At 58.4% G+C, this 51,225-nt stretch carries 45 protein-coding genes and 1 tRNA gene; 24 read left to right on the top strand and 22 right to left on the bottom strand.

Annotated features, from left to right (window positions below; translation table 11 throughout):
• The 4 genes from VL547_RS01640 to VL547_RS01625 all read left to right on the top strand — a co-directional run.
• The coding region (locus VL547_RS01640) for a sensor histidine kinase (RefSeq protein ID WP_325574477.1) at nt 1-955 on the top strand (955 nt) is incomplete at its 5' end.
• A gap of 4 nt (nt 956-959) precedes the next feature.
• A complete protein-coding gene (locus VL547_RS01635) occupies nt 960-1,406 on the top strand; it encodes a response regulator (RefSeq protein ID WP_325574474.1) in 447 nt (148 codons plus the stop codon).
• On the top strand, nt 1,403-2,776 hold the full coding sequence (locus VL547_RS01630) for a response regulator (protein ID WP_325574471.1): 1,374 nt from the start codon (nt 1,403-1,405) through the stop codon (nt 2,774-2,776). The genes VL547_RS01635 and VL547_RS01630 overlap by 4 nt, the downstream gene beginning before the upstream one ends.
• Nucleotides 2,777-2,785: 9 nt before the next feature.
• Nucleotides 2,786-3,415 carry a response regulator transcription factor gene (locus VL547_RS01625; RefSeq protein ID WP_325574469.1) on the top strand — a complete coding sequence of 210 codons (630 nt, stop codon included), beginning with the start codon at nt 2,786-2,788 and terminating at the stop codon, nt 3,413-3,415.
• Nucleotides 3,416-3,837: 422 nt separating this feature from the next.
• On the opposite strand, the gene VL547_RS01620 is transcribed toward VL547_RS01625, so the two are convergent.
• Nucleotides 3,838-5,253, bottom strand: coding sequence for a serine hydrolase (locus VL547_RS01620; protein WP_325574467.1), 1,416 nt, complete (start codon nt 5,251-5,253; stop codon nt 3,838-3,840).
• Between the two features lie 140 nt (nt 5,254-5,393).
• On the opposite strand from VL547_RS01620, the gene VL547_RS01615 reads away from it, so the two are divergent.
• A complete protein-coding gene (locus VL547_RS01615) occupies nt 5,394-5,888 on the top strand; it encodes a GNAT family N-acetyltransferase (RefSeq protein WP_325574465.1) in 495 nt (164 codons plus the stop codon).
• Here the strand turns inward: VL547_RS01615 and VL547_RS01610 are convergent.
• The 5 genes from VL547_RS01610 to VL547_RS01590 form a co-directional block, all read right to left on the bottom strand.
• Complete coding sequence (locus VL547_RS01610; RefSeq protein ID WP_325574464.1) at nt 5,875-6,981, bottom strand: S1/P1 nuclease; 1,107 nt, start codon at nt 6,979-6,981, stop codon at nt 5,875-5,877. The genes VL547_RS01615 and VL547_RS01610 overlap by 14 nt on opposite strands.
• A gap of 33 nt (nt 6,982-7,014) precedes the next feature.
• Nucleotides 7,015-7,641, bottom strand: coding sequence for a DUF4396 domain-containing protein (locus VL547_RS01605; protein ID WP_325574461.1), 627 nt, complete (start codon nt 7,639-7,641; stop codon nt 7,015-7,017).
• Nucleotides 7,642-7,729: 88 nt separating this feature from the next.
• Nucleotides 7,730-8,734 (bottom strand): aldo/keto reductase, encoded by a 1,005-nt coding sequence (locus VL547_RS01600; RefSeq protein ID WP_325574459.1) that lies wholly within the window; start codon nt 8,732-8,734, stop codon nt 7,730-7,732.
• Between the two features lie 48 nt (nt 8,735-8,782).
• Nucleotides 8,783-10,033 (bottom strand): aminotransferase class V-fold PLP-dependent enzyme, encoded by a 1,251-nt coding sequence (locus tag VL547_RS01595; protein ID WP_325574457.1) that lies wholly within the window; start codon nt 10,031-10,033, stop codon nt 8,783-8,785.
• A 102-nt stretch (nt 10,034-10,135) separates the two neighbouring features.
• A complete protein-coding gene (locus tag VL547_RS01590) occupies nt 10,136-10,903 on the bottom strand; it encodes a hypothetical protein (RefSeq protein ID WP_325574455.1) in 768 nt (255 codons plus the stop codon).
• A gap of 142 nt (nt 10,904-11,045) precedes the next feature.
• Here VL547_RS01590 and VL547_RS01585 point away from each other — a divergent pair, with 142 nt between their 5' ends.
• From VL547_RS01585 to rhaM, 3 genes are all read left to right on the top strand, one after another.
• Nucleotides 11,046-12,074 carry a sensor histidine kinase gene (locus VL547_RS01585; RefSeq protein WP_325574453.1) on the top strand — a complete coding sequence of 343 codons (1,029 nt, stop codon included), beginning with the start codon at nt 11,046-11,048 and terminating at the stop codon, nt 12,072-12,074.
• Entirely contained in the window at nt 12,071-12,784 is a 714-nt protein-coding gene (locus tag VL547_RS01580; RefSeq protein ID WP_325574451.1) for a LytTR family DNA-binding domain-containing protein, read from the top strand. The genes VL547_RS01585 and VL547_RS01580 overlap by 4 nt, the downstream gene beginning before the upstream one ends.
• A 94-nt stretch (nt 12,785-12,878) precedes the next feature.
• Nucleotides 12,879-13,196: an L-rhamnose mutarotase gene (gene rhaM / locus VL547_RS01575; protein WP_325574449.1), complete on the top strand. Its 318-nt coding sequence runs from the start codon at nt 12,879-12,881 to the stop codon at nt 13,194-13,196.
• Here the strand turns inward: rhaM and VL547_RS01570 are convergent.
• Together VL547_RS01570 and VL547_RS01565 are read right to left on the bottom strand one after the other, a co-directional pair.
• Nucleotides 13,193-13,843 carry a Pr6Pr family membrane protein gene (locus VL547_RS01570; protein WP_325574447.1) on the bottom strand — a complete coding sequence of 217 codons (651 nt, stop codon included), beginning with the start codon at nt 13,841-13,843 and terminating at the stop codon, nt 13,193-13,195. The two genes, rhaM and VL547_RS01570, sit on opposite strands and share 4 nt — an antisense overlap.
• 39 nt (nt 13,844-13,882) lie before the next feature.
• The gene (locus VL547_RS01565) at nt 13,883-14,356 is read right to left on the bottom strand and encodes a hypothetical protein (protein ID WP_325574445.1); all 474 of its coding nucleotides are present in this window, start codon (nt 14,354-14,356) and stop codon (nt 13,883-13,885) included.
• A gap of 40 nt (nt 14,357-14,396) precedes the next feature.
• Here VL547_RS01565 and VL547_RS01560 point away from each other — a divergent pair, with 40 nt between their 5' ends.
• Both VL547_RS01560 and VL547_RS01555 read left to right on the top strand, forming a co-directional pair.
• Nucleotides 14,397-17,225, top strand: coding sequence for a TonB-dependent receptor (locus VL547_RS01560; protein WP_325574443.1), 2,829 nt, complete (start codon nt 14,397-14,399; stop codon nt 17,223-17,225).
• A 23-nt stretch (nt 17,226-17,248) separates the two neighbouring features.
• Nucleotides 17,249-18,121, top strand: coding sequence for a hypothetical protein (locus tag VL547_RS01555; protein ID WP_325574441.1), 873 nt, complete (start codon nt 17,249-17,251; stop codon nt 18,119-18,121).
• Between the two features lie 8 nt (nt 18,122-18,129).
• On the opposite strand, the gene VL547_RS01550 is transcribed toward VL547_RS01555, so the two are convergent.
• Nucleotides 18,130-19,476: a DEAD/DEAH box helicase gene (locus tag VL547_RS01550; protein WP_325574439.1), complete on the bottom strand. Its 1,347-nt coding sequence runs from the start codon at nt 19,474-19,476 to the stop codon at nt 18,130-18,132.
• Between the two features lie 313 nt (nt 19,477-19,789).
• On the opposite strand from VL547_RS01550, the gene VL547_RS01545 reads away from it, so the two are divergent.
• The 7 genes from VL547_RS01545 (at nt 19,790) to VL547_RS01515 (ending at nt 31,132) form a co-directional block, all read left to right on the top strand.
• Nucleotides 19,790-20,407, top strand: a complete 618-nt coding sequence (locus tag VL547_RS01545; protein ID WP_325574437.1) for an RNA polymerase sigma-70 factor — start codon at nt 19,790-19,792, stop codon at nt 20,405-20,407.
• An 83-nt stretch (nt 20,408-20,490) separates the two neighbouring features.
• Entirely contained in the window at nt 20,491-21,570 is a 1,080-nt protein-coding gene (locus tag VL547_RS01540; RefSeq protein WP_325574435.1) for a FecR family protein, read from the top strand.
• 136 nt (nt 21,571-21,706) lie between these two features.
• Nucleotides 21,707-25,123 carry a TonB-dependent receptor gene (locus tag VL547_RS01535; protein WP_325574433.1) on the top strand — a complete coding sequence of 1,139 codons (3,417 nt, stop codon included), beginning with the start codon at nt 21,707-21,709 and terminating at the stop codon, nt 25,121-25,123.
• Between the two features lie 18 nt (nt 25,124-25,141).
• Nucleotides 25,142-26,968, top strand: a complete 1,827-nt coding sequence (locus tag VL547_RS01530; RefSeq protein WP_325574431.1) for a RagB/SusD family nutrient uptake outer membrane protein — start codon at nt 25,142-25,144, stop codon at nt 26,966-26,968.
• Between the two features lies 1 nt (nt 26,969).
• A complete protein-coding gene (locus tag VL547_RS01525; protein WP_325574429.1) occupies nt 26,970-28,412 on the top strand; it encodes an arylsulfatase in 1,443 nt (480 codons plus the stop codon).
• A gap of 9 nt (nt 28,413-28,421) precedes the next feature.
• Nucleotides 28,422-29,858 (top strand): sulfatase, encoded by a 1,437-nt coding sequence (locus VL547_RS01520; protein ID WP_325574427.1) that lies wholly within the window; start codon nt 28,422-28,424, stop codon nt 29,856-29,858.
• A gap of 113 nt (nt 29,859-29,971) precedes the next feature.
• Entirely contained in the window at nt 29,972-31,132 is a 1,161-nt protein-coding gene (locus tag VL547_RS01515; protein ID WP_325574425.1) for a formylglycine-generating enzyme family protein, read from the top strand.
• Between the two features lie 11 nt (nt 31,133-31,143).
• Here the strand turns inward: VL547_RS01515 and VL547_RS01510 are convergent, their stop codons facing one another.
• Nucleotides 31,144-31,365 (bottom strand): helix-turn-helix transcriptional regulator, encoded by a 222-nt coding sequence (locus VL547_RS01510; RefSeq protein ID WP_325574423.1) that lies wholly within the window; start codon nt 31,363-31,365, stop codon nt 31,144-31,146.
• A gap of 180 nt (nt 31,366-31,545) precedes the next feature.
• Entirely contained in the window at nt 31,546-32,712 is a 1,167-nt protein-coding gene (locus VL547_RS01505) for an AGE family epimerase/isomerase (protein ID WP_325574421.1), read from the bottom strand.
• Between the two features lie 135 nt (nt 32,713-32,847).
• Between VL547_RS01505 and VL547_RS01500 the strand changes: the two genes are divergently transcribed.
• A complete protein-coding gene (locus tag VL547_RS01500) occupies nt 32,848-33,723 on the top strand; it encodes an AraC family transcriptional regulator (RefSeq protein ID WP_325574419.1) in 876 nt (291 codons plus the stop codon).
• A 9-nt stretch (nt 33,724-33,732) separates the two neighbouring features.
• On the opposite strand, the gene VL547_RS01495 is transcribed toward VL547_RS01500, so the two are convergent.
• From VL547_RS01495 to VL547_RS01485, 3 genes are all read right to left on the bottom strand, one after another.
• Nucleotides 33,733-35,559: a sodium:solute symporter family protein gene (locus VL547_RS01495; RefSeq protein WP_325574417.1), complete on the bottom strand. Its 1,827-nt coding sequence runs from the start codon at nt 35,557-35,559 to the stop codon at nt 33,733-33,735.
• Nucleotides 35,560-35,682: 123 nt separating this feature from the next.
• Nucleotides 35,683-35,901, bottom strand: coding sequence for a hypothetical protein (locus tag VL547_RS01490; RefSeq protein WP_325574415.1), 219 nt, complete (start codon nt 35,899-35,901; stop codon nt 35,683-35,685).
• Between the two features lies 1 nt (nt 35,902).
• Complete coding sequence (locus tag VL547_RS01485) at nt 35,903-36,946, bottom strand: glycosyltransferase family 2 protein (RefSeq protein WP_325574413.1); 1,044 nt, start codon at nt 36,944-36,946, stop codon at nt 35,903-35,905.
• A gap of 41 nt (nt 36,947-36,987) precedes the next feature.
• Here VL547_RS01485 and VL547_RS01480 point away from each other — a divergent pair, with 41 nt between their 5' ends.
• Entirely contained in the window at nt 36,988-38,193 is a 1,206-nt protein-coding gene (locus VL547_RS01480) for a HAMP domain-containing sensor histidine kinase (RefSeq protein ID WP_325574411.1), read from the top strand.
• Here the strand turns inward: VL547_RS01480 and VL547_RS01475 are convergent.
• The 4 genes from VL547_RS01475 to VL547_RS01460 form a co-directional block, all read right to left on the bottom strand.
• Entirely contained in the window at nt 38,129-39,328 is a 1,200-nt protein-coding gene (locus VL547_RS01475) for an MFS transporter (RefSeq protein WP_325574409.1), read from the bottom strand. The genes VL547_RS01480 and VL547_RS01475 overlap by 65 nt on opposite strands.
• On the bottom strand, nt 39,325-39,768 hold the full coding sequence (locus VL547_RS01470) for an acyl-CoA thioesterase (protein ID WP_325574407.1): 444 nt from the start codon (nt 39,766-39,768) through the stop codon (nt 39,325-39,327). The genes VL547_RS01475 and VL547_RS01470 overlap by 4 nt, the downstream gene beginning before the upstream one ends.
• Nucleotides 39,769-41,424, bottom strand: a complete 1,656-nt coding sequence (gene glgP, locus VL547_RS01465) for an alpha-glucan family phosphorylase (RefSeq protein ID WP_325574405.1) — start codon at nt 41,422-41,424, stop codon at nt 39,769-39,771. It lies immediately after the preceding gene.
• A gap of 65 nt (nt 41,425-41,489) precedes the next feature.
• Nucleotides 41,490-42,458 (bottom strand): hypothetical protein, encoded by a 969-nt coding sequence (locus VL547_RS01460; RefSeq protein ID WP_325574403.1) that lies wholly within the window; start codon nt 42,456-42,458, stop codon nt 41,490-41,492.
• Nucleotides 42,459-42,584: 126 nt separating this feature from the next.
• Here VL547_RS01460 and VL547_RS01455 point away from each other — a divergent pair, with 126 nt between their 5' ends.
• Both VL547_RS01455 and VL547_RS01450 read left to right on the top strand, forming a co-directional pair.
• The gene (locus tag VL547_RS01455) at nt 42,585-43,262 is read left to right on the top strand and encodes a metal-dependent transcriptional regulator (protein WP_325574401.1); all 678 of its coding nucleotides are present in this window, start codon (nt 42,585-42,587) and stop codon (nt 43,260-43,262) included.
• Nucleotides 43,252-45,135: an Nramp family divalent metal transporter gene (locus VL547_RS01450; protein WP_325574399.1), complete on the top strand. Its 1,884-nt coding sequence runs from the start codon at nt 43,252-43,254 to the stop codon at nt 45,133-45,135. Before VL547_RS01455 ends, VL547_RS01450 begins: the two co-directional genes overlap by 11 nt.
• Here the strand turns inward: VL547_RS01450 and VL547_RS01445 are convergent.
• Nucleotides 45,132-45,884, bottom strand: coding sequence for a GDSL-type esterase/lipase family protein (locus tag VL547_RS01445; protein WP_325574397.1), 753 nt, complete (start codon nt 45,882-45,884; stop codon nt 45,132-45,134). The two genes, VL547_RS01450 and VL547_RS01445, sit on opposite strands and share 4 nt — an antisense overlap.
• A gap of 59 nt (nt 45,885-45,943) precedes the next feature.
• On the opposite strand from VL547_RS01445, the gene VL547_RS01440 reads away from it, so the two are divergent.
• On the top strand, nt 45,944-47,176 hold the full coding sequence (locus VL547_RS01440) for an isocitrate dehydrogenase (NADP(+)) (RefSeq protein ID WP_325574395.1): 1,233 nt from the start codon (nt 45,944-45,946) through the stop codon (nt 47,174-47,176).
• Nucleotides 47,177-47,227: 51 nt separating this feature from the next.
• On the opposite strand, the gene VL547_RS01435 is transcribed toward VL547_RS01440, so the two are convergent.
• From VL547_RS01435 to VL547_RS01425, 3 genes are read right to left on the bottom strand one after another with little or no spacing between them, the layout of a single operon-like run.
• Nucleotides 47,228-48,337 carry a D-TA family PLP-dependent enzyme gene (locus tag VL547_RS01435; protein ID WP_325574393.1) on the bottom strand — a complete coding sequence of 370 codons (1,110 nt, stop codon included), beginning with the start codon at nt 48,335-48,337 and terminating at the stop codon, nt 47,228-47,230.
• On the bottom strand, nt 48,337-48,798 hold the full coding sequence (locus VL547_RS01430; RefSeq protein ID WP_325574391.1) for a RidA family protein: 462 nt from the start codon (nt 48,796-48,798) through the stop codon (nt 48,337-48,339). The genes VL547_RS01435 and VL547_RS01430 overlap by 1 nt, the downstream gene beginning before the upstream one ends.
• On the bottom strand, nt 48,795-50,114 hold the full coding sequence (locus VL547_RS01425) for a gluconate:H+ symporter (protein ID WP_325574389.1): 1,320 nt from the start codon (nt 50,112-50,114) through the stop codon (nt 48,795-48,797). Before VL547_RS01425 ends, VL547_RS01430 begins: the two co-directional genes overlap by 4 nt.
• Nucleotides 50,115-50,197: 83 nt before the next feature.
• Here VL547_RS01425 and VL547_RS01420 point away from each other — a divergent pair, with 83 nt between their 5' ends.
• Both VL547_RS01420 and VL547_RS01415 read left to right on the top strand, forming a co-directional pair.
• Nucleotides 50,198-50,620, top strand: a complete 423-nt coding sequence (locus VL547_RS01420; RefSeq protein ID WP_325574387.1) for a DoxX family protein — start codon at nt 50,198-50,200, stop codon at nt 50,618-50,620.
• A gap of 29 nt (nt 50,621-50,649) precedes the next feature.
• Nucleotides 50,650-50,733, top strand: a tRNA-Leu gene (locus tag VL547_RS01415).
• The last annotated feature ends 492 nt before the right edge of the window (nt 50,734-51,225 follow it).

The raw sequence follows: 51,225 nt of genomic DNA, 5'->3' as shown, positions 1-51,225 counted from the left end.
GGGTCAAAGGATTTCGGATATCCTTATCCCGTCGATCTACCGGGAATTCGTCGAAGGGCTCAAACGGGTTTTCGCGGGAGAATCCTTTTCGAGGGAAATCAGGAGGGGCGACTACGACTTCGTATCCCGTTTTGTCCCGCTCCGGGACAAGGAAGGGACTATCTTTTCCGCGATGGTCGTATCCATAGACGTGACGGAGCTCAAAAACGCCCAGCGCCACATCAATAACCTAAACGAAACCTTGGAATGGAAGGTTGCCGAAAGAACGGAGGAGCTCGCTTCGGTGAACCGGGAGCTGGAGGCTTTCGTGTACTCGGTCTCCCACGACCTCCGGGCGCCGCTCCGGATCATCGACGGGTTTGCCGATATCCTCTCCAGCGATTATGGCGACGCCCTCGACGAGGAAGGCAAGCGGACGGTGGCCGTGATCGTTTCCAGCGCCCGGCGAATGGGACAGTTGATCGACGACCTGCTCAACCTCTCACGCCAGGGACGGCAGGAGCTCGTCACCACCGCGGTGGATATGAACCGGCTGGTCGACTCCGTCGTCCAGGAGCAGCTGGCGTCCGCATCCGTCAAAGCCACGGTTAGCAACGACGATCTGTTGCCGGCAGTTTGCGACGAGCGGCTTATCCGCCAGGTCTGGATCAACCTTGTCTCCAACGCGCTCAAGTATTCTTCCGGGAAACCCGAACCCCGCATACATATCACCTCCTTCAGACACGGACGGATGGCGACCTATTCGATCCGGGACAACGGCGTTGGCTTCAACATGAACTATGCGCATAAGCTATTCGGCATTTTCCAGCGTCTCCACAAGCCAAGTGAGTTCGAGGGTACCGGCGTGGGCCTGGCGCTGGTGCAGAGGATCGTCCACCGGCACGGCGGCAAGGTATGGGCGGAAGCAAAAGAAGGAGAGGGCGCCACGTTTTTTTTCACCATACCAGGCCGATGACATTATGGAAAGACACGAAATACAAATCCTGCTGATCGAAGACAATCCACACGAAGCGGAATTGACCATCCGCAGCCTCCGGAAAAGCAACCTCGCCAACCATTTGAAGCACATCGATGACGGAGAAGAGGCGCTGGCTTATCTCTTTCCGGCCGAAGACGCCGGCCTGCGCCAGTTACGGCCGAAATTGATCTTGCTGGACCTCAAGTTGCCCAAGGTCGACGGGCTGGAAATCCTGCGAAAGATAAAAGAAAATGAATGGACACGGTTGATTCCCGTGGTCGTACTGACGTCCTCAAAGGAAGAACGGGACATCATCGAAAGCTATAAGTTAGGCGTAAACAGCTATATCGTCAAGCCCGTAAACTTCGAATCCTTTGCCCGGGCCGTCAGCGAGCTGGGCATGTACTGGCTTTTGTTGAACCAAACCCCACCGGGTTCCTCGTTATGAAAAAAGACCTGACCATACTGCAGCTCGAGGACGACCCGCTCGACGCCGAACTGATCCAGCGTTTTCTGCGGAACGCAGGACTGTCGACCGACGCCCATATTGCCAGCGACCGGGCGGATTTCGAACAGGCGATCGACTCGGGGCGCTTCGACGTAGTGCTGGCCGACAACTCGCTACCGCAATTCAATTCCCTGGAGGCCCTGAAAGTGCTGCGGGAACACAGGGTCGATGTCCCTTTTATCCTGGTGACCGGGACCGTTTCCGAAGAATTCGCCGTCGATGTCATCCAGAAAGGCGCCGACGACTATATCCTGAAAAACAACCTGACGCGGTTACCCTCTGCGATCGACAGGGCCATGGAAAAACGCCGGATTAAACGGGAAAAGATGCTGACCGAAGCCGCCTTGCGTCAAAGTGAGGAGGAATACAGGCAGCTCTTCGAGCTGACACCACTGGCGGCGTGGGTCATTGACGAACAAACACTAGGCTTTTTGACCGTCAATTCGGCCGCCGCAAGGTTGTATGGTTATACACCCGCCGAATTCAAAGGCCTGGACCTCGGCAGCATACAACGCTCCCGGGAGGACGGCCTCGTAAAACACCTGACGAAGGATGGAAGGGTGATCGACGCCGAAATCATTTCGACACCCGTACTCTATAACAACCACTCCGCCCGGCTGGTCCTGATCAACGACCTCACGGAGCAACTCAAGGCGGAAGCGGATATCCGGCAGATGAACCTGGAGCTGCGGGAATTGTCGGCCCACCTGCAAAACGTCCGGGAAGAGGAAAGGATACAGATTTCCCGGGACGTCCATGACGAATTGGGACAACAAATCACCGGGTTGAAGATGGCGCTGTATTCACTATCCAAAAAAAGCGGTCTCCAGCAGGAATTTACGGAGGCCATGTCGCTGATCGAAGACCTGGTAACGTCGGTTCGCCGGATCGCCTCCAACCTTCGCCCCCACCTGCTCGACAACTTTGGCCTGGCCGAAGCGTTGCGATGGCAGGGTCAGGACGTGGAGAAGCGGTTTGGTATCACGGTGGCCTTCGAATCCGAACCGCCGAACATCGATCTGCCGCCGGGTATCAGTACCGGCCTTTTCCGTATCTACCAGGAGGTATTGACGAATGCCGTCCGCCATTCGGGCGCGCACCGCATCGATAGCAGCCTTTGCATGGATGAAGGGCGCGTCGTCATGGAGATCCGGGACGATGGGGCGGGCATGGATTTGACGGCGGCCCCCAGGAAAAAAAGTTTTGGGCTCCTGGGTATTAAGGAACGCGTATTTCTGCTCAACGGCCAATATACGCTCAGCAGCGAACCGGGCAAGGGAATGCGCTGGACGGTTTCGATCCCACTATAAAACGCTTTAATGAACATTATCATCGCTGACGACCACGCCCTGATCCGAAAAGGATTGAAACAAATCCTCCTGGAGGAATTCCCTTCGGCACGGGTCGATGAATGCCGGGACGCGGAGGAGCTGATCAAAAAAAGCCTGCACGACCATTGGGATGTCGTGGTTTGCGACCTGCTGATGCCAGGCAAGACAGGGTTGGATGTCGTCCAGCACATGAAACAACACGCCCCCAGGACACCGGTGCTCGTGCTCAGCATGTACCCGGAGGAACAATACGCCATCCGGGCGCTGAAAACCGGCGCCGCCGGCTACCTCAGCAAGGACAGCGCCCCCGAGGAGCTCGTCCGGGCGGTACACCGCGTCCTGATGGGTCGCAAATACATCTCCCCGTCGCTCGCCGACAAGCTGGTCAACGAGCTGGACCAGGAGAGCTCTCCCAAACCGGCCCACGAGCTGCTTACACACCGGGAATTCGGGATTTTCCAGCTGCTGGCAGCGGGCAAATCCATTTCGGCGATCGCCGACCAGCTCTCCATCAGCGCCTCCACCGTCAGTACCTACCGGGCCAAGATCCTGACGAAAATGAACCTTGGCTCCAACGCGGACCTGACGCGGTATGCACTGGAAAATAAATTGATTTGACGCCTTGTGGCGTTTATACTATAGGAGATCGTCGATCTTCGATGTCCACTTCCCATTCCGCGCTATCGATAACGCTTTCGTTTGGGCGCATCTTTGTATCGTTGCAGGCGTGAATCCAATATCCTATCTGAGTAGTCCGTACCCTATCCGCCCGTTTTAAGAGCCGCCAAAATCATTGGTGAAAGAGACCTTCGGGTCTCTTTTTTTTTGCCCGTACGTTTTGCGCCCCACGATGTGGCCTGGGAATACGTGGCGGCCCGGCGGGGGAAAATGTAAAACCCCACATGGATATGCGGGGTTTTCTATGCTTACCTCTTCTTAAATTTTTTACCGTTAACCAGTAAAACCTTATGATGTAAAAGTAGCGCCCGCCCGGTTCCTGCGGGATCGCTGCCTTTGCTCTATTGACGGTAGCATTTCAACTACAAGGCGCCCAGCTTCTTCAGGTGGTCGTCGGCGTTGGTGTTTTTTGGATTCAGCTCGAGGGATCGCTTGTAGAATTTGACGGCGTTTGCCTTATCGCCCATGTCCTCGTACGCTTCGGCTTCGCTGTCGTAGACGTTCCAGCTGTCGGGATGGAGCTGGGTATTCAGCTGGAAGATTTTTAAAGCGTATTCGCTCTTGCCTTTTCTCAGGAGGCTGTACGCCCAGTAATTGACCTCGTTTTCGTCCAGACCCGTCGTGTCTCCCGTCTTTGCCAGGCGTTTGATGTTTTTTGAGAAACCGAAGGCGTCGTCGGTTCGTTCTTCCGGTGTATAATTGCTCTCCACGAAGATTTTGTTCGCGATAGCCTCCGTCTTGTCCTGGATACTCGAATTATTGACGCATTCGTTGGTCATCACCATCACGCCGAAATGCAGCTCGGGATATAACAGGCAATAGGACGTAAAACCAAAGGTCGTCCCATCCATGTTCACCCGGCGCTTCCCCTCAAATGTCCCCAGGAACCAGTTCAGACCTATGGCAAATTGTTGGGGATCGCCCCAGGCGGCCTTGTGGGTCATCATGACCGCCGGGTTGGACTCGTCCAGCTGGAAGGCGATGTATTTGAGCATGTCGTCCAAACAGGATTTCATGGCGCCGGCGGCACCGTTGAATAACGGGATGTGGGGCTCTTTGAGACCTTTATCGTCATAGCCCTCAGCGCGCCGTGTTAGTTGCTGTGTTGTCAGTGTGATCCCGGTATTAGACATGTTTAACGGCCCGGTGATGTATTTTTTTACGATCACCTCGTAGGGCATTTTGTATATGTTCTCCAGGATAAAACCCAGGAGCTGGTTCGCTGCGTTGGAGTGGGCGGGCGTCGAGCCTGGCTTCGTGGCCAGCGTCACCTGGTGCAGGTCCCTCAGGAAGTCCTCCTTTGTGTAGTGCTCGTTCAGCTTTACGATCTCGCGCGGGATCGAATCCGCCGGGAATTTGTCTTTCAAGAGCGTAACGTCCGGGATGTTGTTGGGCAGGGAGCTCGTCCAGTTCACCAGGTTCTTTAGCGTTACCGGCGTTCCCTGGTATTGCAGGTTGGGGTACGGTTCTTTGAGATACTTCCTGATATCGTCGTCGAGGGACGCTTTACCGTCCACCACCGCTTTTGTCAACAGGTAGGTCGTGAATGTTTTGGTGATCGAGCCGATCTCATAGATCGTCTGGCTCGTGGGGGTCACCTTCGTCCCGAAATTGTATTTGTAGACTTTGCCGTCTTTAATGACGCCAATGGACAGCTCGTCGTTTGGTTGGTTATCCGTCATGATTCTTCCGGCGGATTCGACAATGGTGTCCATATTGACCTGGGCAGTGGACCTCGTCGCCAGTGCAATCGCGACCATCAGGAGGGCTTTGCGCATAAGTAGTTGATTTTTTGAGTTTTGAATCATTTTCTGTGCCGGGATTTTAAGTGATTTGGAATCAACTAATTGATTAGGAGTTCGCGATCGGCGGTGTTCGGTTTCGATACAGGCAACGGGTGGGTTTCGTACATTTAGACGTGCAAACTTCTCTACTCACACCGCGCCTGACCTTGCGCCAACTCCAGCACACCGATGATGTGGCGCTGCTGGCGCTGCGCGGCCATCCAGAGGTGAACCGCTATCTGGACCGGACTCCGCCGAAGGATATTTCGCAGGCGCAGATGTTCATCAACACCATTTTGGACGGCGGGCTTACTCAATCGTGGACATATTGGGCGATTGCGCTCCGCGACGGCGGTTTGATCGGGACGATCTGTCTCTGGAACTTCTCCGACGACCGGCTTACCGCCGAATTGGGTTATGAGCTCCACCCGGAGTACCAGGGGCAGGGATTTATGGACGAGGCGGCGAAGAAGGTGCTGGATTTTGGATTTGCGGTGCTGGGGCTAAAGACCATCGAGGCGTTTACCCATAGGGATAATATCCGGTCGTCCCGGCTGCTGGAGCGGAATGGGTTTACAAAGGTCGAAGACGGGGAATTGGAGCGGTTTGCAAAAACTACTGCTCCTTAATCTGTGACGGGTCCGTCACCACGATCTCGGGCTTACCGTTATACATCTGCTGCTTGCCGGTGATGCAGACCTTTTTGCCGTCGTAGTAGATGTCGGGGGCGTCGTGGAATTTTGCGTGGTCCTCGGCCTTGATGACGATGGTGAGCTTCTGGTTCGGGTAGGCGGCGCCGAAGTTGAGGAGCGACATACCGGAGGTGAAGGTCTTGCCGCCATAGATACGGTCGCAGACGGTGACCACGGAGGCGTCGCCGGCGGCAGGAGAAGCGGGGGCGGCCATGGTCACATTGGGTACCGCTGGCGGGGTGAAGTGGCCGCTGTATATGTCGTTGAGGAGGCCGGCCAGGCGGATGCCCGCCATCTGGATGCGCTCCTTGACGATGGGCATGTGCTTGTCGTAGTAGTCGTCGGGGAGGGTGCGGTTGCGCATGGCATCGATCTCTCCGTAGAGGCGGGTGGCGGCCTGGTAGCTTTCCCACATCCATTGGAGGATACCGGCGCTTTGCCACTCCTTGATCCTATCGGGGGAGACGTTGTCCCACTGGGCGGCCAGCTGGGCGTCGCTGAGGCCGCCGTGGTCGATCAGTTTGGAGTCCCAAAGAGCGTGGAGGTTGGTGCCCTGGCCGTCATATTGTACCTGGATAGTATTACCGCCCTTGTCTTCGGCGCGGCTGACGTGCATCGGCTGGTGCAGGTCCTCGACGATGTGGATGAGGTATTTGAGGGCGACGACCTTTTGGTCGTGGGGCGTATTCGGGGAGGCGAGCTCGTTTTCGCACTTCATCACGGCCCAGTAGGCGTTGGGTTCGGTCATGCCCTTGACCTGGGCGGAAAAGTCGCTAAAGGACAAACCCAGGGGCAGGTCGATGTAATGCCAGGGACCATTATTCTTATACTCGGGCACGGACCGGACCTCGTCGGCCCAGGTGCTGGCGTCCGCCAGGGATGCATCCCCGAGCAGGTCATGGACGGCCGCCCTGGCCGCGGGGCTGAGGTGGTTTTCGGCAATCCGGCCGCAGGTGCGGTGACCGGTGACGCCCCAGGACAACAAAGCAAGGGCAACGAGAGCCACGAAGGGCAAAAGGGCTTTTTTCATGCTGATGGATGAAGTGGGGGCAAATATAGGGGTTCAGGTCATCCCTTTTTTCAAGCCGGACTCTACCAGCAGAAAGTTAACAGGATAGGCCGTACAAAAACCAAGCATCATGGAGAGCTGCATCATCCACCAGAAAACCGGGCTCTTGACGGATAGGGACTCATTGAAAATCATGAAAATAGCTATCGCCATGCCGCTGTACATCCCGGCCTGCCAGGCCAGTACGCTGAGGGTATCGGCCTTAAAGGCGTCCAGGAGGGTGCGCCAAAAACCCTTTCCTTTCATGGTTTTCAGGGCAAAGTACTGAAAGAGGATGCCAAAAAGCAGGGCTCCTGCCAGGGCCAGGGTCATATGGCCCACGAGCGGGCTTCCGGCCACCAGGATGGGCGGCAGCAGGGCTACCGCCATATCCCCGAGGGTGCAACCGGCCCCGCAATGGAGGGTGCTTCGGGTAACCGAGCCGGACCGGCTGCGGTGACGGCCAAGGCGGACGTACAGGAGAAGTCCGACGGGGCCCGCATACAGCGCCGTAAGCGGCCATACCAGGCTCATGATCCACATCCGGCGGCGCGGGCGGGTAAATTGGTCGATCACGATGATCAATGCGGAGAGGATAGCTAACAGGATAAACAGCCAGGCGATCTCATCGATAGCAGTCATTCAGGTGTTTTTGAAGCGACTTCACCGCAAAAACCTTACCATACGCACGTTTGCGGCGCGCTTCCCGGGTGGGCGCGACCGTGGGCGGCTAGTTATTCACCAGCTTCATCGCCCCCTCCCCATACCGCTTGCCCGTGTCGGGGTAGGCGGCCAGCAGGTCGTCGATCGATTGGAGGTCGCCGGGCGAAAGGACGATGTCCGCCGACGCGGCATTCTCTTCGAGGTATTTACGGCGCTTGGTGCCGGGGATGGGGATGATGTCCTTTCCCTGGGCCAGCACCCAGGCAAGCGCCAGCTGGGCGGCGGTGCAGCCCCTGGCCGCGGCCAGGGCGGCAAAACCGGCGGCGAGACCTTCGTTGTTGGCCAGGTGTTCGGTCTGAAAGCGGGGCAGGTTCCTGCGGATGTCGTCCGTCCCCAATGCGGACCAGTCGACGGTATTGAGGAGGAGCCCCCGGGACAGCGGGCTGAACGGGATCAGCGAGATGCCCAGCTCACGACAGGTAGGGAGTATTTCCGCCTCCAGGTCGCGGGTGAGGATGGAATATTCGGATTGGAGGGCGGCGATGGGGTGGACGGCGCAGGCTTTGCGAAGCGAGGCGGCGGAGGCTTCCGACAGACCCAGGTAGCGCACCTTACCCTCACGCACGAGGTCGGCCATGGCGCCGACCATGTCCTCGACCGGGACGTTGGGATCGATGCGGTGGGCATAGTACAAGTCGATCACGTCGACACGGAGCCGCTTCAGGCTTCTTTCCGCGGCAGACTTCAGATAGCCGGGGGAACCGTCGAAGTAGGTGCCGCCTTGTCCCGGCACACCGGGGTTACGGTCGTCGTAGTGACGGAAACCGAACTTGGTCGCGATAAAAACCTTATCCCGGTTGGGCACGAGCACCTTGGAGACCAGCTCCTCGTTGGCGCCGTTGGCATATATGTCGGCGGTATCCCAGAAGTTGACGCCCAGATCCAGGGCGCGGTGCAGGGTGGCGACGGCTTCGGCCTCATCGGGGACGCCATAGCCGTGGTTCATGCCCATGCAGCCCAGGCCGATGGCGGATAGTTTTTCTGTCGTTTTTCCCAAAAATCTGTATTGCATGCCACAAAGGTAAGGCGCAGGCCAAGCCCTCGTATTGCCCGGTTCAAACTAAACCTTGCTCAATTCAAACAACGCTTTCACCAGCACGTCGAGCTCTGACGGCGTCGTAAAGATGTTGGGGGTAATGCGGCAGCCCTGCACGCCGGCACCGTCGATGGCGACCGTGTAGATTTTGTAGCGTTTCAGGAGGGTATCGGCAAGGTCGGCGGGCTTTATGCCCTTGATGCCCACGTTGGCGATGGCGCAGGCCCTGGCGGGATCGGCGGGGGTGTTCAGCACGATGCCGGGTGCGTTCCGGACGCGGGTCGTCCAGTATTGCTGGAGGTACCGGAGCCGTTCTTCTTTGCGTTCGGGCCCGATCTGCTGATAAAAGTCGATCGCCGCGCCTACCGTGAGGTCGGACCAAACCGGTAAGGTACCCGTATGATTGAGCGTCCCGATCCCGGTGACGGAACCGTCGGGCTCCGGGAGTAGCGGCCAGACGTCGGGGATACGGTCCTTCCGCACCCAGAGCAAACCGGTGCCCAGCGGCGCGCTCAGCCACTTGTGGAGACTAGCGCCAAAGAAGTCGCACCCCAGGTCGGGTATGGAAAACCGTATTTGCGCGACGGTATGCGCCCCATCCACCATGGTGGCCACGCCCCTTGCCCTGGCCATGTCGCAGATGCGCCTCACGGGCAGGATCTGGCCGGTGATGTTGACCATGTGCGACACCATGAGGAGGCGTGTGCGCGGGGTGATCATCGAAGCATACAAGTCGACGATCTCAGAGTCGGAGGCCGGGTGGTTGGGCACCGACAGGATTTTATTGACAACGCCATACCGGTCGGCCGCCTGCCGGAACATCCTCAGCATGGCGCCATAGTCCTGTTGAGCCATGATGGCCTCGTCGCCGGGCTTCCAGTGGATGCCGCCGATGACCATGTCGAGGGACTCGGTGGTATTGCGGGTGATCGCGACCTCATCCGGTGCGGCGCCGACCAGACCCGCCAGCCGGGCGGCCATGGCGTGCTTGTTGTCGAACTGAACGGTACGCATGTAGTGCGCCCCCTGGTAGTTGACGTCCCGGATGTTTTTAATCAGGCTCTCCAGCGTGGCTTCCGGCAGGATGTTGTAGTAGCCGTTCTCGAGGTTGATGTAGTCGGGGGTCAGACGGTAACCGCCGCGGACGCCCTCCCAGAAGGTTTCGTCCGATGCGGTGGCCAGTGGGCTCAGGTGCTCGAACCGCGCCACCCAGCGCGACAGGGGCTCGCCGGTGAGCGCCAGGGCCATGCCTTTCAGAAAAGTGCGTTTGTCCATTGAGGGGAATGTACACTATCTTTCTGAAAAAAAATAATGTCCGCGCCACTTGCCAGGAAGCTGGGGCTAAAAGACCGGTAATAACGGGAGTGTTTTTCATGGCTATACTCCCTGTATCTTGCGCATTGGGTCGGGCGTAGTTTCGGGCATCAGGAGCTTGAGCCGGAAACCGGACCCGTACCGGTCCTCCTCTTTGAGGAATTCATGGTCTCTCTTACTGATCCAGTAGGTTTCGGTGTAGTGCATGTTTTTGGCGTCACCCTCCGTTATCAGCCTCCAGCAATCCACGCGGGCGCCGTTCAGGGTTTGGATGACCTCGCTCCCGCTGACCTTATAGACTACGTACTGGGGAGGGTCCAGACCCGCGTCGTAAAAATTGATGGCGAAGGCCTTCCCGGCCCCCAAAGGAAGCATTTCAAAGGTTTCAATATCCAGGTTCCAATTCAGGTTGGGCCGGGAAAAGGCCAGGGAAAAGTCCTTGGCGGCATTCCCCCACACGCTGTCCGCGCCGCTGATCCTGTCGTCCGCCCAATTATAAGCGAAGGTTTTCCCGCGCTTTATCTCCTTATGATACACCGGGGCGAAATCGGCAGCCTTGTTCAACGAGTAGACCTCGCGATACATATTCGTGTCCTGTCCGTACCAGTGCTGGGTGATGCGAAAGGCCCCATCCACCTGCTCAATGCTCCGCAGCCAGTACCAGAACACCAGCGTCTTTTTGGACGCCGTGTCCCCCATATAGATGAAGTACTGGCGCAGGCCAGGCTTCAGGTAAGCGGTTTGCAGGGCGGTATGGCCCCAGCCGATGGTGTCCACGGTTTGAGCCGAGGCCTGTAGAGAAAACAACAACAATACGGCGGATAAACGCATGGTGTAAAATTGCGGCTCCTTATTCGTGCCGTCAAGACCTTTCAACGGCTGGACATATATTTTAAACAGCCCGAACCGTTGAAGGATCGGCCACAGGCGTTGAAGCGGGTGGGAAGCCCAAAAAGGATCGTATTTTTGGGTCATGAAGTCATTCTTTGAGCGGGCATCCACGAAGACGTTACAATGGCTCGTATGGGTATTCGTCTGCCTGCTCATCTTTGTCACCTACGTATCCGAGGACGGATGGAAACAGTCCGGGACTTACGCCGTCCTGCACTGTATCTTCTATGCCACCCTGATCTATACCAACATCCTGGTGCTTTTCCCCCGGCTCTACCTCACGGGCAAGCGTACCTGGTATATCCTGTCCGTCATCGCGCTCATCGTCGTCCTGGGCTTTGTCCGGGGGGCGACCTACACCTGGATATATAACAACTGGTTCGCCCAGAAGCACGACCACGAGAATATGATGCAGACGATTTACGCCTGTATGATCTCGAACGTTTTTATCTATGTCCTCAGCCTGATATTCCGGATCGCGATCGCGTATTTCGGGCTCAAAAAACAAACCCAGGAAATCCTCCTGCAAAAAAGCCAGGCGGAGCTCAACCTCCTGAAGTCACAGGTGCAACCGCACTTTCTGTTCAACACCCTCAACAACATCTACTACGAATCCTACCGGGAAGCGCCGCGGACCGCCTTGTTGATCGAGCGGCTGAGCGAGATCATGCGGTACTTCGTGGACGAAAGCCCCAGGCAGTATGTCCAGCTGGCCACCGAAATCCGTTTCCTGGAAAACTACATGGCGCTCGAGCAAATCCGCATCCGGTATGGCGTACACATCCGCTTTAGCAAGGAGTGCGACACCGAGACCAAGGTACCCCCCATGCTGCTGATGACCTTCGTGGAAAACGTCTTCAAGCACGGCATCGACAAAACCAGCCCCCTCAACAGCGTAGACATCAGCCTGTCGAGCGACGGCACCCGGCTCCATTTCAGGACCCGGAACAAGCTGTACAATCCCACCTCCGATCACGCCAGCGGGTTTGGGATCAAAAACCTCCGCCAGCGGCTCCGCATCCTGTACGGCAACGACTTCGAGCTGGAGACAAAGGTCGAGGGGCTGTACTATACCGCCTATTTATCCATCCCGTTAAATCCTTCCGCATGAACCTAAGCTGTATCATCATCGACGACGAGCCCAACGCGGTGGACCTGCTCGACATGTTCATCCGGCAGGCCACCGGCTGGACCCTCAGCCACAAGTGCTATGACGCGCTCGAGGCCATGACGTTCCTCAAGCAGCAGCGCGTGGACTTCGTTTTCCTGGATATCAACATGCCACAGCTGAGCGGGATGGAGATGGCGGGGTTGTTGCCCCCCGAGACGAAGATCGTTTTTACGACCGCCTATTCCGAGTACGCCCTGGACAGCTACAATTTCCCCACCATCGACTATCTGCTCAAGCCGATTACACTGAAGCGCTTCCTGGCGGCGCAGCAAAAGATCGAGGGGTATTTCGCGGCGCATCGGGAATCAGACCCGTCGGTCGCGACCAAGGCCCTGGGCGACTACTTCTTTGTCAAGTCGGGAAAGGAGCTCCGCAAAATATTGCTCGACGACATCCTCTATTTCGAGGGTGAAAAAGAGTACGTCCGGCTCGTCACCCCCCGTGAGCAGATACTGATCTACCGCAGGCTGAAGGACATCGAGGAGCAGCTGTCGCTGCCGTTTGTGCGGGTGCACAATTCGTATATCATCAACATCCGGCAGCTGCAGAAGATACAGGACAATCATATTTATATCGGGGCCAAGCAGATTCCCATTTCGGAGAAGTATAAGGAGAATTTTATGGGGGTTATCCAGGGGAAATTGTTCTAGATAACGACCTGCGCGCGGAGGCCCTGTTGGGGCTTTTCGCCACGCAGGAGTGAGCAGGAATGATCTGTGCGGCGATTTTGGTACCTTCCCCACCATGCAACGCATCGCCTTCACCATGAAATTGTTCCCCGGTTTCGAGGCCGAGTACCGGCGGCGGCACGCCGTCATCTGGCCGGAACTGAGCGGTCTCCTGCACGAAGCGGGTATCCGGGACTATTCGATATTTTTAGACCCACGGACCCTGACGCTCTTTGCCTATATGCAAATCGCCGACAGCCGCAAGCTTGAGGACCTGCCGCGGGAGCCGGTGATGCAGCGCTGGTGGGACTTTATGAAAGATGTCATGGAGACGAACCCGGATCAGTCGCCGGTAACCTCCCCCCTACAGGAGGTTTTTTACCTGGAAGGCTAGCGCTCCCGCTTTCCCAGGGCCCTGTCCCCCAAAATCAGGGCGTAAAAAAAGATCAGGAAACACGCCAGCACGATGCCGGCGTTGCGGATCACCAGCTCATAGCCCAGGCTGTAGACATCCAGGAAGGGATAGGGATACCATCCCAGGAGGGCGCCGCGCGCCAGGGAATAGCAAAGGTATAAGAAGGGGTAGGCGAGCCAGGCCAGCGGCGCGGTTAACCATAGCGACCCTTTGGGAACAAAGAGCACCCAATAACCCAGGTAGAACAGCGGTAACAGGGTGTGGAGAAAAAAGTCCGCTACCCAGGCGCTGCCGTGGAGGTTGACCAGCTTGGCGAGGACGACGTTATAGACGCAACCGACGACCAGCATATAGCCCGCGATCGCGGTCTGGACCGTAGCCCGGGAGAAAAACGCGCCCATGGCCGAACGGCTGCTGAACATCGACATAGTCAGGCTGAAGGCGACCAGGAAGTTGGTCAGGATCGTAAAGTAGCTAAAGAAGTTGGCGGTGGTCATGCCCATCGTCTGACCGAGCGCTTTACCCGTCGAGTGGGCCAGGACAAACTGGAGGACCAGGATGACCCAACCGGTCAGGGCTAACAGGACCCGACAGATGGCGGCAGGCAATGAATAGGATTGTAGCATAGCTGGAAATCGGCTATCCGGCCACCAAGATATAAAAATTTAGGCATTGAGCGCCGCAAGTTGTTTCAGATAGTCATACTGCAAGTCCTCGTGCAACCCCTCGATGGCCTTGGTGATCTTTTTTATCTGCTGGGCGTACAGGTTGATCATTTGGGTGCTCCGGTGGATGGGGATTTTCTGCTCATTCAATTCCCGGCAAAAGAAGATCAATAGCTCCACCTCCACCTCTTTGCTGCCGGCGTAGCGGATGTACTTGTTGGTGGTCCGAAGCACCTTCCGGATCGTCTTTTTCATCAGGTAGGGCTGCGCGTTGGTTTCCTGCAGCTGTTCCCTTATCTCGGCCCTGGCGCCTTCCATATACCCCACGAGGTCATGGGCCTCGAAGAGCAGGAACGTCAGGAGCTCCTTGTTCTCCTTCTTATACTTGGCCAAGCGCAGGCAAAACTCCACCAAATCGCCGGATGACAGGGTCGATAGCTCCTTTTTTAGATCGTGAATGGTTGCAGCTCTCACAGATTATAGTTAACTTGAATTTATACCAAAACGAGAACGTATGAGCTTGAGGAAACCTTTATTCTGCTATCTATTCGCATTAGCTTTTTCCATAATTTATTTTAACGGGGTCGCTCAGACGCTCTCCGTCAAAGGTAAGGTTACGGACGCGTCCACGGGACAACCCATCGACGGAGCCGCGGTCCGGCTGAAAAGCACGGGCCGGGGAACGACGACCAATGCGGAGGGTTTATTTACGTTATCCGCGCCGCCGGGGTCCGTTCTCCAGATCAGCAGCGTCGGCTATGCTGCCATCGAGCTCCCCGTCGCCAGCGGCATGATGGAGATCAAGCTGACGCCGTCGGCGTCGGAGCTGGGCCAGGTAGTCATGGTCGGTTCGCGGCGGCCCAGGGTAAGCACCGAATCCAGCACGCCGGTGGACGTGATCAACATCGGCTCCGTGGCGAACACTACGGCCAAGCCGGACATGACGTCACAGCTGAACATGTCGGTGCCGAGCTTCAACTACAACAAGCAAAGCGGGGGCGACGGGGCCGACGCCATCGACCTGGCGACCCTCCGGGGGCTCGGGCCCGACCAGACGCTGGTGCTGATCAACGGGAAACGCCGCCACCAAACCGCCTTTGTCGCCCTGTTCGGAACCAGGGGCCGGGGTAATTCGGGGACGGACCTGAACGCCATCCCCGAAGCGTCCATCGACCGGGTGGAAATCCTCCGGGACGGGGCTTCCGCGGAATACGGCTCGGACGCCATCGCGGGCGTGATCAACATCATCCTCAAACGGGACGTGAATAAATTCACCGCCTCGGCCGGCTGGTCCGGATACTACGACCATGAGTTCAATGCGCTGAACGCAAAGACCAGTCAGAACCAGTATGTCACCAGCCACTGGCTCGATGGACAGGCCGGCACCCTGGGGCTGCACTACGGAATTCCCCTGGGTCGCAACGGCGGCTTCCTGGACCTCTCCGGCAACTTTTTTGCCCAGGGTAAAACGTTCCGGCAGGTACCGGATACCAACGTCTGGACCAACCCCAAAGCCCTTTCGGTCAACACCGGCCGGCGCGCCAACGGGGATGGCTCCGTGACCTCCGGCGGCGTCATGCTCAACTCCGAAATCCCGCTGGGACCCGCAAAAAAATCCACCTTTTACGCCTTCGGAGGGTACAACTACAAATACTCTAACGTCTACGCGTATAGCCGCAACTTCTCCGGCAGCCCCGGCCGTTTCCCGACCGACGCCAACGGCAATCTGGTGTATGTCCCCGGGATCATGCGCCTGGTCAACCCCAGCGCGCCGGTGGATACCGATCCAAACACCATCACGCCGGACAACGACGTCTACTTCAACCCGCAGGAAGGTGTGCACATCACCGACGGCTCGCTGGCGCTGGGTGTCCGCGGGACCTTCCCCGGCGGCCTGGACTGGGACTTCAGCAACAATACCGGCGGCAACAACTTCCACTACCACGGTATAAAAACCTTTAACGCCTCCCTCGGGGCCGCGGGCGCCAACCGTAACACCTTCAACGACGGTGGCTTCTACCTGATCCAGAACACCACGAACGCGGACTTCTCCAAGCACTACGCCCACGTGGCCTCCGGGCTCACGTTCAGCTTCGGCGCAGAATACCGCTACGAGGTGTACAGCATCTATAAGGGGGAGGAGGCCTCCTACACCAGCTACGCCGCCGGCAAGGCCGCGGGCTCGCAGGGTTTCCCCGGGTTCCAACCCGCGGACGTCGTAAAGGCCAACCGCTCCAACATCGCGGGCTACGCCGAGGGTGAGCTCGACGTCACCAAGGCGTGGTTGATCGACGGGGCGGTACGGCTGGAAAATTACAACGACTTCGGTTTCGTCAACACTTATAAGCTCTCGACCCGGTACAAGATCGCGCCCAACTTCAACATACGCGGTTCGGTCAGCACGGGTTTCCGCGCGCCGTCGCTCCAGCAGATCTACTTCAGCAACACCGAAACCAACGTGCAGGCGGGGTCGATCAGCGTCGTCAAGATCGCGCCCAACGACAACCCCATCACCGAGGCCGCGGGTATCCCAAAATTGAAACAGGAAAAGTCCTTCAACGCCAGCCTCGGGTTTTCATGGAAGGCCGCGCCCGGTCTGACCATCACGGTGGACGGGTACCTGGTCAAGATCAAGGACCGGGTGGTGCTCACCGGGGAATTCGATACGAGCATCCACGCCATCGCACCCATCCTCCAGCAGCTGGGCGTGGACGACGCCCAGTTCTTCGCCAACGCGGTCAACACGACCAACTATGGGCTCGACCTCGTGGCGGATTATACCTGGCATATCAGCAGCCGCGAAAGCCTGCGGTTCCTGCTGGCCGGTAACCTGAACCACATGACCATCGACAAGATCAATATCCCGGCGGCCCTGAGCATCGACTACGACCACCAGCAGACCTTTTTCAGCCAACGGGAGCAGGATTTCGTAAAGGCTTCCGCTCCGCCCGTAAAGACCGACCTGAATGTGGAGTATGACGTCCATAAATTCGGCGTGGGCACGCACCTGACCTATTTTGGCAAGATCGTCCTGCTGGGTTATGGCTATGACAACACCTATCCGCCGGAAGTAGCGCTGGACGCCGACCCGAACACGCTCGTGCCCGAGCAGTTCAACTACCACGGCAAAATGGTAACCGACCTGTACGTGTCCTATAAGTTCTCCAAGCACCTGAGCGCGTCGGCCGGTGTCGACAACCTGTTCAACGTGCACCCAGACCTGGGCGCGGTACCCGGGGCCCACTATTCCGCCTACGACGGGGAAACGGGCGGTCCCTGGGATGCGGTGCAGATGGGCTTCGACGGGCTGCGTATGTTCGCCAGGGTGGGGCTTAGCTTCTAGGTGATTTTCCTATCTTCGTCCCGATGACGAAGTACCTTTTTTTTATAGCCTACGGCAAGGCGGACATCTTTCGGGAATGCAAATACGCCCTGCTGCGGCTGATAGCGGTCTATGAGGCCGCCGGCAAAACTCCTCCGGAAATTATCCTGTACACGGACAGGCCGGAGGAGTTTTCGTTTGTACAGGACCGTTTGACCCTGCATACCCGGAAGACCGGTATGGATCAGATCCAGATATGGAGGGGAAAATACGACTTCGTTTTCCGTCCGAAGATTGAGATGCTGCGCGAAGTGACTCGGACGTTCGAGGGGAAGTTGCTGTATGTGGACTGCGATACCTATTGTCTTCAGACGCTGGACGGGCTCTTCGACACGCTGTCGGATAAGGCGGTGGTGATGCACAATTGCGAGGGGTCCATCGGGGAAGCCGGGAACATCCACCTGAAGAAGTGGCGGTCCTTTTTGAAAAAACAATTGCCGGATGCGCTGGAGATGGATATGTGGAATGCAGGGACGATCGGGTTTTCGCCGATGCATGCCCCGCTGCTGAAGGAAGTGCTCGGCCTGACCGACGGGCTCTACCCGCGCTTCCCACGGCACACCGTGGAGCAGTTCGCCTTCGGGTATACCTTCCAATGGCACGGATTGCGCATCCATGCGGCCGCGCCGTACCTGTTCCACTATTGGAACCTGAAGGAGTTCCGCGTGGTGCTCGAACGGTTTTTTGAAAAATATACCACGCCCGATGAGATGCTGTCCAACAGCGCGCGCATATTACCGGAGATCATACATCCCGACAAGATGGCGTATGAGCGCATCTCTTCGTTCCGTCGCAGGATTATGAAGCTTCGGGGGCGCGACTGGAAGATCGCGCCGTATCTATCGTTGATGGACTAGGAGTTCGGCTAGGACTGCGGGGCGGGCTGGGGTTTGGGACCGCCGCCCTGCGGGGGCCTGGGTCCGCCGCCACGGTGTTGACCACTGCCGCCGCGATTTTGGCCGCCGCCGCCTTTGGGTTTGCCGCCATGATGGCCTTGCGGCCGGCCACCACCTTTTCCTTTGTGTTTGCTGTTGCGACCTCCACCGCCACGACTGCTCTTCGGGTTGTATTCCGGAACGGAGCCGAACTCGTCGGGTACCTTTGCCTTGTTGACTTCCTTGCCGATCAACTGTTCGATCCGGGCGAACTTGCGTTGTTCCTGCTCGGTGATGAACGTATAGGCGGTGCCGTCGGTTTCAGCGCGGGCCGTACGACCGATGCGGTGCACGTAGTCCTCGCCGTCGTTGGGGACGTCGTAGTTGATGACGAGGTCGATGTCGTCGATGTCGATCCCGCGGCTCAGGATATCCGTCGCCACGAGGATCTTCAGTCGTTTGGAGCGGAACTGCGACAGGGCTTCTTCGCGTTGGTTCTGTTCGAGGTCGGAGTGGATCTCGCCCACGGAAAAGTTGGAGCGCTTGAGTTCCCGGTACAGATTCTTTACGTTCTGTATGCGCGAGCAGAAGATCAGCACGCTGTTGAATTCCTTTAGCCGCAGGACGTACTTGATCAGGGGCGCTTTTTGCGGTTCATAGACCACGAAAGCCTGTTGATTGATCCTTTCCGGCGGTTTGGAAATCGCGATGTTGACCTCCAGCGGGTCGTGCAATATGCGACGAGCGAGGTCCCTGATCTTCGGCGGCATGGTCGCGGAGAACAGGAGGTTCTGCCGCTTATCGGGGAGATAGGAGATGATCTGGACGATGTCCTCGTAAAAGCCCATGTCGAGCATGCGGTCGGCTTCGTCGAGGACCAGGTATTTTACGCCACCCGTCTTTACGTAACCCATCCGCAGGTGGGTCAACATACGGCCGGGCGTGCAGATCAGGATATCCACGCCGGTGGACAGCGCCTTTTTTTCCGCGGAAAAAAGACTCCCGTCGCTCCCGCCGTACACCGCAATCGAGCTGATGTCGGTATAATAAAGCATGCCTTCCAGGATTTGCGCGATCTGGATGGCCAGCTCCCGCGTCGGGACGATGACCATGGCGTTCACCTGGTGCACGTCGTGGGGAAGGGTAAGTAATTTATGGATGATGGGCAGGAGAAAGGCAGCCGTTTTGCCGGTGCCGGTTTGGGCGGAGGCGATGATGTCCCTGCCGTCGAGAATGGGGGGGATTACCTGTTCTTGTACGGGGGTGGCCGTTACGTATCCCATCGAATCAATCCCATCCATCAAGTCATCGTCAAAGCCAAAGTCAATAAAATCCAAGGTATGTGCCTGTTTAATTTGGGCAAAGATACGCCGTATCTGCCAAATTGTCGTTATCTATTCTAGCCGGGCCCTGAGTAGGGTCTCCAGGGGTTCCAGGCTGTGCTCGTCCCCTCCCGTACGTTGGTAAACGATCGCGCCGTCCCGCCCGATTGAACCATTGCATGCCATATCGATTATTGGCGCGCAAAACCGCGCCTTTGTCCGCGTCGTACGCCACCCTTAGGGAAAAGTGAAATAGAAATTGTTTACAAAAAATAGCGCAACCGGTTGCGCGTACGGTGTTTGCGCGTTTTGATTAATTTCATGTACGATGACTGCCGAGGGACAACCGGAACTGACGGATGAAATGCTGTGGGCGCGCGCCTCCCGGGGGGACAAGAAGGCCTTTGAAGCGTTGTACAGGCGCCACTGGCCGGCCCTGCTGGACGATGCCTACCGGCGTTTGAAGGTGCGTCAGGAAGCCGAGGAGGTGGTGCAGGATATATTTGTAAGCCTCTATAACCGCCGGGGCGCGCTCGAGATCAGGGACAGCGTGGCCGGCTATCTTCACCGGTCGGTGCAGCTGGCGGTCTATAACAAGGTCCGTTCTTATATAACACAAAGGAATTACCAGCGGCTGGAGGCCTTGCGGTTGACCGGATTTACGGAGGACGCGTTGAGCATCGCCGAGTACCGGGAGCTGAACGACGCCCTGCAGCACACCATCCTCCGGTTGCCGGAAAAGTGCCGGCAGGTTTTTCTCCTGAGCCGGGAACAGGGTCTGGGTTATCGCCAGATTGCCTTGGAGCTCAATATCTCCCCCAACACCGTAGAAAGACACATCAACAAAGCGCTGAAGGTCCTCCGCCGGGAATTCGGGGCCATGGACGCCGCGCCGTTGCTGGCGGTGGCGATGGCCTCTGGGCTGACCGCGGGGCTGATGGCGTAGAAACCGATGGCGTAAAAGCCGTTGGCGTAAAAAAAATTCCCCGCGGCAGTGGGGGTACGCGTCCGCCAGCGGTACAACGGCGTATGGATCTTCATCGACTCACCTATTTACTGGACCGGGCCGCGCGGCTTACCCCCGAAGAAGCGGCGGAGCTGCAAGCCTGGTACCGATCGTTCGACACGGATGACGGGCTCATAGAGCAATTGTCGCCGGAGCAAAAAGCGGCCCTTGGAGAAGCGTTGTGGAGCCGTATCGACGCGGCGACGCCACCGCGCGTGCACCGGCTCCGTTGGCTGCTCCCGTTGGCGGCCTGTCTGGCCGGTGCGGCCATATGGTACGGCGTGCCGCGGCACAGGCCGCGGGTGGTCGGTATCGCACCGGTGGAAATCCCCCCCGGTAAAGACCAGGCTTACCTGCGGCTCGCTAACGGCTCTGTCGTACCGCTCGACAGCGCGGGGTCCGGCCTCGTGGCGATCCAGGGCGGCGTCAGGATCAGGAAACCGGCCGGCGGGGAGCTGGAATACCAGGGCGTCTCCACGGATACGCCATCGGTCAACACGCTGACGACGCCAAAGGGCGGGCAGTACCGGCTCCGGTTGCCGGACGGGACTATGGTTTGGCTGAACGCCGCCTCTACCCTCACCTACCCCACCGTCTTTACCGGCAACGAACGAAGGGTCGCCCTGACCGGAGAGGCCTATTTTGAGGTCGCGGGTGAAGCGGCACGGCCCTTCCGGGTGCAAACGCCCGCCACGGAGGTAACGGTGCTGGGCACTCGCTTCAACCTGATGGCCTATACAAACGAGCCCCGGGAAGTAACGACGCTGCTGGCGGGGGTCGTCGCCGTGCGCACGGGCAACCGGTCGGTCCTCCTCCATCCCGGCGAGCAGGCAGAGGGCGGCGTCGTGACGGCAAAAGCCGACACTGCCCAGGCCGTCGCCTGGAAGAACGGCCTTTTCCAATGCGATGACGTTGCCCTGGCGGTCCTGTTGCGGCAGGCGGCGCGCTGGTATGATATCGACGTGACCTATCCGCCCGGTTCCGCCCGGGAGCGCTTCCATGGCCGGTTGTCCAGGCATGTCAACCTTTCCCAGTTCTTAAAAATCCTCGAGCTCAATGGCGTGTCATTCACCCTGACGGGTAAAACCCTGACCATCCGATAAAGGCCCCCAACAAAAAACCAGGAGCGTTCGCGGCGCCCCTGGCGGGATGTTCGGGCCCCTGTAATCATCCGGTAAGAATCACCACAAAGTAAAACCCAAACACTGCAAAAGTATGAAAGTGCAAACACTACTGGTTATGAAACTGACTGCCGCCCTGATGCTGGCCGCCTGCTTGCAGGTCAGCGCTCACGGGCTTTCACAACGCATCACGATCCAACGGAAGAACGCTCCGCTGGAGACCGTCCTGGAGGAAATCGAGCGCCAGAGCGGCTACCAGTTCTTTTATCGAAGCGAGCTGCTGTCCACGTTCCGGAACGTGGACGTCCGATTAAAGGATGCTTCCCTGAGCGAGGCTTTGTCGGTTTGTCTGAAGGACCTGCCGCTGACCTGGTCCATCGTCGACAAAACCGTCGTCCTACAGGCCAGGCCGGCAGTCCCCGCCGAGGCCACGCCACCCCCGCCACTCCATGTAGGCGGACGGGTCCTCGACGATAAAGGCGTTCCGCTCGAGGGCGCCTCCATCCGGATCAAGGGTACCGACCGCGGAACGGTGACCGATAAGGAAGGACGCTATACGCTGGACGTGCCAGCGGGAGCGGTGCTCATTTTCTCCTACATCGGTTACGACAATACGCAGGAGACTATCCGGAACCGGCCCGTGATCGACGTTACGCTGCACCCCTCTTCACAAGGGCTGAACGACGTGGTGGTCGTGGGTTACGGGACACAACGGAAGGGGAACGTAACCGGATCGGTATCCACGGTGAAGATGGACGACGTCCTGGGCGACCGGCCGGTCAGTACCGTCTCCGAGCTGATGATGAACGTCGTTCCGGGCCTCAACGTCACTTTGCCGTCCGGCCAGCCGGGCGCCTCCACCAGCCTCAATATCCGGGGAGCCACCGACCTCAATATCAGCAATAGCACCATCAGCGCCGGCGGTCCGCTGATCGTTGTGGACAACGTGCCGTTCAACGGCCCGCTAAACCTGATCGACCCGAACGATATCGAGACGGTTACGGTACTCAACGACGCGGGCTCCGCAGCCATCTATGGCGGCCGTTCCGCCTTCGGCGTCATCCTCGTGACGACCAAAAAAGGGCGGAAGAACCAGGCGCCACAGTTCAGCTATAGCAACAACCTGACCATCGCCCGGGCAGTCAACCTGCCGGTCAAGGCCTCGCCCCAACAGTTCCTCCAATCGCTGAAGGACATGGGAACGACGAGCTACTGGTCCGGGCAAAACGTAGCGCTATGGACAAAGCTATATGACTCCATCCAGAACCCGGGTGCGCGGTATCCCAACGGAGTGGACTATATCGGCGGCGTAGGCTACCCCCTGGTGGCTACGGACATGGTGAAAGACCTCCTTGGCCGCAGCGCCTTCCAGATGCAGCACAACCTCTCGGTGACGGGCGGGAGCGACAAAACCACTTACCGCATGGCCTTCGGACACACGGATGAGAACGGCATCCTCGATCCCAGCGCCCACCAGGATTATTTCAAACGCTATAACCTGTCCTCGGCGCTCAGCACCGATGTGACGTCCTGGTTCACCACACAGGTGAACACCAACTATTTCAACGAAGTTTTATCCACCCCTTCCAACAACCAATTCTACAGCGCCGTTACCTATCCCACCCTGGCCCCGATTGCCGACTCCATCGCAGCCGGTAATGGCGTCATGGGCCTCAATGGCACCCCCAAAAACGAAATAACGTATGGGAGCCCCAATGTGTCCAAGAACGGCGACCTCCGGCTCACCGGCCGGGGCGTTTTGCGGCCTTTCCAGGGCTTTACCCTGACAGGGGAATATACCTATGACAACCTGCAAAATAACCAGCAGAACTACAACAAGCAGCTGACGGTCGTGACGCCGGCCAACTTTCAGTCGGCCTACACCGGTACCGGCCTTTACCAGGTGCTCAGTCAGACTACGGTCTACCAATCGTTCAACCTGTATGCAAATTATAACCGTTCTTTTGGCAACCACAACGTAACGGCGATGGCCGGCTTCAACCAGGAAGAAAACACGACGTCCGGTTTCTGGACCGAACGGACCGGCGTCATCGCCCCCGGTCAACCCTCGATCAGCACGGCCACGGGGCCGCTCCAGTCGGCCGATAATTACTCCGCCTATTCGCTGAGAGGGTACTTCGGAAGGCTCGATTACGACTACATGGGCAAGTACCTGCTACAGGTCGCGGGCCGTTATGACGGGTCTTCCAACTTTCCCCCCGGTCATCGCTTTGGCTTTTTCCCTTCAGGGTCCGTTGGCTGGCGGATGTCAAAGGAGGGTTTTATGAGCGCACTGAAGCCCGCCCTGTCCGAGCTGAAGATCCGCGCTTCCTTCGGCAGCGTGGGTAACCAGAATATTTCACCTTATTCGTATATACCTACGATCTCGGGTACCCAGCCGTCCTGGCTGACGGGCACGTCGGCCTACCTGACCGGCTTGTCTTCGCCGGGTATCATCAGCTCGAGCTTTACCTGGGAAAAAGTAGAGACCCTGGACTACGGGGTGGATTTCGGGTTATTCGGCAACAGGCTCACCGGTACCTTTGACTGGTACCGCCGGGACACCCGGAACATCCTTGCCCCCGGGGCCACGCCCCTGCCCGCCGACCTGGGCACCGGCGCCCCGTTGGAAAATACGGCCAGCCTGCGAACCGAAGGATATGGCATTCAGCTGACGTATAGCGATCACATCGGAAATGACGTGCGTTTTCACCTGGGCGTGAACCTGTCGGACAACAAAGCCTGGGTTACCCGGTTTGACGGCAATCCGACGAATTCATTGTCCACCTTTTACGTGGGTCAGCACGTGGGCGATATCTGGGGATATACCACCGACCGCTTTTATACAAGCGACGACTTCGTCTCCGGTACGCTCAACAGCAACCTGACGGGCGGAACGCTCAAGGCCGGCGTACCGCACTTCCAGGGTGAAGCGCCGAATCCGGGGGACATCGTGTACAAGGATTACAGTGGCAAGGGAACGGTTTACCAGGGGCTGAATACACTGGACAGCTCCGGGGACAAACGAATCATTGGCAACAGCAATCCGCGGTATGTCTATGGGATCAACGGCGGTATTTCATACAAGCAACTGTCGTTCAGCTTTGTTATCACCGGGGTTGGGAAGCAGCAGTTGAACATGCCCAGCGTCCTCACCTTTCCGAACTATAACCAGTTCGGGACGGTCTATACGAACGAGCTGAATTACTGGACACCCTCCCATACCAACGCTTTTTACGGCCGCATCTACGACCAGGCGGCCGGGAACCAGTCGTTCAACCAGCAGGTACAGACGCGTTTCCTGCAAAATGGCGCGTACCTGCGCGTCAGCAACCTCACGCTGGACTATGCGCTCCCGGCCCGGATCATCCAGATGGCCCGCCTCCACGGCTTTCATGTTTTTTGCAGCGTGGAAAACCCGTTCTTGTTCGACCATTTGCCCAAAGGGTTGGAGCCAGGGCTGACCGACCAGGGATCGGGTCTTCAATATCCGTATCTAAGGAGGACCTCCTTTGGCGTAAACCTGACTTTCTAACGACCATAATTCAGAACGATGAAAAAATATACATACATCACCCTCTTGTCCGGTCTCCTGTTGGGCGCCTGTCAGAAGGACCTCCTGAACCAGCAGCCCAAAACACAACTCACGGTCGCCAATGCACTGGTCACCTATACCAATTTCCAGACGTATGCCTGGGGGTTGTATGACTACTTTACCGGCTACGGGGGGAACGGCTTTTATCCCGCCAACCTGCTCAGCCAGGAGTGCAACTCGGATAACATGGCGGAGACCCTGATCGGGTATCAATCCGCCTATATCAACGACACCAAGATCATACCCACCACCGGGGGCGCGACGAGCGAGCTCGTGATCTCGGGTTGGGATTTCTCCTACATCCGCCAGGTGAACGTCATGCTCGACGCCATCAACAACGCGCAGCTGGCGGCCGCCGATCAGGCACACTGGCGCAGCGTCGGGTATTTCTTCCGGGCACTGCGGTACTATGACCTGATCGCCGCCTTTGGGGACGTGCCCTGGATCGCGCATACCCTCAACGAAGATTCGACGGCCCAGCTGTTTGGCCCCCGCACGTCGCGGGATACGGTGGCCCAAAACGTCCTGAGCGACCTGGAGTGGGCGGACGCCAATATCGGTACCGGGACGCCGGATGGCGCCAATACCGTCAACCAGGCGTGTATCGACGCGCTCATCTCCCGCTTCGGGCTTTTCGAGGGCACGTACCGGAAGTACCACAACCTACCCAACGCCGATATGTACCTCCAGGCCTGCGCCACATATTCCCAAAAGGTCATGACGCAATACCAGACCTGTATGTCGAGCTATGACCTCGTATACAACTCCCTGACGCTGGCTGGCCAGCCGGGCATTATCCTCTACAAGCTGTATGCGCCCAACCTCACCGACCACGAATTCGGCCCGCGGCTGATGGGCAGCACCTCCGAAAACCTCGACATGACCAAGGACGCAGTGGCCAGCTATCTGTGCGCCGACGGGCGACCGGTTTCGACCAGCGCCGTCTATGCGGGCGACTCGACGATGTTCACCGAGTTCCGGAACCGGGACCGCCGTTTATACTTTACCGTGATCCCGCCCTACACGGTGACCGTGGGTAGCCCGAACTATACCTGGTCGTATACCGCCAATCCGGCGGATGCGGAATACATCCACATGATGGATACGCTCAGCACGCCATCGAACAAACCGCTCCCGATGGTCCAGTGGAGCCAGAACGAGAACACGGGGACGGTCATCAGCGAAGTGCCGCACTTCTATCTCTACAACAACGGCCAGCCACAGGCGATCAGCCAGCTGGGCTATTTCTACTGGAAACAGTTCAACCGGTATCCGCTGGACGCCAGCTCCTATTCCACCACGGCGTGCCCGCTGCTCCGTATCGAGGAGGTCTGGCTGAACTATGCCGAGGCCATGGCGGAGGAAGGCTCGTTTACCCAGGCGGTCGCCGACCAGACCATCAATAAGCTGCGGCCGCGGGCGGGATTGCCTGCCATGACCGTAGCTTCCATCGACGCCGGCTTCGACACCAACCGCGACCCCGACGTCGATCCCGTCCTCTGGGAAATCCGCAGGGAGCGGCGCGTCGAATTGATGGGTGACGGTTTCCGGTTCAACGACCTCAAGCGTTGGGCAAAGGGCGCCTATCTGAACAAACCGCAGTTGGGCGTGCACGTCAGCAACGCCAGCTATGGCAACAAGCTGAGCATCTATGGCGGCGGCCCGTCGGGTTATGTACAATTCTTCCCTGCGCCCGTCGGCTGGCAACCCCAGTATTACCTGGAACCGATACCTTCGCAGGAGCTGACGCTCAACAAGACCCTGAAGCAAAACCCCGGATGGTAATATGAAGACCCTACGCATACTTCTTGGAACGGCGGCCCTGTGGGCTGCCGTTCCGGTTGCGGCACAGCAGGCGCAACACGCACAGCAGCGGCCCAACATCGTTTTTATCCTGGCCGACGACCTCGGCTACGGGGACACGGGACCGTACGGCCAGCAACTGATCCGGACGCCCAATATCGACAAGCTGGCGGCACAGGGGATGACGTTCACCCAGATGTACGCGGGTACGGCGGTCTGCGCGCCGTCGCGGTGCGCGTTGCTCACGGGCAGGCATACCGGGCACGCGTATATCCGGGGCAATAAGGAGATACAACCCGAGGGACAGGAGCCGTTGCCGGACACCACGGTGACGATGGCAGCGGTTCTACACCGCGCGGGGTATGTCACCGGCGCTTTCGGGAAGTGGGGGCTGGGACCCGTCGGCAGCGCCGGCGACCCGGTCCGGCAAGGCTTTGACGAATTCTACGGATACAACTGTCAGCGCGAAGCCCACCGCTATTACCCGTCGCACCTTTGGGACAACGACCGGCGGGTCGACCTGCCGGAAAACGGCCACCTGGAGCGCGAGGCGACGTATGCGCCGGACGTGATCCAGCAAAAGCTCCTGGGTTTTATCGACGCGCACGCGCATGGGCAGCCCTTCTTCCTCTATGCCGCCTACACGCTACCCCACGCGGAGCTGGCGGTCCCGGACGACAGCATCTTCGAATCGTACAAGGGGCGTTTCCCCGAGAAACCGCATCGCGGTAACGACTACGGCCCCCAGGCGGTGGTGGCGGGTTACCAATCACAGCTCTATCCCCAGGCGACGTATGCGGCCATGGTCACCCGGCTGGACCTGTATGTCGGACAGATCATGGCCAGGCTCCGCGCCCTGGGTATCGACAAGAATACGCTCGTCATTTTCACCAGCGACAACGGGCCCTCGGGCGAAGGGGGCAACGACCCCGTTTTTTTCCACAGCGCGGACGGGTTGCGGGGCGCCAAGCGCGACCTCTACGAGGGCGGGATCCGGGAGCCGTTTATCGCGCGTTGGCCGGGGCATGTGCGTGCCGGTAGCCAAAACGCTTTTGTCGGCGCCTTCTGGGATATGATGCCGACGTTCGCGGCGCTGGCCGGGACGCGGTCGCCCTGGACCGATGGTTTGTCCATGGCGCCGACGTTCACGGGCAAGGGTACGCAAACGGTCCATCCCTGGCTGTACTGGGAGTTCCACGAGGACGGCGGCAAGCAGGCCGTGCGGCAGGGACGGTGGAAGGGCGTGCGGACGCAGGTCGACAAGGGCGACAAGTTCGAACTGTTCGATCTGCTGACGGACCCCGGCGAACGGCACGACGTGTCGGCACAGCACCCGGACGTCACCGCTACCCTGACAGGGATCATGCAGGCCGAACACACGCCGTCGGCGCTTTTTCCGTTCGCGGGCGAACACCGAATGCCGTAAATTACGGGCATGATCCGATATACTTTGACCCTGGTGCTTGGCCTTTCCCTGCTGAACGTCGCGTCAGCCCAGACCAAGCCAAACATCGTCATCATCTTCATGGACGACATGGGTTACGGGGACCCCGAATGCTATAACGGATTCCTGTACCATACGCCCAACATCAACCAGCTGGCGGCGGAAGGCATGCGGTTCACGAACTTCTATGCGGCACAGGCGGTGTGCACTGCGTCGAGGGCCGCGTTGCTCACCGGTTGCTATCCCAACCGGCTGGGGATCTCGGGGGCGTTCGCGCCGTGGAGCAAAATAGCGTTGAACCCCGGGGAGGCGACCATTGCCTCTTTGCTCAAGGCCGCGGGTTACCATACGGGTATGATCGGGAAGTGGCACCTGGGCAGTAAGGCCCCCTTTACGCCCATCCACTATGGCTTTGACGAATACCTGGGTCTCCCCTACTCCAACGACATGTGGCCGGTGGACTATGACGGCACGCCCATAACCGATTCCGCCAATCCCCGGTCGAAATACCCGCCCCTGCCGCTGATGGAAGGGGACTCGGTCGTCCGGTATATCCGTACGCTCGACGACCAGGGGGAGCTCACGGGCATCTATACCCGCAGGGCCTGCCAATTCATAAGGAAGCACAAGGACAAACCCTTCTTCCTCTACCTGGCGCACTCGATGGTCCATGTGCCGATCATGGCGTCCCCGGCCTTCCGGGGCAAGAGCGGGCTGGGGCTGTTCGGGGACGTCATGACGGAGGTTGACTGGTCGGTGGGTGAAGTCATGCGCACTTTACGCGAGGCCGGCGTCGATAAGAATACCCTGGTCATATTTACCAGCGACAACGGTCCCTGGCTGACCTTCGGGAACCACGCGGGGAACACCGGCGGGCTCCGCGAGGGAAAGGGCACCAGTTGGGAAGGCGGGCAGCGCGAACCATGTATCATGCGCTGGCCGGGGACAATCCCCGCGGGCACGATCTGCAACAGGATAGCCGCCACCCTGGACGTATTGCCCACCATAGTCCACGTCACGGGCGCGGCCATGCCGGTCAATCCTATCGACGGTGTGGATATACTAACCCTTTTAAAGGGCGATCCCGGCGCCAATCCACGGGACGAATTGGTGTACTACTACCACGCCAACAGTCTCGAAGGCGTACGCAAGGGGCGGTGGAAGCTGGTGGTGCCCCACCGCAGCCAGACGTATAAGACCTATATGCCCGGAAAGGACGGACGGCCCGGCAGGTACGCGGAAACCGACGTCCCGCTGGCGTTGTATGACCTGGCGGACGACCCGGGCGAGATGCTCGACGTGCAGGCGGACCACCCGGAGATCGTCGGGAAATTGATGGCGCTGGTGGAGAAATATAAGGCCGACCTGGGTGACGATATCACGCACGTGCCGTGTACGGGGTGTCGCGCGCCGGCGAGGCTGCCGTGAGCGCGGTTGCCGTGAGACGCCGGGCGGCGCGGCGCGGCGGCGGTCCGCGCGGAGACGCAAAAAAGCCGCATATTTGTACTATGGGTTACTCTACAAAAATAATAGGCTTTTCAATGCTCCTCCTGTACGGTTGCGTGAGGGGAGGCGGGGGCAACGCGGAGGGCGGCAGCGGCGGCAACGCCGCGGTGGCGGATACTGCGGTCAAACAGGCGCAAGCCAAGGCCATGTCGTGCGAGGGTAACCTGCCCGCCCGGCCCGCGATCGCGGCGGCCCTGAAAATGCGCGCGGATTCGGGCGCGGGGAAACCGGCCGCGGATACAAGCGCGGGCAAGGCGTTGTCGCACGAAGGCATGGTATATATCCCCGCGGGCACCTATAGCATGGGCGCCGGCGACCGGGAAGGCCGCCCCGACGAGTACCCCGCGCACCCGGTGAAGCTGGACGGTTTCTGGATGGACGCCAGCGAGGTCACCAACGCCCAGTTCCGGGCATTCGTCGAGGCCACGCACTATGTCACGACGGCGGAAATAAAACCCGACTGGAACGAGCTCAAAAAACAAGTCCCACCGGGCACGCCAAAGCCGCCGGACAGCGTGCTCGTCGCGGGCTCGTTGGTGTTTACGCCGCCCAATCACCCCGTCCCTTTGGATGACGTCAGCCAGTGGTGGACCTGGACCAAGGGCGCCGATTGGAGACATCCCGAAGGACCACACAGCAATATAAAAGGCAAGGACAATTATCCCGTGGTCCAGGTGAGCTGGACCGACGCCGCCGCCTATGCGCGCTGGGCAGGCAAACGACTACCCACCGAGGCGGAGTGGGAATTTGCGGCCAGGGGAGGCTTGCACGGATTACCCTATCCCTGGGGCGCCGAAGACATCACGAGCGGCCACCCGAAGGCCAATACGTGGCAGGGCAATTTCCCCGACAGAAATACGCGCTGGGACGGCTTTTACGGGCTCGCGCCGGTACGCAGCTTCGCCCCCAACGGCTATGGGTTGTACGATATGGCGGGGAATGCCTGGGAATGGTGCAGCGATTGGTATGACGACGGCTACTATGCGTCGATATCCGGGGCTACCGCGGTCAACCCGAAGGGACCGACGGCCGGCAATGACCCCATGGAGCCGGGCGTACCCAAGAAGGTGGTCCGCGGAGGATCCTTCCTGTGCAATGCCGCTTACTGCAAAGGATATCGCGTGTCCTCCCGGATGAAGACATCTCCGGACACAGGTTTGGAGCACACCGGGTTTCGATGCGTATCGTCCAGGTAAAAGACCACGCGCTATTCTGCGACGGCGGCGGCCACTACCTGTACAGGCTGCTCTACATCGAATTCAAACAAGTCGCGGGGGTGGACCTGCAGGGCATCCGACAGCTCAAACAAGGTGTTGAGCGTGATGTTCATTCTGCCCTTTTCGATCTTCCCGATCTTGCTGTGGTCGAGGTTGCAACGATAGGATAACTCACGAAGCGCCAGCTTCTGGCTCTCGCGGAGTTGTTGCAAACGAGCTCCTAACTTCTTCTGCAATATGAGTTTTTGTTCCTTATCCATTGACGCTGACTTACTGGCTTGGGTATTAAAGTCTACATTTTCAGGATATTATATGTAGCCGTAACCGGCCACAATCTGAAAATAGTTCAATTTTTTTACTATTTCTATAAAAAAACAAACGAGGTAGGCATTTCAACCAACGAGCCGTTGAATGACCTCTAAAAGGGCCCTGCCGTTGTGGTATGGGCACTTCCAGATGCCGGCCTTGTCCTCATCCGGCATCGGCGTGTTGTCCGCCAACACCCCCCACCACCATTCACCGCCTACCCGGTCGACGATATGGGCGTCGATGAATGTCCAGACGCGCTCGAACCGGGCCTTCCAGCGGTCGTCCCCGCTGACCCGCCAGGCGTTCAGGAAACCCACCATGGCTTCGGCCTGGACCCACCAGTGTTTTTCCAGCCTCCAATGGTCCTTTACGGGTTCGTATTCATACCACAGCGAACCGTCCGGGGCGAGCCCTTCCGAGGCGGCCTCCGCCAGCAACAGGCCGGTCGCGCACACCTCCTCCTCCCGGCTGCCGATGGCGTGAGCGGCCTCCGGCAGGAGCCACGAGGCTTCGATGTCGTGTCCGTAGGAGATGGTGTCGGACCGCGAATGCCATGCTTCGTCGAAGAACAGGACCAGGTGGTGCGTCGCGGGGTCGATGATATGGTCCAGAAAAATGCCCAGCAGCTTGTCGATCTGTTCCCGAAGGCCGATGTCCGGCCAGACGCGGTATAGATTGGTGTAAGCCTCCAGGACGTGGAGGTGGGTATTCATCGTCTTTTGCTCGTTGACGTCCCTAAGGCTGAGACGGACGTCGGACAGCGGTTGCCAGTCCCTGGAAAACGCTTCCCAGTAGCCGTGGCTTACTGAGTCCAGGCTGTGCGCCTCTATGTCCCGGTAAAGGCCGATCGCCTCCCGCAGGGCTTCGGGATCGCCCGTGGCGGCATGGTACTCGCTCAGGCCATAGAGGGCGAAAGCCAGGGCGTAGATTTGTTTCTTGGTGTCGAGCGGTCTGCCGTCGGAGGCGACCGACCAGTAAACGCCACCGTTTTCTCTGTCGATAAAGTATGAACTGATGAAGTTGTATGCCCGGCGGGCGGCGGCGAGGTATGCCTTTTGGGGATCGTACCGGTAAGCCGCGGAAAAGGTCCATAGGATACGGGCGTTGAGCACCGATCCTTTGGGCGCCCCGGGTTCCACCCGGTTATCGGACGTAATGCGGCCGTAAAATCCGCCCTCCGGGTCGACCGCCCGGGTGCTCCAAAAGTCGAGGATGGATTGCAGGGCTTTGGCGTATAGGTCAATCGTCATATTGGCTCAAAATATATACTATTTTAACACTTTTTGACTCGATTTTTAATAAATGTCCTACCGACAGGATAACCCTTGTGGTATTATTTTAACATCCTCCTTGCCAAAACGCACGGAAGTACTTACTTTCAACGCATGAACACGAACATCATCAGGGAAATCACCCCCCTGACCCAGAACGATTGCTTTATGATCTTTTCCAGGGTGAAGACAAGGTTCGACTTTCCATTGCACTATCACGAAGAATACGAGCTCAACCTTATCATCAACGCCAGGGGAGCCAAAAGGATCGTTGGCGACCATATCGAGGTGATCGACGACCTGGAGCTGGTCCTCGTCGGGCCCAACCTTTCCCACGCCTGGTTCACCCATCAATGCGAAGGCAAGGAAATCACCGAGGTCACCATCCAGTTCCATAAGGACCTCCTCGACGAACGCTTCCTGCGCAAGAACCAGCTGAGCTTTATACGGACCATGCTGGAGCATGGCCAGCGGGGGGTACTTTTTGCCAAGGAAACCATCGAAAGGCTCAAGGAACGCATCCTGCTGCTCAACCGCAAGACGGGTTTCGATTCGGTGCTCGAGCTCTTTTCCATCCTCCACGACCTCTCCACCTCCAGGAACATCCGTACGCTGTCGGACGCCTCGTTCAACAGCGGCACCCTGCACTTCAACAGCCGGCGCATCGAAAAGGTCTTTCAATACATGAACGACAACTATAGCAAACCCATCACGCTGGCCGAGGTGGCCAGGATCGCCAACATGCCCGAGGCGTCCTTCAGCCGTTTTATCAAGAAACGCACGGGCAGCACGTTCATCAACAGCCTGAATGAAATCCGGCTGGGGAATGCGTCCCGGATGCTGATCGAGAGCACGCACAGCATCGCGGAGGTGGCGTATGATTGCGGGTTTAACAATATTTCGAACTTCAACCGGATCTTCAAAAAGAAGAAGAGCTGTACGCCAAAGGAGTTCCGCGAGAACTTCTCGGGCAGCAGGATCTTCATTTAACGGGGCGGCCTAGTCTTCGAGCTTGTCATACCAGGTCCGTTTCAGGATCAGGGCGATGACCACGAGCAAAGCAACGGTGACGGCCAGCGGCCCCTTCATCATCAACACCACATACATCGGCAATATCGTAAGACACAACTGCCCGATGATCCCCAGCGCCACGTTGAACATGTCGCGGCCAAAACGTCCGTTGGCCCGGAAGTCCGGGTCCTCCGCGACGACCAGCGCGTGGATGGGGGCCCACATCCCCCAGGGTCTGACGGTGCGGTAGAACCGCTTCAGGGTCTCGGTTTCGGTGGGCGGCGTCAGCAGCGAGCCCGCCACGCAGCCACCCAGCGAAATGACGAACAGCAATGGGAACCAGTACAGGCTGAGGGTATCGCCAAACACATAGGGGAATATCAGCGCCGGGACGATCCCCGCCAGCATCCCCCAGAAAAAGCCGCTGGCGTTGAAGCGCCACCAATGCCACTTGAGCACGTTGGCTGCTACGTATCCGCCGTACAAGGCCGAAACGATCCACTGCAGGATGCTGTTCACGTCCTGTACGAAAAGCCCGAGTACGATGCCGACCACCGCCACCAGTAACCCGCTGGCGTAATTCATGCGGCTGATGGTGCGGTTGCTCGCGTCGGGGGACACATATTTCAGGTAAATGTCGTTGACGATATAGGCCTGGGCGGCGTTGAGGGTGCCCGCGAAGGTGCCCATAAAGGCCGCCAGCAGCCCCGCCAGCAGCAACCCCATCAACCCCACGGGTACGAACGAAAGGATGGCGGAGGGTAATATCTTTTCAAAGTCGATCCCGCCGGACGAATGCAGGTCGAGCTGGTCGTAGTGGAGCAGCCCCAGGACGACGAAGCCGATAATCATGGCATAGCGGATGGGGAGCAGGAGCACCGACACCAGGCCGCTCATCTTTGCTGCGTCGGTGGGCGACCGGGTGGAAAGGATCTTTTGCATGTCGTAATTCGGCGCGGGACCGGCGAGACTGGCCAGTATGCCCTTGAAAAGCATGAGGGAGAAAAAGAGCCCGAAGAGCGAATAGCCGTCGCTGCGGATCTTGTCGTTCACCTCCGCGATCTTCCCCTTCCAGTCGAGGTCGTCGAGACGCCAGTGGAAGAAGGGGTCATACCAGCCCGCGGGAACGTTGAGCCGGTGACCCGACAGGTTTTTCATGGCGATGATGGCGATCACGACGGCCGCCACGCTCATGATGGCGTACTTGAGCACGTCCCCGATGACGATGCTCGTCATCCCGCCAAGGATGGCGTAGAACACCGCGAAGGACGTAAAGATGATTCCGTAGAAGTGCGGCACATAGGCCGCGGGCACGGTGAAGGGGAGGTACGGCGCGATGACCCTGAAGGGGATGAATATCTCCACGAATTTCCCGAGGCCCACGAAGCCATAGGCCATAAAACCCAGACAGCTGAGCAAGGCGAAAATCACCACGATGGTATGGGAAGAACGCACACCCCTGCCGGTCCCAAAACGGGTCCCGATCCACTCCGCCCCCGTGGTCACGCCCGAACGGCGCAGCCAGACCGAGAGATACATCATCATGAATATCTGGTTGAAAACGGGCCACAGCCAGGGGATCCAGATGCTTTTGAGGCCGTAGACGAAAGACAGGGTGACCATCCACATCGTCCCCGAGATGTCGAACATATCGGACGCATTCGACATGCCGAGCATATACCAGGGCAGCTTTTTGCCTGCCAGCATATAGGCCGTCTTGTCTTTTTGCGCCCTCTTCTTGAGGATAAGTCCAAGCAGGATGACGGCAGTCAGGTAAAAGAGGATGATCAACACATCCACCAGTTGCAATCTCATACAGCAGCAATTCTATGTCAAATCTAAGGGGGGGAGGGGCCTTCTAACTAATAGTATTTTGTCTTTTTTGTGAAAAAACAAAGCCCGGAGGGACACTCCGGGCTTTTATATCTTTTCGGCTCATTATTTATACACGGGGTTGTACAGCGTGTTCCCGGGAACTTCGACCTCGGGCTTGCCCTGGTAACGGTGGACGTATAACCCATAACACATGGCCAGGAAGAGGCCGAGGATGACGGCGACGTTCACATAGAACAGGAAACGGGAAGAGCTGGGCCAGCTGTACGCGAAATCCTTCTGTTTGGTTTCTATTACTTCTGCGGTAGCATGTTCCTGAGACATATTAGGCTGTTTTACCCGGCGAAGATAGGTCTTTTTGCATAATCTTGTCAAAGGTCTTTATCCCCCTGACAAAATATTCCCAAACCACGCTGCCCCGGTACATCCCATCGGCCGGCATGACCCTTCGCACGGGCCAGGCGCCCGGTTTGGAGCGGGAGAACACCCACGCCCATACCTCCGCGTGGGCCTGCAGGATGGCCTTCCAATAGATCACGTTCCCCTTGGCCAGCTCCCGGTAAGCCGCCACGACGTCCAGGGCGTACCTGAGCGGGAACACCCAACACAAACGGCCCAGGGGCATGTTCTTGAGCAGGAGCAGGAGGTTGTTCCGGAAGTTGAGCATCACCTTGCGACGGTTACCCTTAGGGAGGGTCCCGCCGCCCACGTGATAGACAACGGAGGCGGGGACCGCATACAACCGGTACCCGGCCGCCTGGAGCCGCCAGCAAAGGTCGATCTCTTCCTGGTGGGCGAAAAAATAGGGGTCGAGACCACCCGCCTCGTGATAGACCGAGGCGCGTATCAGGAGCGCGGCCCCGGAAGCCCAGGAGATGGGGGCCGTCGTATCGTATTGTCCATGGTCTATTTCGCAGAATTCGAAGATCCGTCCCCGGGCAAAGGGGTACCCCAGCACGTCCAGCCATCCGCCCGCAGCCCCCGCGTATTCGAAGGTATGACGCTCGTTGTAGGCCAGCAGCTTGGGTTGGCAAGCGCCGATCCCCGGGTCCGATTCCATCAGGTCGAGCATGGGCTCCAGCCAGCCCGGGGTCACTTCCACGTCGGAGTTCAGGAGGACGTAATAGTCCGCCTGCACACGGGTAAGCGCCTCGTTATACCCTTGCGCGTATCCCCCGTTGACCTTGTTACGGATAACCCGCACCGTTGGGAAGGCGCCTTCGACGAAGGCCACCGAGTCGTCCGTCGAAGCGTTGTCGGCCAGGATGACTTCCACACCTGCGCCCGCGGAGGCGAGCACGCTGGGCAGAAACTGTTCAAGGTACGACCGGCCGTTCCAGTTGAGGATAACTACTGCGACAGAAGGCATTTTTAGATTTAATGGCCTCAAAAATAAAGTATTTTAGCCCTATGATAAGGGCCTTATTTAACTGGCGTACCCTGCTCAGCATTATTGCCATCGGTATCGTCACCGGTAGTGTCATCTATTCGGACTACCTCAGCCGGAAGCTGGCGGACGAAGAAAGGCAAAAGGTCGAGCAATGGGTGGAAGCCAACCGCGTCCTGGCCAAGACCAACGACCGGGAAGCGATCAACCTGGCAGCCGGTATCTCGTCGCACAACCTCGATATCCCCATCATCGCCACCGACGAGCGGGACTCGATCGTGGACTGGCGGAACCTGGATAGCACCCGGGTCCTGCGTAACGGCGGTTATTTGGTCAGGGAGCTGACCCACTTCCGCACCCTGCACGACCCCATCATCTGGGAGCAAAGCAAGGTGCCCTACATATACAACCGGGTGTACTATGGGGAATCGTTGTTACAAAAGGAAATCCGCTACTACCCCATCGTACAGCTCACCATCATCGCCCTTTTCCTGATCATCACCATCGTTTCGCTGAATACCCGGTATAAGTCTTCGCAAAACCAGGTTTGGGCAGGGATGGCAAAAGAAACCGCGCACCAGCTGGGCACGCCCGTGTCCTCGTTGGAGGCCTGGGTGGAGCTGCTCAAGGACGGCCAGGCGCCCGCGGCCATCCTCCCCGACCTCGAACGGGACGTGGCCCGGCTCCGCCTGGTCTCCGACCGTTTTTCGAAGATCGGCTCCACACCGAAACTGGAGCCGCGCGACCTGGTCGTCCAGGTCCAGTCGATGATCGACTATATGCGCAAACGCGCTACCGGTAAGGTCCAGTTCGTTTTGAACGTCCATGGCCACACGCCCGTGATGGCCGACCTCAGCGGCCCCCTCTTCGACTGGGTGATGGAGAACCTGCTAAAAAACGCCCTGGACGCCATGGAAGGCAAAGGCATGATCGTCGTGGATGTGCACAACCATCCGTCCTATGTGACGGTGGACGTGACCGATAGCGGGAAGGGTATCCAGTCGCGCGACCTCCAGAAAGTCTTCAAGCCCGGGTTCACCACCAAGAAACGCGGGTGGGGTCTGGGGCTTTCCCTGGCGCGCCGCATCATCGAGCAATACCACCACGGCTCGCTCAACGTCAAATGGAGCGAGCCCGGTCGCGGGACGGCGTTCCGGATCGTGCTCAAACGACCGGCTGCGCGTCAGCGCGACCCAGGCGCCGGAAACCCAGCCAGGTCGCCACGTTGAGCGCGATCAACATCGGCCAGAGCCATTTGAATCCGAGGAAATCGGCGACTTGCGCGCCGGCGGCAGGCCCCACGACCTGGGCTGCGGAAAAGGCGATGCCGTAAAGGGCGGCGTACTGTCCCCTTGTCTGGGGTGTCGACCGGTGAGCCCAATAGGCGTTGAAAAAGGGCATCGTCATCATTTCGGCAACGGTCAGCAGCAGCATGGACGCCACGGCAACGAGGCCATAGGGGCCGCAGAGCGCAAGAACGAGGTACCCCCCCGCATTCAACAGTATGCCGTAGCCGATATAAAGCGTGTCCTTACCCTTGTTTTCCAACCGGTACACCAGGACCATTTCGACAAGGGCGATGATGAGACCGTTCATCGACAAGACCAGGCCGATCTGGCTTTCGGTGAGGCCGAGGACGTGCTGGTAGTAGAGGGGGATGACGGAAAAGACCTGGAAAAATGTCAGGGCGAACAGCCAGACGAGGGCGACGAATTTCAGGAAGGTGCCGTCGCGGTAGGCGACCGTCGGCGCTTTAACTTTTATCGCTTCTTCGCCGCGGCTCGCAGGCTTCAACATCAGGCGCAGCGCGATCGCCGCCGCGATACAGGTCAGCCCGTCGGTCCAGAAAAGCCAGTTGAAGCTGATCCCCGCCAGCAACCCTCCCAGCGCCGGCCCCACGGCAAACCCCAGGTTGACGGCCAGCCGGTTGAGGGAATAGGAACGGGTGCGGTTCTCCGGTTGACTGTAATACGCGGTGGCGGCGGCGTTGGCCGGGCGAAAGGCTTCGCCGATGGAGGCCAGGACGAAGATGCAACCGCAGATGGTCCAGAAACCCCGGAGGTAGCAAAGGACGATGAAGAAAACGCCGTTTACGAGCAAGGACCAGAACTGGACGGGGAAAAAACCGATCGAATCGGTCAGCTTACCACCGAGGTATACGCCGACGATGGCGCCCAACCCGAAAACGGACAGCACGATCCCCGCCTGGGCGATGCTGAAGTGGAGGGCGCTCGTCAGGTAAACCGTGAGAAAGGGGATGACCATCGTACCCGCCCGGTTGATGAGCATGATGACGGCCTGTATCCAGATGGGGCGTGACAAACCGCTGTACGCGTCGCGATACAGCCGTGTTATGAGTGTCACGGAACTTCCTCCCATACGAAGCCTTCGGACTTGGGGAAGCGTTCGTAGAGGTCCAGGATTTCTTTCGGGGGTATCGCCAGCTTACGTTTAGCCGTGTCCAGCCACGCGCCGTCGATGGTAATCACCGCGGCGAGCGTATCCCCGTTCTTCCAAACCTCGTGACGCATCGTCCAGCGGGAGGCGTCCCGGCGGCTTTTCAGGAGCTGTATATTCAGGTCGACCTTGTCGCCAAAGACCACCTCGCGTTTGAATACGCATTCTTCCCGGAAGAGGATGGGGCCAACCTGGTGCTGCAGCAGGAACATGGGGGTGATGCCTTCTCCGTTCAGGTAAGAAAGACGGACGTATGCTCCCCAGTCATAGTAGACCGAATGTCTCAGGTGGAAGTTGGGGTCCAGGTCGGACCAGCGGACTTCCACCGCCTGCTGGTATGCTGACATTTACACGTACAATTTCTCGTAATACTCGTGGGCCATGCGGCTCGCGTCGAACTGGAAGCGTACATCGTTCATCCCGTTCCTGATGATCTGTCTCCACGTATCTTTTTGCTCGTAGTACAGGGGTATGATCTGGTTTTCCAGGATGTCATACAGCTGGTGCAGGTCGTATTCGTCCTGGTCCTGTACGTTCATGTTCACATAGTCCTGGGGTGGCACCACGAAGCCGTTGTTGCCGTTGTTGATGAACTCGGGTATCCAGCCGTCGTTGGTGGACAGGTTGACCGCTCCGTTCATGGCGGCCGTCATGCCGCTGGTGCCGGAGGCTTCCCGTGGCACGCGGGGATTGTTCAACCAGACGTCGGCCGCCTGCTTGAGTCGCTTCGAGACCGTCAGCTCATACCCGATGACCACTGCCATCCGTTTATAGTTCTTGCTCAGGTGCACCAGGTTGTTGAAATCGCTGATCGCCGGATAGTCCACGGGATAGGGCTTCCCGGCCCAGATGAACTGGACGGGGTGCTTGGGGTGGTTCATGAGCGCCTCGAACCGGCGCAGGTCGCGGGTCAGGAGCTCGGCCCGTTTGTACCCGGCGAACCGCCGCGCCCAAACGATCGTAAGTATATCTGGGTCGTACCACTTGCCCGTCTGGTCGGCGACCAGGTCGAACGACCGCTTTTTCAGGAAGCGTTTGCGGTCGTCGAAGCGGGCGTCGTCGTTTTCGTCCGCGAAACGGTACAGGTGCTTGTCCGCCCAGTACCGCCAGTTCTGGGCGTTGGTAATGGCGATGATGGGACAAATACCCTCGTATTTGCTCCACATGTGCCGGGCCACCTCACCGTGTAGCTGGGAAACGCCGTTGGCCAGGTGTGCGAAACGCAAGGCCGTCAGGGAGTGGTTGAAGGGCTCGTCACCGTGTATGCCGCATAATTCCCGGACCTCGTCGAGCGGCAGGCCGTCGAAGTAGCTCATCTTATAGCACAGCTGGAGGTCGTGTTTCTCGTTCCCCGCCTCTTCGGGCGTGTGGGTGGTGAACACCAGCCGCTTTTGGACCTCCTCCTTGCTGCCGTATTTCCTGAAAAGATAGAAAACGGAGGAAACGCCATGGGCTTCGTTCAGGTGATAGAGGTCGGGGTTGAAGCCCAGCTCGTCCACCAGGCGGGCGCCGCCGATCCCGAGCAGGATGAACTGGGCCACCTTGGTCGCCACGTTGGCGTCATACAGCCTATGCGTAATGGTCTGGGAAACATAGTCGTTCTCCGGCACGTCGGTCGAGAGCAGGAAGAGAGGCGCCGACCCGAAGGTTTCGGGGTTCAGGTACCACACCTTTACCCAAACCGGGGCGTCGTGGATGACGATTTGGTATTTGATACCGGTGTCCTCCAGGAAGCTGTACAGCTTTTCGTTCCACTGTACCTGGAGCGTCTGGTCCTGGTTACGGGCCTGATCATAATATCCATATTTCCAAAGGATACCGATCGCTATCATATTCTGACGGAGGTCATACGCCGCCCGGAGATGCGAACCAGCCAGAAACCCCAAACCACCGCTATAGATCTTCAACGGTTGATGGATGGCGAACTCCATGGAGAAGTACGCGATCTTTTTGCTATAACGTTCGTCTATGGCATAGGGTACGGTGAAATTCGAAAAACTCATAATGCTACTGCGTTTTACGTTGAAAGTCGCGGCTCAGCCGCTATTCGATGGCCCGAAGATAAAATTTATTTTCGCTTCTTCGGTTTAGGTGCTTTTTTCTTAACGTAGTTTCCCTCGAAGAAACAGGTCGCGTCCCGGTAGGCGCCGCATCCACCCACTTCTCTAATAGTTAGTTCGTTCCCATCGATGGTGAACGCGATCCCGCAGGGGCCGCCGGCGCGATCGGTGTATTTGAGCCCGCCGTCGGCCGTCACTTCCGCCACGCCGCGCAGTTCCCCCTTACAGGGCGTTTCGCCGTCCGTGTTGATGAAGTGGATAAAAAAGCGGTACTCCCGGGGCGTAACGCCGTCCCTCAGCGAGATGACGTTGTTCTTGCCCGCGCCATAGTCACCCGACCAGCGGAAGCGCCGGGGCAACGTATCGATGGGGTTGTACACTTTCCGGTCGGAGGATTCTTCATTGGAATTGGTCATGATGAGCGAAAAACCGCCCTCGTCCGATATCCCATAAATGCTTTCGCTGACGGCCGTAAAACCGGCCGATTTGCGGGTCTCCGTGACCAGGGAGACGTTCAGCCGGTTGTCGAGCTTGCCGTAGGAGCGCGTCCGGTTGTCGTCGTCGGCCTCCACCAGCCGCATACCGCCCCCGTACTTATCGGCCTTGTCGAAGTAGAACAGGTAGCCCGTGCGTCCCGACGCGCTGACGGCCTTGATAAGCGCATACTTCCGCTTGTCCTTGTCCAGTATCTTTCCCACGGCGTACAGCCGCAGGCCTTCCTGCCCCTTGAAATACCGGTTGTACACGCTGTCGGGGACCAGTTGTTTCCAGGCGGAAAGACGCAGGTGAAGGGAATCCGGGGATTTCCTGACGAGCGTCGAATCGCTGAATACATAAGGGACCTTTATCGGCGGAAAAGCTTTCAGGAAGTCGTCCACGGTTACGGGTTTTTCCTCCTTCTCCGACGTATTCTTTTTGCCGCCGCAACCGGCCAGCGCACCAAGGGCAATCAGGCAAAAAAGAAAACGAACACGCATAGAATGGTTGGTTATTGGGGTAGCTAAGATAGGGAGAATTGCGCAGCGGCGGCGCCGGTTTTTGCGGTTCCCCGGTTTGGCATTGCCAAAGTTATTTTTTAGCTTTGTCTAAAATATTTTTTAACCATGACGCTGTCCACCATTACGCTGTCCAAGGCCGAGGAAGACTACCTCAAGTCGATTTTCAGGCTCCAGCAGGAGACGGGTCAGGTCAACACCAATGCGGTGGCTCAGGACCTGAAGACAAAACCCGCTTCGGTGACGGACATGCTTAAGAAGCTCAAGGCCAAAAAGCTGCTCAACTACGAGCCCTACCAGGAGTTCAAGCTGAGCGCGGAGGGCAAAAAAACCGCGCTGGGCATCGTGCGCCGGCACCGGCTATGGGAGTACTTCCTGGTGGAGAAACTGGGGATGGGCTGGGATGAGGTGCACGACATCGCCGAGCACCTCGAGCACGTCTCCAACCAGCGGTTGATCGAAAAGCTGGATGCCTACCTGGGTTATCCCGAGACCGACCCCCACGGCGATCCCATCCCCGACGCCCAGGGCCGGATGAAGGTACAGCCCAGGATCAGCCTCGACGACCTGCCGCCGAACACGGGGGCCACCGTCTGCAGCGTGGGCAACCAATCCTCCGGCATGCTGGAAATGCTCAGCCACCTGAACATCCGCATCGGTACCCGTCTGGAGGTCAAACGCCGTTTCGAGTTCGACGGGTCGGCCGAGATCAAGATCCGGAATAAACCCCTGTTCGTCATCAGCCGCGTCATGGCTCAAAACCTGTTTGTTACGTATGATCAATAAGATACATGAAGACGCTTCGCTGTCGAACGTCCACGCCAGCGTAAACATTTCGGAAAAGGGGCGCTCGTGGAAGCGGGTATTCGCCTTTTTCGGGCCAGCCTACCTGGTGAGCGTCGGTTATATGGACCCCGGGAACTGGGCCACCGACCTGGCCGGCGGCAGCCAGTTCGGTTACACGCTGATATGGGTGCTGTTGCTGAGCAACGTCATCGCCTTGTTGCTCCAGGGGTTGAGCGCGCGGCTCGGTATTGTCCGGGGACGCGACCTGGCACAGGCCAACCGCGAAGTCTACCCGCGTTCGGTCAACCTGGTGCTATACCTGCTGGCGGAGGTCGCCATCGCGGCCTGCGACCTGGCCGAAGTGCTGGGAATGGCCATCGGGATAAATCTGCTGACGGGTCTGCCGCTGCTCGGCGGCGTCGCGCTAACGGTCCTCGATACCTTCCTTTTCCTGCTGTTGCAGCGTTTGGGGATGCGTAAATTGGAAGCCTTTATCCTGGCGCTCATCGCGGTCATCGGCGTTTCCTTCCTCGTCGAGATACTGATGGTCCGTCCGCGCGTCGGCGAGGTCCTTACCGGCTTTATCCCGCGCCTCCCCAACCACGAAGCGCTGTATATCGCCGTGGGGATCGTCGGCGCCACCGTCATGCCGCACAACCTGTACCTCCACTCCGCCCTGGTACAGACGCGCAAGTTCGCGCGCGACATCCCCGGCGTGAAACAGGCGCTGAAGTGGAACATGTGGGATTCGACCATCGCCCTGAACCTGGCGTTCCTGGTCAACGCCGCCATCCTGGTGCTGGCCGCCACCGCCTTTTTTAAGACCGGCCGTACGGACGTGGGAGAAATACAACAGGCGTATAAGCTACTGGCGCCCCTCCTGGGGACCAAGCTGGCGCCGCTGCTTTTCGCGATCGCGCTGATCGCCTCAGGCCAAAGCTCTACCGTTACCGGTACGCTGGCGGGCCAGATCGTGATGGAAGGGTACCTGCGGCTGCGGATAAACCCGTGGCTCCGGCGGCTGCTCACCCGGCTGGTGGCCATCGTGCCGGCGCTGGTGGTGCTTTGGATATACGGCGACCAGGAGATCAACCAGCTGATCGTCCTGAGCCAGGTCATCCTCAGCCTGCAGCTGGGTTTTGCGGTGATACCGCTGATCCACTTCGTCAGCGACAGGGCCAGCATGGGTCCGTTCGCGATCCGTCGCCGGACGCAGCTGTTCGCCTGGGTGGTCGCGGCCGTGCTGCTCTACCTCAACCTCGCGATGGTATTCGGGCTGGTAACCGACTATTTCCATTCCGGGGCGCCCTTTGGCTGGAAGGCCCTGATCGTGGTGGGGATCGCCGGTTACCTTTTCCTGCTGGCCTACACCGTCTACCTGCCGCTGCGGCTCCGGTACCGGATGCAGAACCTGCCGCGCATCCACGGCGACATTCAGCCGGAGCTGACGCTCGACATCCCGCATTACCAGACTATTTCCATCGCCCTGGAATTCAGCGGCTCGGACATGAGGATCATCAGCCACGCCCTCGGCCAGGCGGGGCCGCACACCGAATTTATCCTGATCCATATCGTAGAAAGCGCTTCCGCGCGCATGCTCGGCGCGCATACCTTCGACGAGGAAAGCAAGGAGGACGAGCGCCGGATGGCCGTGTACGTGGACTTCCTGCGCACCCGGGGCTACCGCGTCCAGGGGTTGCTGGGCTACCGGAACCGGGTCAACGAAATCGTGCGGCTGGTCAAGGAGTATAAAGCGGACATGCTCGTCATGGGGGCGCACCGGCACGCCGGCCTCCAGGACTTCATCCACGGGGCGACGATCGACGCGGTGCGGCATGGGATCGCTATACCGTTGCTGGTGGTGAATGTCTAGTTGATCCACAGCTTTACCAGCCCTTGCGCCCAAAGGGCCATTTCCGCACCGGAATAGTGGAGGCCATCGTACGCAAACAGCGCGGAGTTACCCTTTGCCTGTCGCGTCCAGGGCGTAATATCCAGGTATTTGACGCCATATTGCACGCTGATCTGGTAATTGGCGGCGTTGAACTGGTCGATCTGGGCGCTGATGCTCGCGGTATCGCTCCGGGTCTGACCATATGGCGAATCCGCATAGTCGGGTATGGACAGGACGACTACGTGCGCAGGGGTGTCCCCCGCCCAATGTATCGCCATCTGCAGCAGCTGCGTGAATTCAGTCCGGTAGGTGCTCAGGGCGCCGCCCTGGTATTGGTTGTTGACGCCGATCAGCAGCGTCACCCGGCTATAGGTCTTCAGCCTGGGCGGGCTTTGCGCCAGCGCATACAACAGGTTGGCGGTCGTCCAGCCGGTGACGGCGATGATTTCCGGGGGTTCGACGGTGTCGCCCCGGGTTTTTAGTGTTTTCACCGCCTGTACCGGGTACCGGTCGCTGTCGCCCACCGATTGGCCGATCGTATAAGAGTCCCCCAGGGCCAGGTACGTTTGGTACTTCTCCACGATCGTCACGGTCGCCGTATCGGTCTTCGTGGTGGCCGTGGTGTCCGCGGGCGGTAGCGGAGCGCCGGGTGTGGCTGGGCTCTTGGCGCAGGCCAGCCCCAGCAGGAGGGCCGTCCATCCAACTTTTCTACATCTGAAATGCCTCATATTCGTTACTTTAGCTGCCCGATATACATACGTACAGAATCAAAATCTAGTTTAACACTATGGCACAAAAAATTACTGTAAAAAATCCCGTCGTTGAACTGGACGGGGACGAAATGACCCGGATCATCTGGAAACTGATCAAAGACAAGCTTATACTCCCCTACCTGGACATCGATATCAAGTACTACGACCTGGGCATCGAATACCGTGACGAGACCAACGACCAGGTCACCATCGACGCCGCCAACGCGATCAGGCAGTACGGCGTCGGCATCAAGTGCGCTACGATCACCCCCGACGAGGCCCGCGTAAAGGAGTTCAACCTGAAACAAATGTGGAAGAGCCCCAACGGCACCATCCGCAACATCCTGGACGGCACGGTTTTCCGCGAACCCATCGTCATCAGCAATATCCCCCGCCTCGTCCCCAACTGGACCGCGCCGATCTGTATCGGCCGTCACGCCTTTGGCGACCAGTACCGCGCCACCGATTTCGTGACCAAGGGCAAGGGCAAGCTCACCATCACCTTCCAGCCCGAAGACGGCGGCGAGACCCAATCCTACGAAGTGTACAATTTCAAGGGCGACGGCGTAGCCCTGGCGATGTACAACACCGAGGAGTCCATCCGCGGTTTTGCCCGCGCCTGTTTCAACATGGCCCTGCAAAAGAAGTGGCCCCTCTACTTCTCGACCAAGAATACCATCCTGAAGAAATACGACGGCCGTTTCAAGGACATCTTCGAGGAAATTTATTTGCAGGAATTCAAATCCGCCTTCGACGCAGCGGGCCTGACCTACGAGCACCGCCTCATCGACGACATGGTCGCTAGCGCGCTCAAGTGGCACGGCAACTTCGTATGGGCCTGTAAGAACTACGACGGCGACGTACAAAGCGACACCGTCGCCCAGGGCTTCGGCTCCCTCGGTCTGATGACCTCGGTGCTGATCACCCCGGACGGCCATACCATGGAGGCCGAAGCCGCCCACGGGACCGTCACCCGCCACTACCGCGACCACCAGAAGGGCAAACCCACGTCCACCAATCCCATCGCCTCCATTTACGCCTGGACCCGCGGGCTCGCGTTCCGCGGCAAGCTGGACAACAATAAGGCGCTGATCGATTTCGCCGAAGCCCTCGAAGCCGTCTGCGTCGAGACCGTCGAAAGCGGGAAGATGACGAAGGACCTCGCGGTGTGTATCCACGGGAACAACGTGGAGCATGGGAAGCACTACCTGTATACGGAGGAGTTCCTCGAGGCGCTCGATGAGAATCTGAAGAAGAAGCTGAAATAGTTTTTTTCCCGCGAATACATTGCAGGCCGCTCAAGCAGGGCGGCCTTTTTTTTATATCGTGATGCGGCGTTTTCGCGCGACAATCGGCCAGATTCCCGTTGATTTGCCATCCGCGATCACTTGCGCTTCGTCGTGCAGGGCTACCGACGGGCAGACGTGGTACGGCACGCCGTAGAGCACGGCGCCGATTTCGGGCTCCTGGCCCTCTTTCGTCCGTACGACCAGGTGCTCCTCGCTTTGCGAAATGACTTCGTAGTCTTTTAAGTTCAGGAAAAAGACCCGCTTGTCGATCGGGTTCTCCGCGGCAACCGATTTGTGGCCGAGGTCCGTGGTGATCAAACCAGGGCCGGGGCGGGAGACCACGCGAGTCATCAGTACCGCCGCGGGCAGGAAGTGCTGCTCCTTTAATTGCGCACCATATCCATAGTCGGACAAGACGCACGTTCCCGGGCTCACCCAAAGGTCTTTATGGCGGGCGTGGACCGTGAAGGATGGCGTGCCGCCGGCCACGATGATGGGGTCGTCGAAACCTTCTTCCTTTAGTTGCTCCGCCAGCTCGCGGACCGGGGCCATGGCGGCCTCACAGCGGTTTGCACGGGTCCCGAAGTCCGCGTCGCGGATGTGGCCGTCGTAGGCGTGGAGGCCAAGCAGGCGGATGTTGCCCAGCGTCTTTAGCTGTCGCGCGAGCTCCAGCGCTGCTTCGGGGGCGATGCCTGTGCGGTGCATGCCGCTATCGATGTCGAGGAAAACGGAGGCGCGGTCGCCGGGGTTTTGCGCAGCGGCTTCGGACATCGCCCGGGCCGAGGCGAGGTTGTCCACGAGCGAGGACCACGCAATGCGTGGATACTTCCGCACCAATTCCAGGTATCGATCGATCTTCGGGCCATTCAGCTGATACGCGATCAGCACTCCGGACGCGCCGGCCATCGCCAGCATCTCCGCCTCGGCGACCGTGGCGCACTTAAAGCGTCTGACCCCTTTGGCAATCTGCATGTCCACGATCTCCCGCATTTTATGCGTCTTGACGTGGGGAATCAGCCGGGCGGGGTCCCCCGCCACGGCGATCATGGTATCGATATTCGTCGCGACACGGTCCTTGTAAATTAACAAGGCCGGGGTATCGATCCTCTCAGGATGGTCTATCGTGAACCAGTTGTCCATTATGCCAATTCAAAAATAACTTCGATTTCCACCGTAATGTTTTCCGGCAGTGAACCCATGCCCACCGCGCTACGGACGCCGACACCCAGGTCCGGGCCCCAGACTTCCGCGAAGAGCTCGCTGCAACCGTTGATGACGTAAGGATGGGGGTGAAAATGCGGCACGGCGTTGACCATGCCCAATGTTTTTACGACCCTTTTGATCTTATCCAGCGAACCCAGGCCGGTAATGAGCGTGGAAAGGATGGTCAGACCAACCTGTTTGGCGGCCGCCTTTGCCTCGTCTTTGTCCAATTCCGCGCCGGCCTTGCCGACGATCAACGTGCCATCCGTCCTTACCGGACCATGGCCCGATACATACACCAGCTTGTCCACCACCAGTAAGGGTTTGTACACGCCTTTAGGCGCTGGAGGCGGCGGTAGGGTCAATCCTGTCTTTTCGAAACGTTCCTGCGGACTCATAATATAAGGTTTAATAGTAAAACGGCCAGCAACCCCACCACCGAGACAATCGTCTCCATCACCGACCAGGTAAGGAAGGTTTCGCGAACGGTGAGGTTGAAATAATTCTTGAACAGCCAGAAGCCCCCGTCGTTTACGTGCGAGCAAAAGAGGCTCCCCGCCCCTATCGCCAGCACCATCAGCTCGGGAGGCACCCCGGGGTGTTGCGCCAGCAAAGGTAAGACGATCCCGGCTGTCGTGAGCCCGGCCACCGTCGCGGAACCCACGCATACGCGGATCAGGGCGGCGAGGCCCCAGCCTAGTATGAGGGGCGAGACCGTGGCGTTTTTTAACAGACTTGCGATGTTGTCCGTGATCCCTCCCTGCCGCATCACTTCCACGAACACCCCAGACCCGGCGATCACCAGCAGGATGGGCGCCACGCCTTTGATCGCGTCTTCGCACGCCTTCATCACCTGCGTCATTTTTTGACCGCGCCTCAGACCCAGTGTGTAGATTGCCACAAGCACCGATAGGAGCATGGCGATGTTCGGCTCGCCGATAAAGGCAATGACGGTTTTGAGGGTACCCGGTTTTGTCCCGGCCGCATCCATGACGGTCGTCGCCGTGAGCAGCACGAGCGGCAGCAATGCAGTAATCAGGCTGACGCCCAGACCCGGAAGCTCATCTTTTTGTTTTTTTTGGACCGACAGCAGCGCGGGATCGGGCGTCGATTTATACTTTTTCAGGAACCTCGAAAATACCGGTCCGGCTAATGCGATCGACGGGACAGCCGCCACCAGGCCGTATAGCAGGGTTTTGCCCATGTCCGCGTGGAGCTGTTGCGAAATCGTCGCGGGCGAAGGGTGCGGCGGCAAAAACCCATGCGCAACCGACAAGGCGGAAAGCATCGGCATACCCACCGACACCAGCGGGATACCCGTGGACGCGCCCGCCGCGACGATCAACGGCATCACCACCACGAAACCGGCATTATAAAAAAGCGGGATACCCACGACCAGCCCCGCCAGCGCCATCGCCCAACGGATGTATCGCTTGCCCGAAATCTTTATCAGCGATTCCATGATCTGCTGGGCCGCGCCGCTGTCCGCGACCAACCTACCCAACATGGCTCCAAAACCAAGAATGATTACCAGCGACCCGAGAATTCCGCCTATCCCCTTCTGGATCGCGCCCCCGATTTGTGTGACGTTCAATCCACATGCCAACCCCAAACCGATGCTGACGACAATAAAGGAGATAAAAGTGTCAAGCTTACACCAAACGATCAGCAACACCAGGCATAGGATGCCTATAAAACAGAGTATTAGAGGCATAGCTCTAAAACTATGATAATTTTCGTTAAGTCATTTTTGTTTTATACCTTTTCGGCATTTTAATTGCTTACCCCGCTTACCCCATGATCAGAAGGATATTGGCTACCGAAGAGACCGGCTCCGTCCTGTTCATCCGACTCATGGTCGGAGGAATTTTCTTGTCGGAAGGTCTCCAAAAATTCATCTATCCTTCCATCCTCGGCGGCGGCCGGTTCCTCAGCATCGGTTTTCCCCTCCCCTACTTTTCCGCTTATTTTGACGGCGTGCTCCAGGTGATTTGCGCCGTGCTCGTCCTTCTCGGACTTTTCACCCGGTTTGCAGTGATTCCTTTATTGGTCATTACCATTTTCTCCCTCGTGGCCATCCAGAGCCGCGTCCTCGTCGATCAGGGCCTCTTCCCCATGCTCCACGCCGCCCGCACCGACTGGTGCATGCTCCTCGGCACGTGCTATCTATTATTGAAAGGCGGCGGCCGCTGGTCCCTCGACAGAAATTGGTTTTCGTAATCTTTTTTTCCCTATATTTGCAGCCCCTTGCGGAGGTGGCGAAACTGGTAGACGCACTACTTTGAGGTGGTAGCGCCGTAACTGGCGTGAGAGTTCGAATCTCTTCTTCCGCACTGATCTGTATAGATCGACGCCCCTGGCCCCTGGCCAGGGGTTTTGTCGTTTATGGAGCGGGAGCGAGCTCGCTCGCGGACGCGCAATAAGCGACAAAACTGAGGCCGCGCAGCGGCCGGGCGTCGATCGGTGCGGATCGGGTCGCCCCCACTTAGAGATCGCCGGAGGCGCGCAGCGCCGAAGGCAATCTCTTCTTCCGCACTAAATATCTGTAAAACGACAGCTTCGAAGTAAAACAAAGAATTTCTCAAAGCAGATAAGTACTCACGGCCAACAAGAAAGTCATCGACAACCTGGAGGTGCGAGATGCCTTTATGTTCTGTTGTTGCATAGGACTTCGCTGTTGCGATGTCAAGACACTGCGCTTGAATCAAATTAAAGGAAAGCTATTGTAACAAAAAATCCCATGAAAAAAAGGGGGCGCCCGTTAAAATACCGCCGCACAAGTTTGCAAAAGCCATTCAGAAAAACCGAAAAGAAATGCTTCTCCA

Source organism: Dinghuibacter sp., assembly GCF_035492835.1.
Lineage (GTDB): Bacteria > Bacteroidota > Bacteroidia > Chitinophagales > Chitinophagaceae > Dinghuibacter.
The sequence above is the reverse complement of the archived record's forward strand: the minus strand, read 5'-3'. Positions and strand labels throughout refer to the sequence as shown.

Bases quoted from the DNA above. Each gene is read 5' to 3' on its own strand.
- VL547_RS01635 (WP_325574474.1), top strand. From the start codon at position 960: ATGGAAAGACACGAAATACAAATCCTGCTGATCGAAGACAATCCACAC.
- VL547_RS01630 (WP_325574471.1), top strand. From the start codon at position 1,403: ATGAAAAAAGACCTGACCATACTGCAGCTCGAGGACGACCCGCTCGAC.
- VL547_RS01625 (WP_325574469.1), top strand. From the start codon at position 2,786: ATGAACATTATCATCGCTGACGACCACGCCCTGATCCGAAAAGGATTG.
- VL547_RS01620 (WP_325574467.1), bottom strand. From the start codon at position 5,253: ATGCGCAAAGCCCTCCTGATGGTCGCGATTGCACTGGCGACGAGGTCC.
- VL547_RS01610 (WP_325574464.1), bottom strand. From the start codon at position 6,981: ATGAAAAAAGCCCTTTTGCCCTTCGTGGCTCTCGTTGCCCTTGCTTTG.
- VL547_RS01605 (WP_325574461.1), bottom strand. From the start codon at position 7,641: ATGACTGCTATCGATGAGATCGCCTGGCTGTTTATCCTGTTAGCTATC.
- VL547_RS01600 (WP_325574459.1), bottom strand. From the start codon at position 8,734: ATGCAATACAGATTTTTGGGAAAAACGACAGAAAAACTATCCGCCATC.
- VL547_RS01595 (WP_325574457.1), bottom strand. From the start codon at position 10,033: ATGGACAAACGCACTTTTCTGAAAGGCATGGCCCTGGCGCTCACCGGC.
- VL547_RS01590 (WP_325574455.1), bottom strand. From the start codon at position 10,903: ATGCGTTTATCCGCCGTATTGTTGTTGTTTTCTCTACAGGCCTCGGCT.
- VL547_RS01585 (WP_325574453.1), top strand. From the start codon at position 11,046: ATGAAGTCATTCTTTGAGCGGGCATCCACGAAGACGTTACAATGGCTC.
- VL547_RS01580 (WP_325574451.1), top strand. From the start codon at position 12,071: ATGAACCTAAGCTGTATCATCATCGACGACGAGCCCAACGCGGTGGAC.
- rhaM (WP_325574449.1), top strand. From the start codon at position 12,879: ATGCAACGCATCGCCTTCACCATGAAATTGTTCCCCGGTTTCGAGGCC.
- VL547_RS01570 (WP_325574447.1), bottom strand. From the start codon at position 13,843: ATGCTACAATCCTATTCATTGCCTGCCGCCATCTGTCGGGTCCTGTTA.
- VL547_RS01560 (WP_325574443.1), top strand. From the start codon at position 14,397: ATGAGCTTGAGGAAACCTTTATTCTGCTATCTATTCGCATTAGCTTTT.
- VL547_RS01555 (WP_325574441.1), top strand. From the start codon at position 17,249: ATGACGAAGTACCTTTTTTTTATAGCCTACGGCAAGGCGGACATCTTT.
- VL547_RS01545 (WP_325574437.1), top strand. From the start codon at position 19,790: ATGACTGCCGAGGGACAACCGGAACTGACGGATGAAATGCTGTGGGCG.
- VL547_RS01540 (WP_325574435.1), top strand. From the start codon at position 20,491: ATGGATCTTCATCGACTCACCTATTTACTGGACCGGGCCGCGCGGCTT.
- VL547_RS01535 (WP_325574433.1), top strand. From the start codon at position 21,707: ATGAAACTGACTGCCGCCCTGATGCTGGCCGCCTGCTTGCAGGTCAGC.
- VL547_RS01530 (WP_325574431.1), top strand. From the start codon at position 25,142: ATGAAAAAATATACATACATCACCCTCTTGTCCGGTCTCCTGTTGGGC.
- VL547_RS01525 (WP_325574429.1), top strand. From the start codon at position 26,970: ATGAAGACCCTACGCATACTTCTTGGAACGGCGGCCCTGTGGGCTGCC.
- VL547_RS01520 (WP_325574427.1), top strand. From the start codon at position 28,422: ATGATCCGATATACTTTGACCCTGGTGCTTGGCCTTTCCCTGCTGAAC.
- VL547_RS01515 (WP_325574425.1), top strand. From the start codon at position 29,972: ATGCTCCTCCTGTACGGTTGCGTGAGGGGAGGCGGGGGCAACGCGGAG.
- VL547_RS01505 (WP_325574421.1), bottom strand. From the start codon at position 32,712: ATGACGATTGACCTATACGCCAAAGCCCTGCAATCCATCCTCGACTTT.
- VL547_RS01500 (WP_325574419.1), top strand. From the start codon at position 32,848: ATGAACACGAACATCATCAGGGAAATCACCCCCCTGACCCAGAACGAT.
- VL547_RS01495 (WP_325574417.1), bottom strand. From the start codon at position 35,559: ATGAGATTGCAACTGGTGGATGTGTTGATCATCCTCTTTTACCTGACT.
- VL547_RS01490 (WP_325574415.1), bottom strand. From the start codon at position 35,901: ATGTCTCAGGAACATGCTACCGCAGAAGTAATAGAAACCAAACAGAAG.
- VL547_RS01485 (WP_325574413.1), bottom strand. From the start codon at position 36,946: ATGCCTTCTGTCGCAGTAGTTATCCTCAACTGGAACGGCCGGTCGTAC.
- VL547_RS01480 (WP_325574411.1), top strand. From the start codon at position 36,988: ATGATAAGGGCCTTATTTAACTGGCGTACCCTGCTCAGCATTATTGCC.
- VL547_RS01470 (WP_325574407.1), bottom strand. From the start codon at position 39,768: ATGTCAGCATACCAGCAGGCGGTGGAAGTCCGCTGGTCCGACCTGGAC.
- glgP (WP_325574405.1), bottom strand. From the start codon at position 41,424: ATGAGTTTTTCGAATTTCACCGTACCCTATGCCATAGACGAACGTTAT.
- VL547_RS01460 (WP_325574403.1), bottom strand. From the start codon at position 42,458: ATGCGTGTTCGTTTTCTTTTTTGCCTGATTGCCCTTGGTGCGCTGGCC.
- VL547_RS01455 (WP_325574401.1), top strand. From the start codon at position 42,585: ATGACGCTGTCCACCATTACGCTGTCCAAGGCCGAGGAAGACTACCTC.
- VL547_RS01450 (WP_325574399.1), top strand. From the start codon at position 43,252: ATGATCAATAAGATACATGAAGACGCTTCGCTGTCGAACGTCCACGCC.
- VL547_RS01445 (WP_325574397.1), bottom strand. From the start codon at position 45,884: ATGAGGCATTTCAGATGTAGAAAAGTTGGATGGACGGCCCTCCTGCTG.
- VL547_RS01440 (WP_325574395.1), top strand. From the start codon at position 45,944: ATGGCACAAAAAATTACTGTAAAAAATCCCGTCGTTGAACTGGACGGG.
- VL547_RS01435 (WP_325574393.1), bottom strand. From the start codon at position 48,337: ATGGACAACTGGTTCACGATAGACCATCCTGAGAGGATCGATACCCCG.
- VL547_RS01430 (WP_325574391.1), bottom strand. From the start codon at position 48,798: ATGAGTCCGCAGGAACGTTTCGAAAAGACAGGATTGACCCTACCGCCG.
- VL547_RS01425 (WP_325574389.1), bottom strand. From the start codon at position 50,114: ATGCCTCTAATACTCTGTTTTATAGGCATCCTATGCCTGGTGTTGCTG.
- VL547_RS01420 (WP_325574387.1), top strand. From the start codon at position 50,198: ATGATCAGAAGGATATTGGCTACCGAAGAGACCGGCTCCGTCCTGTTC.